The organism is Streptomyces sp. NPDC046197 (genome assembly GCF_040646295.1).
Lineage (GTDB): Bacteria > Actinomycetota > Actinomycetes > Streptomycetales > Streptomycetaceae > Streptomyces.
Genome location: NZ_JBEYZY010000002.1, coordinates 361550 through 408765 on the forward strand (window position 1 = coordinate 361550; position 47216 = coordinate 408765).

The 47216-nt window shown below is 72.7% G+C and carries 42 protein-coding genes, 2 pseudogenes and 1 riboswitch; of the genes and pseudogenes, 29 read left to right on the forward strand and 15 right to left on the reverse strand.

Features of this window, described 5'->3' with window-relative positions:
• Positions 1 to 1219: hypothetical protein (locus AB0A61_RS04365; RefSeq protein WP_361285810.1), on the reverse strand; the 1219-nt coding region annotated here is incomplete at its 3' end.
• 570 nt (positions 1220 to 1789) lie between these two features.
• Here AB0A61_RS04365 and sucC point away from each other — a divergent pair.
• A complete protein-coding gene (gene sucC, locus AB0A61_RS04370; protein ID WP_361285812.1) occupies positions 1790 to 2971 on the forward strand; it encodes an ADP-forming succinate--CoA ligase subunit beta in 1182 nt (393 codons plus the stop codon).
• A 21-nt stretch (positions 2972 to 2992) separates the two neighbouring features.
• On the forward strand, positions 2993 to 3877 hold the full coding sequence (gene sucD / locus AB0A61_RS04375; protein ID WP_361285815.1) for a succinate--CoA ligase subunit alpha: 885 nt from the start codon (positions 2993 to 2995) through the stop codon (positions 3875 to 3877).
• Positions 3878 to 3949: 72 nt separating this feature from the next.
• On the opposite strand, the gene AB0A61_RS04380 is transcribed toward sucD, so the two are convergent.
• Positions 3950 to 4921, reverse strand: a complete 972-nt coding sequence (locus tag AB0A61_RS04380) for a sigma factor-like helix-turn-helix DNA-binding protein (protein WP_361285818.1) — start codon at positions 4919 to 4921, stop codon at positions 3950 to 3952.
• Positions 4922 to 5017: 96 nt separating this feature from the next.
• On the opposite strand from AB0A61_RS04380, the gene AB0A61_RS04385 reads away from it, so the two are divergent.
• Positions 5018 to 7030: a DUF6350 family protein gene (locus tag AB0A61_RS04385; RefSeq protein WP_361285821.1), complete on the forward strand. Its 2013-nt coding sequence runs from the start codon at positions 5018 to 5020 to the stop codon at positions 7028 to 7030.
• A gap of 73 nt (positions 7031 to 7103) precedes the next feature.
• Here the strand turns inward: AB0A61_RS04385 and AB0A61_RS04390 are convergent, their stop codons facing one another.
• Positions 7104 to 7916 carry a hypothetical protein gene (locus tag AB0A61_RS04390; protein ID WP_361285824.1) on the reverse strand — a complete coding sequence of 271 codons (813 nt, stop codon included), beginning with the start codon at positions 7914 to 7916 and terminating at the stop codon, positions 7104 to 7106.
• 317 nt (positions 7917 to 8233) lie between these two features.
• Between AB0A61_RS04390 and purN the strand changes: the two genes are divergently transcribed.
• Together purN and purH are read left to right on the forward strand one after the other, a co-directional pair.
• The gene (purN, locus tag AB0A61_RS04395) at positions 8234 to 8863 is read left to right on the forward strand and encodes a phosphoribosylglycinamide formyltransferase (RefSeq protein WP_361285826.1); all 630 of its coding nucleotides are present in this window, start codon (positions 8234 to 8236) and stop codon (positions 8861 to 8863) included.
• The gene (gene purH / locus AB0A61_RS04400) at positions 8860 to 10425 is read left to right on the forward strand and encodes a bifunctional phosphoribosylaminoimidazolecarboxamide formyltransferase/IMP cyclohydrolase (protein ID WP_361285829.1); all 1566 of its coding nucleotides are present in this window, start codon (positions 8860 to 8862) and stop codon (positions 10423 to 10425) included. Before purN ends, purH begins: the two co-directional genes overlap by 4 nt.
• 64 nt (positions 10426 to 10489) lie before the next feature.
• Here the strand turns inward: purH and AB0A61_RS04405 are convergent, their stop codons facing one another.
• The 4 genes from AB0A61_RS04405 to AB0A61_RS04420 form a co-directional block, all read right to left on the reverse strand.
• On the reverse strand, positions 10490 to 10996 hold the full coding sequence (locus AB0A61_RS04405) for a hypothetical protein (RefSeq protein WP_361285832.1): 507 nt from the start codon (positions 10994 to 10996) through the stop codon (positions 10490 to 10492).
• A gap of 109 nt (positions 10997 to 11105) precedes the next feature.
• Entirely contained in the window at positions 11106 to 12788 is a 1683-nt protein-coding gene (locus AB0A61_RS04410) for a protein kinase (protein ID WP_361285834.1), read from the reverse strand.
• The gene (locus tag AB0A61_RS04415) at positions 12785 to 13531 is read right to left on the reverse strand and encodes an FHA domain-containing protein (RefSeq protein ID WP_361285836.1); all 747 of its coding nucleotides are present in this window, start codon (positions 13529 to 13531) and stop codon (positions 12785 to 12787) included. The genes AB0A61_RS04410 and AB0A61_RS04415 overlap by 4 nt, the downstream gene beginning before the upstream one ends.
• Before the next feature lie 115 nt (positions 13532 to 13646).
• A complete protein-coding gene (locus AB0A61_RS04420) occupies positions 13647 to 14213 on the reverse strand; it encodes a hypothetical protein (protein ID WP_361285839.1) in 567 nt (188 codons plus the stop codon).
• 284 nt (positions 14214 to 14497) lie between these two features.
• Between AB0A61_RS04420 and AB0A61_RS04425 the strand changes: the two genes are divergently transcribed.
• The 5 genes from AB0A61_RS04425 to AB0A61_RS04445 all read left to right on the forward strand — a co-directional run bounded on the left by AB0A61_RS04425 (position 14498) and on the right by AB0A61_RS04445 (position 19975).
• Positions 14498 to 15352: a bifunctional methylenetetrahydrofolate dehydrogenase/methenyltetrahydrofolate cyclohydrolase gene (locus tag AB0A61_RS04425; RefSeq protein WP_361285842.1), complete on the forward strand. Its 855-nt coding sequence runs from the start codon at positions 14498 to 14500 to the stop codon at positions 15350 to 15352.
• A gap of 49 nt (positions 15353 to 15401) precedes the next feature.
• Entirely contained in the window at positions 15402 to 15845 is a 444-nt protein-coding gene (locus AB0A61_RS04430; protein WP_361286242.1) for a DUF3017 domain-containing protein, read from the forward strand.
• Positions 15846 to 16214: 369 nt separating this feature from the next.
• Positions 16215 to 16676 carry a helix-turn-helix transcriptional regulator gene (locus AB0A61_RS04435; protein WP_361285845.1) on the forward strand — a complete coding sequence of 154 codons (462 nt, stop codon included), beginning with the start codon at positions 16215 to 16217 and terminating at the stop codon, positions 16674 to 16676.
• 288 nt (positions 16677 to 16964) lie between these two features.
• Positions 16965 to 18512 (forward strand): DUF2690 domain-containing protein, encoded by a 1548-nt coding sequence (locus AB0A61_RS04440; RefSeq protein ID WP_361285848.1) that lies wholly within the window; start codon positions 16965 to 16967, stop codon positions 18510 to 18512.
• A gap of 473 nt (positions 18513 to 18985) precedes the next feature.
• Positions 18986 to 19975 (forward strand): malate dehydrogenase, encoded by a 990-nt coding sequence (locus tag AB0A61_RS04445; protein ID WP_361285851.1) that lies wholly within the window; start codon positions 18986 to 18988, stop codon positions 19973 to 19975.
• 203 nt (positions 19976 to 20178) lie between these two features.
• Here AB0A61_RS04445 and AB0A61_RS04450 read toward each other — a convergent pair whose 3' ends face one another.
• Complete coding sequence (locus tag AB0A61_RS04450; RefSeq protein ID WP_361285854.1) at positions 20179 to 20445, reverse strand: hypothetical protein; 267 nt, start codon at positions 20443 to 20445, stop codon at positions 20179 to 20181.
• A 61-nt stretch (positions 20446 to 20506) separates the two neighbouring features.
• Between AB0A61_RS04450 and AB0A61_RS04455 the strand changes: the two genes are divergently transcribed.
• Positions 20507 to 21205 carry a hypothetical protein gene (locus AB0A61_RS04455; RefSeq protein WP_361285857.1) on the forward strand — a complete coding sequence of 233 codons (699 nt, stop codon included), beginning with the start codon at positions 20507 to 20509 and terminating at the stop codon, positions 21203 to 21205.
• A 414-nt stretch (positions 21206 to 21619) separates the two neighbouring features.
• Here AB0A61_RS04455 and AB0A61_RS04460 read toward each other — a convergent pair.
• Positions 21620 to 22009, reverse strand: a pseudogene (locus AB0A61_RS04460) (MFS transporter); the annotation flags it as partial.
• Between AB0A61_RS04460 and AB0A61_RS04465 the strand changes: the two are divergent.
• The 9 genes from AB0A61_RS04465 to AB0A61_RS04505 all read left to right on the forward strand — a co-directional run bounded on the left by AB0A61_RS04465 (position 21909) and on the right by AB0A61_RS04505 (position 32940).
• Entirely contained in the window at positions 21909 to 22115 is a 207-nt protein-coding gene (locus AB0A61_RS04465; protein WP_361285860.1) for a hypothetical protein, read from the forward strand. The pseudogene AB0A61_RS04460 and the gene AB0A61_RS04465 overlap by 101 nt on opposite strands.
• Positions 22116 to 22313: 198 nt before the next feature.
• Positions 22314 to 24092, forward strand: coding sequence for a hypothetical protein (locus AB0A61_RS04470; protein WP_361285862.1), 1779 nt, complete (start codon positions 22314 to 22316; stop codon positions 24090 to 24092).
• Entirely contained in the window at positions 24079 to 24429 is a 351-nt protein-coding gene (locus tag AB0A61_RS04475; protein ID WP_361285865.1) for a hypothetical protein, read from the forward strand. Before AB0A61_RS04470 ends, AB0A61_RS04475 begins: the two co-directional genes overlap by 14 nt.
• 14 nt (positions 24430 to 24443) lie before the next feature.
• A complete protein-coding gene (locus tag AB0A61_RS04480; protein WP_361285868.1) occupies positions 24444 to 25538 on the forward strand; it encodes a hypothetical protein in 1095 nt (364 codons plus the stop codon).
• A 178-nt stretch (positions 25539 to 25716) separates the two neighbouring features.
• Entirely contained in the window at positions 25717 to 27243 is a 1527-nt protein-coding gene (locus tag AB0A61_RS04485) for an aldehyde dehydrogenase family protein (protein ID WP_361285870.1), read from the forward strand.
• A 172-nt stretch (positions 27244 to 27415) separates the two neighbouring features.
• Positions 27416 to 28945 carry a GMC oxidoreductase gene (locus AB0A61_RS04490; protein WP_361285873.1) on the forward strand — a complete coding sequence of 510 codons (1530 nt, stop codon included), beginning with the start codon at positions 27416 to 27418 and terminating at the stop codon, positions 28943 to 28945.
• Positions 28945 to 30033: a glycine betaine/L-proline ABC transporter ATP-binding protein gene (locus tag AB0A61_RS04495; RefSeq protein ID WP_361285876.1), complete on the forward strand. Its 1089-nt coding sequence runs from the start codon at positions 28945 to 28947 to the stop codon at positions 30031 to 30033. Before AB0A61_RS04490 ends, AB0A61_RS04495 begins: the two co-directional genes overlap by 1 nt.
• Positions 30033 to 31976, forward strand: a complete 1944-nt coding sequence (locus tag AB0A61_RS04500; RefSeq protein ID WP_361285879.1) for an ABC transporter permease subunit — start codon at positions 30033 to 30035, stop codon at positions 31974 to 31976. The genes AB0A61_RS04495 and AB0A61_RS04500 overlap by 1 nt, the downstream gene beginning before the upstream one ends.
• A gap of 7 nt (positions 31977 to 31983) precedes the next feature.
• Positions 31984 to 32940, forward strand: coding sequence for an ABC transporter substrate-binding protein (locus tag AB0A61_RS04505; protein WP_361286245.1), 957 nt, complete (start codon positions 31984 to 31986; stop codon positions 32938 to 32940).
• A 231-nt stretch (positions 32941 to 33171) separates the two neighbouring features.
• Here the strand turns inward: AB0A61_RS04505 and AB0A61_RS04510 are convergent, their stop codons facing one another.
• Positions 33172 to 33927, reverse strand: a complete 756-nt coding sequence (locus AB0A61_RS04510; RefSeq protein ID WP_361285882.1) for an isocitrate lyase/phosphoenolpyruvate mutase family protein — start codon at positions 33925 to 33927, stop codon at positions 33172 to 33174.
• Between the two features lie 37 nt (positions 33928 to 33964).
• Positions 33965 to 34471, reverse strand: coding sequence for a carboxymuconolactone decarboxylase family protein (locus tag AB0A61_RS04515; protein ID WP_361285885.1), 507 nt, complete (start codon positions 34469 to 34471; stop codon positions 33965 to 33967).
• A 46-nt stretch (positions 34472 to 34517) separates the two neighbouring features.
• Here AB0A61_RS04515 and AB0A61_RS04520 point away from each other — a divergent pair, with 46 nt between their 5' ends.
• Positions 34518 to 35942 (forward strand): PLP-dependent aminotransferase family protein, encoded by a 1425-nt coding sequence (locus AB0A61_RS04520; RefSeq protein WP_361285888.1) that lies wholly within the window; start codon positions 34518 to 34520, stop codon positions 35940 to 35942.
• 10 nt (positions 35943 to 35952) lie between these two features.
• Here the strand turns inward: AB0A61_RS04520 and AB0A61_RS04525 are convergent, their stop codons facing one another.
• A complete protein-coding gene (locus AB0A61_RS04525) occupies positions 35953 to 36774 on the reverse strand; it encodes a hypothetical protein (protein WP_361286248.1) in 822 nt (273 codons plus the stop codon).
• 158 nt (positions 36775 to 36932) lie between these two features.
• On the opposite strand from AB0A61_RS04525, the gene AB0A61_RS04530 reads away from it, so the two are divergent.
• Entirely contained in the window at positions 36933 to 37289 is a 357-nt protein-coding gene (locus AB0A61_RS04530; RefSeq protein WP_361286251.1) for a hypothetical protein, read from the forward strand.
• A gap of 95 nt (positions 37290 to 37384) precedes the next feature.
• Positions 37385 to 38566 (forward strand): glutathionylspermidine synthase family protein, encoded by a 1182-nt coding sequence (locus AB0A61_RS04535; RefSeq protein WP_361285891.1) that lies wholly within the window; start codon positions 37385 to 37387, stop codon positions 38564 to 38566.
• Positions 38567 to 38611: 45 nt separating this feature from the next.
• Here AB0A61_RS04535 and rocD read toward each other — a convergent pair whose 3' ends face one another.
• Complete coding sequence (rocD, locus tag AB0A61_RS04540) at positions 38612 to 39817, reverse strand: ornithine--oxo-acid transaminase (protein ID WP_361285894.1); 1206 nt, start codon at positions 39815 to 39817, stop codon at positions 38612 to 38614.
• Positions 39818 to 39909: 92 nt separating this feature from the next.
• Positions 39910 to 40004, forward strand: a riboswitch (ZMP/ZTP riboswitch).
• A 32-nt stretch (positions 40005 to 40036) separates the two neighbouring features.
• On the opposite strand from rocD, the gene AB0A61_RS04545 reads away from it, so the two are divergent.
• The 3 genes from AB0A61_RS04545 (at position 40037) to AB0A61_RS04555 (ending at position 43376) form a co-directional block, all read left to right on the forward strand.
• A complete protein-coding gene (locus tag AB0A61_RS04545) occupies positions 40037 to 41485 on the forward strand; it encodes a glycine hydroxymethyltransferase (RefSeq protein WP_361285897.1) in 1449 nt (482 codons plus the stop codon).
• A gap of 124 nt (positions 41486 to 41609) precedes the next feature.
• The gene (gene trpS / locus AB0A61_RS04550) at positions 41610 to 42623 is read left to right on the forward strand and encodes a tryptophan--tRNA ligase (protein WP_361285900.1); all 1014 of its coding nucleotides are present in this window, start codon (positions 41610 to 41612) and stop codon (positions 42621 to 42623) included.
• A 171-nt stretch (positions 42624 to 42794) separates the two neighbouring features.
• Positions 42795 to 43376, forward strand: a complete 582-nt coding sequence (locus AB0A61_RS04555; RefSeq protein ID WP_361285902.1) for a 2'-5' RNA ligase family protein — start codon at positions 42795 to 42797, stop codon at positions 43374 to 43376.
• Positions 43377 to 43425: 49 nt separating this feature from the next.
• Here the strand turns inward: AB0A61_RS04555 and AB0A61_RS04560 are convergent, their stop codons facing one another.
• Positions 43426 to 44181, reverse strand: coding sequence for a decaprenylphospho-beta-D-erythro-pentofuranosid-2-ulose 2-reductase (locus AB0A61_RS04560; protein ID WP_361285905.1), 756 nt, complete (start codon positions 44179 to 44181; stop codon positions 43426 to 43428).
• 85 nt (positions 44182 to 44266) lie between these two features.
• Here AB0A61_RS04560 and AB0A61_RS04565 point away from each other — a divergent pair, with 85 nt between their 5' ends.
• On the forward strand, positions 44267 to 45193 hold the full coding sequence (locus AB0A61_RS04565; protein WP_361285908.1) for a YihY/virulence factor BrkB family protein: 927 nt from the start codon (positions 44267 to 44269) through the stop codon (positions 45191 to 45193).
• Here AB0A61_RS04565 and AB0A61_RS04570 read toward each other — a convergent pair.
• A complete protein-coding gene (locus tag AB0A61_RS04570) occupies positions 45141 to 46445 on the reverse strand; it encodes a D-alanyl-D-alanine carboxypeptidase (protein WP_361285911.1) in 1305 nt (434 codons plus the stop codon). The two genes, AB0A61_RS04565 and AB0A61_RS04570, sit on opposite strands and share 53 nt — an antisense overlap.
• Before the next feature lie 91 nt (positions 46446 to 46536).
• Here AB0A61_RS04570 and AB0A61_RS04575 point away from each other — a divergent pair, with 91 nt between their 5' ends.
• A complete protein-coding gene (locus tag AB0A61_RS04575; protein ID WP_361285914.1) occupies positions 46537 to 46776 on the forward strand; it encodes a hypothetical protein in 240 nt (79 codons plus the stop codon).
• A 42-nt stretch (positions 46777 to 46818) separates the two neighbouring features.
• Positions 46819 to 47216, forward strand: a pseudogene (locus AB0A61_RS04580) (metallophosphoesterase); the annotation flags it as partial.

Consider the following 47216-nt stretch of genomic DNA (forward strand, 5'->3'; position numbering starts at 1 on the left):
GGTTGTCGGGACGGTCGCGGGTGCGGAAGGCGTCGCGGGAGCCGCCGTTTCCTCTGTGCCCGGTCACGTCACCGGTGCGGTGGGTGGGGTGCGGCAGCGGGTTGTCGGGACGGTCGCGGGTGCGGAAGGCGTCGCGGGAGCCGCCGTTTCCTCTGTGCCCGGTCACGTCACCGGTGCGGTGGGTGGGGTGCGGCAGCAGGTCGTCGGGACGGTCGCCGCCGTACCCGGGACCGTCACGCCGGTCGTCGAACAAACCGCGGTGGCCGTCGTCCCGCCCGTGGCGGGCGCCGCGGTGGACGGTGTCGTGCCGGTCGCCGGGCAGGCGCTGGCGGGCGTGGTGCCGCTGGCCGGGCATGCCGTGCAGGGGGTCGTTCCCACCGCCACGGATGCCGTGTACGGCGTGACTCCGGTGGCCACCGGCGCCGTTCGGGGCGCGGTGCCGGTCGCCACGAACGCGGTCGGAGGCGTCGCGCCGGTCGTCGGGTACGCCGTCGACGCCGCGGCCGCTCAGGCGTACGGAGTCGTCGCCGACGTCCAGCCGGTCGCGGGCGGTGCTGTCCAGGGCGTGCAGGGCGTCGCCCATGGCGCCGGCGACGGGGTGCAGCCGGTCGCGGCGGGTGCGGTCTCGGACGGGTGGTCGGTCGCCGCGGGCGCGGTCGCCGACGGCCGGCCGGTCGCCGGGGGTGTGCTTGCCGACCTGCCCCCGTACGCCACCGGCCTGGTGGGCCAGGCGGCTCACGGCACCACGCACGCCGTACTGCCGCCGGTCGCCGGTACCGCGGTGCACGGTGCCGTACCCGTCGCCGGGCAGGCCGTCGTGGACGCGGGCGTGCTGGCGCACGGCGTCGCGGGTGACGTCGAGCCCTTTGCGGGCGGGGTCGCCGGGGCCGTACCGCCGCTGGCGCAGGGTGTGGCCGGGCAGGCGGCGCCGTTCGCCGAGAGCGTCGCGAGCCAGGTGCCGCCGTTCGCGTACGGGGTCGCCGGTGGGGTGCGGCCCGTCGTCGACACCGTCACCGAGACCGTGCAGCCCGTCGTGCAGGGGATCGGCGGCAGCGCCGCCGGGCTGGCCTACGGGGTGGCGGGCGAGGCGTCGCCCTTCGCCGGCGGTGTGGCCGGCGAGGTGGACCCGTTCGCGCAGGGCGCCGTCGGCCAGGTGGCCCCGTTCGCCGGGGAGCTGACCGGGACGGTCCGGGGCACCGCGAGCGGACTGGCCGGTCACGCGGTCAGGTGCCGAGGGCGTCGCGCAGTCGATCACCCCGGGCTACGTCCGGGGCACGCAGGACGTGCACCCGTACCGCGTCTGACACCGTACGAGCGCACGGCCGTACCACGCCCCCCGGCGGAGGGCAGGTACGGCGGTGACCGACTCCGCGAGGCAGTAGGTCCCGGACGGCCGCATTCCAGCGGCCCGTTCGGCCGGAACCGCGCGGACGGGCCGTTCGGTCCCCATTGGGGTGGGGACCGCCCGGCCCGCGCCCCGGGCGCGGCGCACGTATGTGCCCCTCCGGGGCTGTTCAAGGGGCCTCACCGGGTCAACCCCAGCCCGGTGAGGCCTTGTGCCCCCCTCGCGCCCCGGCCGCGTAGGCTGAATCATGTGACAGGTATCACCGCTCAGGTGTGACCTGCGATTTAGGGCGGCCCCGGTAGCGGCGATAACCTGCGAGACGGACATGCCGCGCGCTCGGACACCGTGTGCGCCTCCCCTGTGACAGAGCGGACGTCACGTTGCCCTTCGCGGCACGCCCACGCATCCAACGAACCGCGAGATCACTGATAGGGACGGAAGCGCGTGGACCTGTTCGAGTACCAGGCGAGGGACCTCTTCGCCAAGCACGGTGTACCGGTGCTGGCCGGTGAAGTCATCGACACGCCTGAGGCGGCGCGCGAGATCACCGAGCGGCTGGGCGGCAAGTCGGTCGTCAAGGCTCAGGTGAAGGTCGGTGGTCGCGGCAAGGCCGGCGGCGTCAAGCTCGCCGCCAGCCCGGACGAGGCCGTCGCCCGCGCGACGGACATCCTCGGCATGGACATCAAGGGCCACACGGTCCACAAGGTCATGATCGCCGAGACGGCCCCGGAGATCGTCGAGGAGTACTACGTCTCCTTCCTCCTCGACCGCGCCAACCGCACCTTCCTCTCCATCGCCTCCGTCGAGGGCGGCATGGAGATCGAGGAGGTCGCGGCCACCCGCCCCGACGCCGTCGCCAAGATCGCGATCGACCCCATCGACGGCGTGGACGAGGCCAAGGCCCAGGAGATCGTGGCCGCGGCCAAGTTCCCGGCCGAGGTCGCCGACAAGGTGGCCCAGGTCCTGATCACGCTGTGGGACACCTTCATCAAGTCGGACGCCCTCCTGGTCGAGGTCAACCCGCTGGCCAAGGTCGCCTCCGGTGACGTCCTCGCCCTGGACGGCAAGGTCTCCCTGGACGACAACGCCGAGTTCCGCCACCCCGAGTTCGAGGAGCTCCACGACAAGGCGGCGGCCAACCCGCTCGAGGCCGCGGCCAAGGAGAAGAACCTCAACTACGTCAAGCTCGACGGCGAGGTCGGCATCATCGGCAACGGCGCCGGCCTGGTCATGTCGACCCTGGACGTCGTCGCCTACGCGGGCGAGGCCCACAAGGGCGTCAAGCCGGCCAACTTCCTCGACATCGGTGGCGGTGCCTCCGCCGAGGTCATGGCGAACGGCCTGGAGATCATCCTCGGCGACCCGGACGTCAAGTCCGTCTTCGTCAACGTCTTCGGCGGCATCACCGCCTGCGACGCCGTCGCCAACGGCATCGTGCAGGCCCTGGAGCTCCTGGAGAGCAAGGGCGAAGAGGTCACCAAGCCGCTGGTCGTGCGTCTTGACGGCAACAACGCCGAGCTGGGTCGCAAGATCCTGGACGACCGAAAGCACCCGCTCGTCCAGCGGGTGGACACCATGGACGGCGCGGCCGACAAGGCCGCCGAGCTGGCTGCTGCCGCGAAGTAAGGGACGAGGTCACACACAACCATGGCTATCTTCCTCACCAAGGAATCCAAGGTCATCGTCCAGGGCATGACCGGCTCCGAGGGTCAGAAGCACACCCGCCGCATGCTCGCTTCCGGCACCAACATCGTCGGTGGTGTGAACCCGCGCAAGGCGGGCCAGACCGTCGACTTCGACGGCACCGAGGTACCCGTCTTCGGCTCCGTCAAGGAGGCCATCGAGAAGACCGGCGCCGACGTCTCGGTCATCTTCGTCCCGGAGAAGTTCACCAAGGACGCGGTCGTCGAGGCCATCGACGCCGAGATCCCGCTCGCGGTCGTCATCACCGAGGGCATCGCGGTGCACGACACGGCGGCCTTCTGGGCGTACGCCGGCAAGAAGGGCAACAAGACCCGCATCATCGGCCCGAACTGCCCCGGTCTGATCACCCCGGGTCAGTCGAACGCCGGCATCATCCCGGCCGACATCACCAAGCCGGGCTGCATCGGCCTGGTGTCGAAGTCCGGCACGCTGACGTACCAGATGATGTACGAGCTGCGGGACATCGGCTTCTCGACCTGCGTCGGCATCGGCGGTGACCCGATCATCGGCACCACCCACATCGACGCGCTCAAGGCCTTCCAGGACGACCCCGACACCGACCTGATCGTGATGATCGGTGAGATCGGCGGCGACGCCGAGGAGCGGGCCGCGGCCTTCATCAAGGAGAACGTGACCAAGCCGGTCGTCGGCTACGTCGCGGGCTTCACCGCGCCCGAGGGCAAGACCATGGGCCACGCCGGCGCCATCGTCTCCGGCTCCTCCGGCACGGCCCAGGCCAAGAAGGAGGCCCTGGAGGCGGCGGGCGTCAAGGTCGGCAAGACCCCGACCGAGACGGCGAAGCTCGCCCGCGAGATCCTCGCCGGCTGAGTCCGTCCGGTTCAGGTCGGTGGGCCCGTCCCGGGTGGGGCGGGCCCACCGCCGTTGTGTGGGGCCGCGGCGTCATCGGGGATCCGGCACCAGCCGTTCCGGCCCACTCGCCGTCTCCCCCCTCAGCTTGGCCCGCAGGGTGAGCTCGTGCTGGGACAGCGGGCCCATGGCCGCCTGTGGCGGAACTCCCTGTACCGCGTGTCCGGGAGACACCGGAGCCACGTAGTGAGTGGGCGCCGTCCGCAGTGTCAGCGTCGTCGCGCCGATGATGGTGACCGTGAAGGCGATCGCAGACCTGGTCCAGAAGCGGGTTCTGCGTTCCTCGACCGTCCGCACCACCGTGGGCCGCGCCGCGCTGAGCCGTTCCGCGGCGCCCAGCCGCACCAGCCGCCGGTGCAGTTCCGCCGGGTCCGCGAGCTCCGGCAGCTGCCCGGCCACGGTCTGCCGGGCGCGCATCAGCCGGTTCGCCGTCGCCGGTGTGCTCGCCTCCGTCTCCGCCGCCGTCTCCGGCAGGTCAAGGCCGACACCGTCGTAGAGCACCAGGGTGCGGCGGTAGGACGGGGGAAGCGTCATGAGGGCGTGCAGCAGTGCGCGGTCGGCGGGGTCGGGGGGCGGATCCGGGACGCGGTTGCGCGGGCGGAAGCGGTACCAGGGGGAGAGCGCGCAGTCGTACGCCGTCGCCCGCACCCAGCCCGCAGGGTCCCGGTCGCGGGCCACCTCCGGCCAGCGCTGCCAGGCGAGTTGGAAGGCCTGCTCCACGGCCTGGCGCGCCCGTTCGGGCCGGCCGGTGAGCAGATAGGCCTGCCGGACGAGGGCGGGAGCACAGAACGCGTAGAGGGCGTCGAAGGCCTGAGCGGGTGTCAGGGGGGCCGAACCCGATGCGGCAGCCGGTGCGCCGTCCGGTGCGTCGCCCGGTGCGCCGTCCGGTGCGTTGCCCGGTGCGTTGCCCGTGGCGGGTGCCGATGCGGCGGCCGATGGCACCTTCGCCGGACGGGCCGTCACCTCCCCGGTGCATCGGGGCTTCTGACGGTTCGTCTGCTTCACAGTGCATCCCTTCGTGTGAATAGGTACATAAACGTATATTGAGCGACACAGCGGAGGTTCGCCTGTTGCGCCGGGAAAGAGCGTGTCGTTGGGAGCATGGCGGTCGTGATGACGACCGATCGACGTCCACCGCTGTCGACCCTGCGCACCCGGGTGCGGGACCGGCCGCCCGGACTGGGCGCCGGTTTCGTCGGCGGTGCGGTCGCGGCGGGGCTCGGGCTCGGCTCGTTCGCCGTGCTCGTCATCGGACTGTGGATCACCTCGCCGTATCCCGACAGCGGGCCGGGCGGCGCGCTGCACGTCGCCGCCGCGATGTGGCTGCTGGCGCACGGGGCCGAACTGGTGCGCACCGACACGCTCACCGGCGTTCCCGCACCCGTGGGAGTGACGCCCCTGCTCCTGCTCGCGTTGCCGCTGCTGCTGGTGCACCGGGCGGCGCGGGACGCGACCGACGGCGGCCACGGCGGACCGCTCCTGCCCTCGCGCACCGCCTGGGCCGGCGTCGTGCTCGGCTACCTCGCCGTGGGCGGCGCGGCCGCCGCCTATGCCGAGGCAGGCGCCCTGCGGCCGTCCTGGGAAGGGGCGGCGGTGTGCGTGCCGCTGGTCGCCACGGTGGCGGCGGGCAGCGGTGTGTGGACGGCGTACGGCTGTCCGCGCGCCCCGCTGGAGCGGCTGCTGCGCGTGCTGCCGGTGAGCGTACGGCGTCTGCTCCTGGGGACGGGACCCCGCGCGCGCCTCGGCGCCGCCGCACGGGCGGCGGGCGCGGGGGTGGTGGTGTTCGTCGGGGGCGGGGCACTGCTCCTGGGGGGGTCGCTGGTGGGGCACGCCGAGGCGGCCCAGGGTGCCTTTCTGCGGCTGACGGAGGGGTGGTCGGGGCGGTTCGCCGTACTGGTGCTGTGCCTGACGCTGCTGCCGAACGCGGTGGTGTGGGCGGTGGCGTACGCGGTCGGCCCCGGCTTCCTGCTCGGCGCCGGCCACGTCGTGGGCCCGCTGGCCTCCGCACCGGCCCCCCTTCTGCCGCCGTTTCCCCTGCTCGCGGCGGTGCCGGACGCGGGTCTCGGCGCACCGCTGAACTGGGCGTCCGCGGCGGTGCCGGTGGCGGCCGGGCTGACGGTGGGGTGGTTCGTCGGCGGCGCGGCGGTGCGGGACGGGCAGGGCACGGGCGCCGCGGTACGACGGGCGCCGGGTGCGGGCGCCGCCGGGGCCGCGGGGCAGGCTGCGGCCATGGGGCCGAGGAGGCGGGGTGCCGGGTCGGCCGGGCCTCACGGTGCGCGGTCCGGCGGCCGGGGGCGCGCCCGGGCCTGGTCGTGGCGCCGGACGGCGGGCGGTGCCGCGCTGGCGTGCGGGCTGTGTGCGGCCGGGCTCTGTGTCCTCGCGGCGCTGTCGGGCGGACCCTTGGGGAACGCGGCCCTGGCCCGGTTCGGCCCGGTCGGATGGCAGGTCGGCTCGGCCGCGCTGGCGTGGACCGCGACGGTGGCGGTGCCGACGGCGGTGTGTCGGCGGGCCTGGCGCTGCCGGGGAGGCCGGGGGCTGGAGCCGCCGATCGTGATCTCCGGGGAGGGCGGGACGCGGACCACGGAGCCGGGGACCGGAAAGGCGGGGAAGGGCCGGGCGGCGGCTCCGCCGCTCGCCCGATCGCCGGAGGGCGAAGGGGTAGGGCGGCGGATCGGGAAGCCACGGGACGGCGGGACGCCGGCGAGCGGGCAGTCGGACGCCGACGAGGGCGGGCGTCGGCCCCGGAAGTCGTTGGTGCGGGGCTGGTTCACCCGGACCAGGACACCGGCCCCGCCGCCGTCGCAGCCGGACGCCGTGTACGTGCCCTACGACCCCGATCCCACCCTGGAGCCGTACGACCTGCTGCCTGTCGACTCCTCACCCGCCTGCGAACCGTCGCTCTGGCGCGCGCAGGCGGAGCCCGGACAGCAGGCGGAAGCCGAGCAGCCGGAGGAGCCCGAGGAGCCGGTGGAACCCGAGGAGCCGGTGGAACCCGAGGAGCCGAAGGAACCCGAGCAGTCGAACGACGCCACGGAACCGAGCGGCCTCACAGAGACCGAATCCCCCACGGAAACGGAGAAGCCGCCCGGCGAGAGGAGCGAGCCCACCCCCTGAACCGTCCGCACCTTCGCTGAACCGTCCGCACCTGCGCGGACCCCTCCGCCTCCCCGCCGCGCGCGGCCCCGGTTCAGCCGTTGATTCCCAGCACCCCCCGCAGCTCCTTCGGGAGGTGCTGGTCGCAGGACTGCTTCGCCTCGTTGGTCAGGGCGTCGTTCGTGCAGGAGTAGTAGTCGCTGTAGACCAGTTGGGCGGTGAAGGTCACCGCGACCAGGGCGAGGGCCAGACAGGCGGTGACGAGGCCGCTGACCGCGGCCGTCGTCTGGGGGCGGCTCTCGGGGCCCGGGGTGTTGTGGTTCGGGGTGCGCGACTTGGCGCGCAGCGAGCTGACGCCCCAGTACAGGGCCAGTACGCCCAGCAACAGGGCCACGTACGGCCAGCTGAAGAGGGCGAAGAAGAAGGCCCACATGCCGCACAGCAGGGCGTACCGCGCGCGGCGCTGGGCGGGGTCCGTCGGATCCCAGCGCAGACCCGGACCAGAACTGCCACCGGGGCCACCGGGGCCGCCCGGGCCACCGGGTCCTGACGGGCCGCCACCGGGCCGCTGGGGGCGATCCCCGAAGCCGCCGGAGGAGCGGCCGGGCTGACGGTCGCTCCACTGGCTGCCCCAGGGGGAGTGGTCGCCGTTCTCACCGGACGTGCCGTCGGCGCCCTCGCCGCCCGATGGGCGCCGGGGGCGCCAGGGGCGGTCCGGGGTGCCCTCCGGCGGCGGGGCGAAGGGGTTGTCGTCGGGGGCCGCGCCGCCCTTCCCGTCGCCGTTCTTCCCGCCCGAGGGCGCGTCGGGCGGTGAGGTGGGGCGCTCCCGCAGCAGCACGGCGCCGCGCTCCCCTCCCTGCGCCGACTGCGGGGGGAGCGTGAGAAGTCGCAGGCTGCGGTCCGGCATCAAGTGAGCGTCTTCCCCTTGGTGAGTCACGACTGGTCTGGCACGACCGACAACGACCGATCGATCCGGAGCGTCCTCGGCGGCCGGGAAGCCCCCGGGACCGGGTCCGTCATCTTGTTGAACGCGCGGCGCACGAAGCGCGTTCCCGTACCAGCTTCCCCAGACGCTACCTTCCGGCCACGCCCCCGTCCCATGGGGGCCGTCCGGTGTGCCGGTATCGTTGCTGACGGTCGGCCGCTTCGTAGGCTTCCCCGTATCCGGGAGCGCGAAGCATTCGTACGACCATACAAACAGCTTCCCCGAGAAAGGGCCCCACCGTGGCCGCCAAGCCCGTGGTCAAGCGCCTCGTCGTGCTGGTCTCCGGATCCGGCACCAATCTGCAGGCGCTCCTCGACGCGATCGCGGAGCTCGGCCCCGAGTCCTACGGCGCCGAGATCGTCGCCGTGGGCGCCGACCGCGAGGGCATCGAGGGGCTCGCGCGCGCCGAGCGCACCGGGGTGCCGACCTTCGTGCGCAAGGTCAAGGACTACGGGACGCGGGAGGAGTGGGACGCGGCACTCGCCGAGGCCGTCGCCGCCCACCAGCCCGACCTCGTCGTGTCCGCCGGGTTCATGCGGATCGTGGGGAAGGAGTTCCTCGCGCGGTTCGGCGGGCGGTTCGTCAACACCCATCCCGCCCTGTTGCCCAGTTTTCCGGGGGCCCACGGCGTGCGCGACGCGCTGGCGTACGGCGCCAAGGTCACCGGCTGCACCGTCCACTTCGTCGACGACGGCGTCGACACCGGACCGATCATCGCTCAGGGCGTGGTGGAGGTCCGGGACGAGGACGACGAGAGTGCGCTGCACGAGCGCATCAAGGAAGTCGAGCGAAGGCTGCTCGTCGAGGTCGTGGGGCGGATCGCCCGCAACGGCTATCGCATCGAGGGACGAAAGGTAGTTATCCAGTGACCGCCGAGAGCAACAAGCGGCCCATCCGGCGCGCGCTCGTCAGCGTCTACGACAAGACCGGTCTCGAGGAGCTCGCGCGCGGGCTGCACGAAGCCGGCGTCGAACTCGTCTCCACCGGCTCCACCGCCGCGAAGATCGCCGCGGCCGGCGTGCCCGTCACCAAGGTCGAGGAGCTCACCGGCTTCCCCGAGTGCCTGGACGGCCGGGTCAAGACCCTGCACCCGAAGGTGCACGCGGGCATCCTCGCCGACCTGCGCCTGGAGGACCACCAGCGGCAGCTGGCCGAGCTGGGCGTCGAGCCGTTCGACCTGGTCGTGGTCAACCTCTACCCGTTCCGTGAGACCGTCGCCTCCGGCGCCTCGCCCGACGAGTGCGTGGAGCAGATCGACATCGGCGGCCCCTCGATGGTCCGGGCCGCCGCCAAGAACCACCCGTCGGTCGCCGTCGTCACCAGCCCGGCCCGGTACGCCGACGTCCTCGCCGCCGTCACCTCCGGCGGCTTCGACCTGGCCACCCGCAAGCGGCTCGCCGCCGAGGCCTTCCAGCACACGGCCGCCTACGACGTCGCCGTGGCCTCCTGGTTCGCCTCCTCCTACGCCCCGGTGGACGACTCCGAGTTCCCCGACTTCCTCGGCGCCACCTGGGAGCGCGCGCACACCCTGCGCTACGGCGAGAACCCGCACCAGCCCGCCGCCCTCTACGCCGACGGCAGCGGGAGCGGCCTGGCGCAGGCCGAGCAGCTGCACGGCAAGGAGATGTCCTACAACAACTACACGGACACGGACGCCGCCCTCCGCGCCGCGTACGACCACGCCGAGCCGTGCGTGGCGATCATCAAGCACGCCAACCCGTGCGGCATCGCCGTCGGCGCCGACGTGGCCGAGGCGCACCGCAAGGCGCACGCCTGCGACCCGCTGTCCGCGTTCGGCGGTGTGATCGCCGTGAACCGGCCGGTCAGCAAGGAGATGGCCGAGCAGGTCGCCGAGATCTTCACCGAGGTCATCGTCGCGCCCGGGTACGAGGAGGGGGCCCTGGAGGCCCTCACCAAGAAGAAGAACATCCGCGTGCTGCGCTGCGCGGGCGGCCCGTCGAACCCCGTCGAGCTCAAGGCCATCGACGGGGGCGCGCTGCTGCAGGTCACCGACCGGCTGCAGGCCGACGGCGACGACCCGGCCAACTGGACCCTGGCCACCGGCGAGGCGCTGTCCGCGGAGGAGCTCGCGCAGCTGGCCTTCGCCTGGAAGGCCTGCCGGGCGGTGAAGTCCAACGCGATCCTGCTCGCCAAGGACGGCGCGTCGGTCGGTGTCGGCATGGGCCAGGTGAACCGCGTCGACTCCTGCAAGCTCGCGGTCGAGCGGGCCGGTGAGGAGCGGGCGCGCGGTTCCTACGCCGCCTCCGACGCGTTCTTCCCGTTCCCCGACGGCCCCGAGATCCTCATCGGCGCCGGCGTCCGGGCGATCGTCCAGCCGGGCGGTTCGGTCCGTGACGAACTGGTCGTGGAGGCCGCGCAGAAGGCGGGCGTCACGATGTACTTCACCGGCACCCGCCACTTCTTCCACTGAGCGCACGACGTGAGCGGTCTCCGGCCCTCCCCCGAGTGGGGCCGGAGACCGCGGTCGTGTCACGTCAGCACGGACGCACGGAGTAGATCGGGTCCCAGGTGGCGCGGCCGGCCTCGTACGCGGTGGAGGTCCAGCGCACGCTGCCGTCCTTGTTGTAGAAGCGGGCGACGGTGCCGGGCGTCTGGTTGTTGACGAAGTCTCCGTCGCCGTACCAGTTGGAGACGGACCACTGCTGGCACTTGTAGAAGATGAAGACGGTGCCGCGCACGTTCACGCACAGGTAGCCGTAGCTGCAGTTGAGGGCCGCGGCCCGGGCCTGCCTGGCCTGGTCCGCCGGATACACCGTGACGTCGAGGCCGTCGTAGTGGACCTTGGTGGCCGAGACCTGCCGGCCGCCGGGCTGGGCGGCGAGCACGGCGTCGACGCGCTGCTGGACGCCGGTTGCCGCGGCGGCGGTGGACCGGGTGTGGGAGGCGGCGCCGTCCGTCCCGGCCGCGGCGGCCGAGACGGTGGAACCGGCGAGCAGTGCGGTGGCCGCGACGAGCAGCGCGGCGGACTTCTTGACGTTCACTTTCGTTCCCCCATGTGTTGCCGTGAGCACGGTTGTGTCGTTCCGCCGGAGCGGAGTGGTCATACCGTGGCAAAGACGGCGGGGTGCCGGTACCTCGGAAGTCTGAGGGTCACTTCTTCCCCGGCGGGGTGTACTCCTTGAGGTAGTGGGCGACGCGTGCGCAGTAGTCGCGGGTCTTCGGGGGAGGCCCGCCCGCGTCGTTCACCTTCCGGTACGAGGTCCGGTACGCGGCGGCGAGCAGCACCCGCCTGTCGCCGGGCAGGCCGGGCTCGAGCAGTGGTCGGATGTAGCACAGGTAGCGGGCCATGGCGGGGATCGAGACCGCGGGCGGGAAGGGGGGTTTGGGCGTCTGGGTCGCGGGCTGACCGTCGGCGCGCACCCACCAGCGCAGCACACGCGGCGTCCACCGCGCGATGCCGTACTCGTCGTTGGCCGGGTCGGACAGGTCGGGGTCGAAGTCGCTCTCCGCCTTCAGCATCGCGGCGATCAGCGCGGGGGTGACCTCGGCCTGCACGCAGTCGTGCGCGGAGTCCACGATCAGGCGCCGGTAGACGGCCGGGACGCCTTTGTCGGTACGGAGTTCGGCGGCACCGTAGGTGGTGAGGGCGACCGTGGGGGCCCGGGCCGGGGTGTCCTTCGCGTCGGCGCCCTGACCGGCCCAGGTGCTGACGCCGTAGCCCAGGGCGGCCATGGCGGCGGTGGCGGCCGCCGTGCCGAGCACGATCCAGGTCCGGCGCCGGCGGATCGGCCGCCGGCGCAGGAACCGCGGACCGGCCCGCGCACTTCCGGCGCCGGCCGTGGACTGCACCCGGCGCAGCAGGGCGGCGGTGGTGATGCGGTCGGCGTGGGTACGGGCCAGACACGCGCGGACGATCTCCCGCCAGTCGTCCGGAAGGGAGGGCGAGAGACGCAGCTCCTCCGCGCCGCGGGCGTAGGCGGCGGCCGCGTCCCGGCGGGCCGTCGCGGTGCCGCCCGGCAGCGGGAAGGAGCCGGTGAGGACCAGATGGGCGAGGACCCCGAAGGCCCAGACGTCGGCGGACGGGCGGATACGGCGGCCGCGTTCGCCGATCTCGGACCACAGCAGCTCGGGCGGCGTGTAGTCGGGTGTGGAGAAGGCCGGGGTGTAGGCGTGGGTGCCCTCCAGTTCGGCCGCCATGTTGAAGTCGGCGAGCCTCACCGAACCGTCCTCCATCAGCAGCACGTTGGCCGGCTTCAGGTCTCCGTGCACCCAGCCCGCCCGGTGCAGCTGGGCCAGGCCCTCGCAGATCTGGACCAGCAGCACCGGGCCGTCGGCCGGCCGGGCCCGGTCCGCGAGCAGCGCGGCCAGCGAGCCCTCCGCCTTCTCCAGGACGAGGACGGTGGCGCCGTCGAGCTCGGGCCGGGCCGGGTCGTCGACGGTCAGGGTCTCGTACATCCGGATGAGCCGCGGGCGTCTGAGCCGGCGGTGCAGGTCGACCTCGCGCTCGGCGAGCTCGCGCAGATGGGTCAGCTGCCGCGGCGTACCGGTGCCGGTGGGCAGGAACTTCAGGGCTGCCGTGCTCGGCAGCGCCTCGGTGTCCTGCCCTGCCTTCGGGGCGACGAAGCCGGGGCCGGGAGACCCTTCGCCGGTGCCGCCGGTGCCGCCGGTGCCGCCGGTGCCGCCGGTGCCGCCGGTGCCGCCGGTGCCGCCGGTGCTGCCGGTGCGTCGCCCTTCGTACACGCTGCCGAATGCGCCCGTCGCGATGGGCCGCCGTACCTCCCAGACGCCGACCCGGTAGCCGCGGGGCACCGGCACGGCGTAGGGCTCGGTCACCGCGGCACCCGGCTCGGCGGTGCCGACAGGACGACCAGGTCGTCCTCCCGTACCAGATCGAAGCGCAGCGCCAGGGAGACCAGCGACTCCTTCTTGCCGTTCAGACGGTGTCCCGTCTCGGCCGTCTCCGGTCCGGGCTTCAGGCGCAGCTTCACCGCCAGGTAGTCGATGTTCCACTGCACCGAGGTGCGGGACGCGGCGGGCCAGGTCGCGCGCAGCCGGTCCACCACCTGGTCGACGGTGGGCAGCGGGGCGTGCGGAGCGCCGCGCAGCCGGGGCTCGCACAGCGCGGCGAGCACCGCGAAGTAGCGCTTGGTGCGGTCCACGGAGAAGGCGGGCGCGGTGGTGGCGCCGTCGGTTCCGGCGCCGTCGCGCAGGTAGTCGTGGCGCGGCGCCCACACGTCGATCGCCAGCAGGTCCCCGGCCGCGGGAAGCACGATCCGGGAGAACTCGAAGGGGACCGGCGCGTCCAGCCGGCCCGGCACCACCTTGATGTGCTCGCCCGCGCCCTCCGGGTTCTCCACCACGTAGGTCTGGTGCGCGCAGAGGTTGCTCAGTATCCAGAAGGCGCCCTGCGCGGTGATCTCGCCCGCCCGCCGGGACACCCCGTCATGGGCGATCACCAGGTCGTTGTCGGCCGCGGAGCGTCCGAAGGCGAGCCGCTCGCCGGGAGCGAGCCGGATCCGGGTGTCGTTGCGCTCGTCCTCCGTGGTCGGCGGAGGTACCACGATGATGCTGTACAAGGTGCGTCTCCCCGTGCCTGACGGCTACGGAAACCAGACTAGGGGGACGCGGCAGGGCCGTGTCCCCCCTTGTGCGGGGTGAGACACGGCCCTGGGGGTGAATGGCGCGAAGTGGTCAGTACCGGGGGCGGTTGAACCACGCGGAGCCCTTGGAACCGCCGACGAAGCAGGCGATCAGGATGGCGAGCACCGTGTGCACCAGGCCGACGACGATGAAGGGGTACAGACCCAGGATCGCGGTTATGACGCCGAAGACCAGGGTGGTGATGCGGACGCCGTTGCCACCGCTGTTGAACTTCACCGCGAGCACGGCCGCGAACACGGCCCAGGCCACCGCGAACACCACGATCGCCCACAGCATGCCGGCGGAGTAGTCGGCCAGCCGCTGGAAGGCCGCGTCGTTCTTGAGGGTGTCGTCCTTCTTCGCCGCGCTCACGCTGACGGCGCTGATGGCGAACAGGACCACACCGATGACCTGCAGGCCGACGATCACCCACAGCATCACGCGGGCCGCGCTCACGCTGCCGGGCATCGTCTCCGGAACACCCGCGCCGTAGGCCGCCTGCACCGGCGGCGCCTGCGGGTAGCCGTATCCGGGCGCCTGGCCCTGCTGCGGGTAGCCGTAGGCCTGCTGCTGCCCCTGCGGAGCGCCGTAGGGATTGTTCGGGTCGCCGAAGCTCATGGCGGTCTTTCCTCCGTTGGTGAGTGCGGGGACGACGCGCGGCACCGTACGGAGGAGAGTTCTACAGATGCGGTCCGTCCCCCCGATGAGCTGCCCGCGGCACTGTGCTGTTCATCGTTCTTGACCGGATAGCGGCTTGTCCAGCCGGATTCGGCAGGTGTTGTGCAAGTGCAACATCACTGATCATGACGGTCCGTGCCGCCGGATCACTGATCACGGCCACGCCGAGGCGAAGGGGAGGACCGGATTGGAACCCGGACCCGGTCATCCGAGAGGATGGGGGCATGACCGCCCAGATTCTCGATGGCAAGGCCACCGCAGCCGCGATCAAGTCCGATCTGACCGCCCGCGTGGCGGCGCTGAAGGAGAAGGGCGTCACGCCCGGCCTCGGCACGATCCTGGTCGGGGACGACCCCGGCAGCCGGAAGTACGTCGCGGGCAAGCACCGCGACTGCGCCGAGGTGGGCATCGCGTCCATCCAGCGGGAACTGCCGGCCACCGCGACGCAGGAGGAGATCGAGGCGGTCGTCCGGGAGCTGAACGAGGACCCGTCCTGCACCGGTTACATCGTCCAACTGCCCCTGCCCAAGGGCATCGACGAGAACCGCATCCTGGAGCTGATGGACCCGGACAAGGACGCCGACGGCCTGCACCCGATGAACCTCGGCCGTCTCGTCCTGAACGAGCCGGCCCCGCTGCCCTGCACCCCCAACGGCGTGCTGACGCTGCTGCGCCGCCACGGCGTGGAGATCAAGGGCGCCGAGGTCGTGGTCGTCGGCCGCGGCGTGACCATCGGCCGTCCGATGCCGCTGCTGCTCACCCGGCGCAGTGAGAACGCCACGGTGACCCAGTGCCACACCGGCACCCGTGACCTGTCCGCCCACCTGCGCCGCGCCGACATCATCGTCGCCGCGGCCGGCTCGCCGCACCTGATCCGTGCCGAGGACGTCAAGCCGGGCGCGGCCGTCCTCGACGTCGGTGTCTCCCGCAACGCCGAGGGGAAGATCGTGGGCGACGTCCACCCGGACGTCGCCGAGGTGGCCGGCTGGCTCTCCCCCAACCCCGGTGGGGTCGGCCCGATGACCCGGGCCGAGTTGCTGGTCAACGTGGTAGAGGCGGCGGAGCGCAGTGTCGCCTGAGGCGGAGGACGGCCCGCGGGCGGCCGGGGCCGAGGAGCCGGAGACCGAGGTGGGCGGCCCGGCCGGCGTGCCGGACGCCGAGGACGGGACGCGGCGGGGAACGCGCCGCTTCCCGCTGCTCACCAAGGACACGGCGCGCCCCGAGGGCGGCGGCCGGGCCGCACCCGGCGGCGCGCCGGCGCCCGCGCGCCAGTGGCCGATGCTGGCCGTGCTGTCCGTGGTCGGACTGGGGCTGCTGCTGATCGCGCTGGACGCCTTCCGGGTCGGGCTGCTGCTGGTCGGCGTCGCCCTGCTCGGCGGCGCGGCGATGCGCTGGCTGCTGCCGCGCGTCGGCATGCTGGCGGTCCGCTCCCGCTTCACGGACATCGTCACCTACGGCGTCCTGGGCTGTGCCATCGTCCTGCTGGCGCTGATGGCCCAGCCGAAGCCCTGGCTGGAAATACCGTTCCTGGACGACGCCCTGCACTACACGATCCGCGGCTCGGACCGTTAGCCGCTGGCCGCTGGCCGCTGGCCGCTGGCCGCTGGCTGGTGACTGCTGGCCGCCGACCGCCGTGCCGGGCGTCGCGCGCCCGGCGGGCATCGTGGGGCACCCTCCGGGAACCGTCAGGCACCCTCCGGGAGGGTGACGGCGGCCCGTCCTCTCCCCCGAGTCAGGACCGGCCGCCGCCGAAATCCACCCTCCAGCACCATGAACGGGCTGTTCAACGGCTGTCCGTGCGCTGTGGCACGGAAGTGACCGTTCCGGTACGGTGTCCGCGCTCTGCCACAACGACGCCGGTGCGTGGCGCGGGAACCGATCCGCCCGCGGTGTCGTCACTCTCCGCGAGCAGGCAACGGAGGGACGCCGTGGAGGTGAGCGATGGGCGCCTGGCAGCCGCTGCCGGAGGATCTGCCGCCGGAGGTGCGGCACTTGGTGGAGCAGTTACGGGCCCTCAAGGACCGGACCGGCCTCAGCCTGGTCGCGCTGGGTGCACGTACCGCGTACAGCAAGTCCTCCTGGCAGCGCTACCTCAACGCCGTTCAGCCCCCGCCCCGGCAGGCCGTCGCCGCCCTGTGCCGGGTCGCGGGCCTGACCGGGGCCGACGCCGAACGCCACACCGTGCGCTGGGAGATGGCCGTACAGGCCTGGCCGCGCCCGGCCACGGCCTCAGTGCGGCCGTCCGGGGTCGAGGTGTACGAGGACGACCCCACGGTCCCCTGGTGGGACCGGCCCGAGGCGGAACGGCGGCCGGGGCCGACCGGACGCCTGCTGTTGTACGCCGTCCTGCTCCTCGTCGTGCTGCTCCTGGTCGCCGTCGTCGGCACCGTCGCTCTGGGGTGAACCGGGGGAATGCCGTGACGCGGGAGGCGGGGGAGGGCATGCGTATGCGTCCGGCATATCGATATGTTGACAAGATCCGGGGTGCCTGAGGGAGTCGTCCGGCAACCCGGCTAGCGTGGACCGGTGGGCGCGCAACGGCGCGCGCCCCGGCCCGAATGCTCCCGTGCGCCCCCACCCCGGGAACTGGGATCCTGACCGGGCGCATCCCCGTGGGTAGCCAGAACCGGGACTCGGCAGCGGGCACCACGCGGGGGAAGACAGTACGTACCGGGGGAAGAGGGGGACTCGATGCCTCGTTGGAAGGCCTTGCCCGATGAACTCGATCCGCAGGTCAGGGAGTTCGCCGGCCAGCTGCGGCGGCTCGTGGACCGCAGCGGTCTGAGCATCGCCGCGCTCGCCGACCGCACCGGCTACAGCAAGACGTCCTGGGAGCGTTACCTCAACGGCCGGCTCCTGGCGCCCAAGGGCGCGATCGTCGCGCTCGCCGAGGTCACCGAGACCAATCCGGTCCACCTGACCACGATGTGGGAGCTCGCCGAACGGGCCTGGAGCCGCGCGGAGATGCGGCACGACAGGACCATGGAGGCCATTCGGATAGCCCAGGCGCGCGCCGCGCTCGGGGACTTCGGGGCGGCCGCGCCCGCAGTCGACGCCCAGGGCGGCAGCACCACGGCGGCGCCCGGCGGCGCGGGCCGGGCGGGCGTGGCCCCGACGGTGCCGTCGCAGCCGACGGCGTCCGACGCCGACGCGCGCGAGGGAGCCTCGAAGACCCCGTCGCCGGCCTCGGGCACTCGCGAGGGAGCCTCGAAGACCCCGTCGCCGGCCTCGGGCACCCGCAAGGGAGCCTCGAAGACCCCGTTGCCCGCCTCGGAGCCCACTTCAGCCGCCTCGGACACCGCTTCACCCGCCTCGGGCACCGCTTCCTCCGACTCCGGCGATGCCTCGTCCGCCGCCTCATCCGCGTCCCGTACGGCCTCGTCCGCCTCGGGTACGGCGTCACCCGACTCCGATGCCGCCCCGTCCGACGGCACGGCGTCGTCCGCCTCCGGCGGCGGCTCGCCCGCCCCCGGTTCGGAGAGCTCGGCGGGCCGCAACTCGTGGGGGCTGGCCGGGTACCGGGGCCCTTCACCGGTGGGCGGCCGGGCTTCCGGGGCTTCGACGGGACCGTCCGACGGCTCCGCCCGGACACCGGCTGCCGGACCGAGCCCGTACGGCGAAGTTCCGGAAGTTCCGGAAATTCCGAAAGTTCCCGAAGTTCCGCAAGTTCGGGAAGTCCCGGAAGCTCGGCAAGTCCCGGAAGTTCCGCAGGCCCCACGTCCGGCTCGCGCCAATGGTGACGGCGCGCGCTACCGGCCCGTCGTGATGTTCCTCGCGGGCATGGTCAGCATGCTGGTGGTGATCGGAGTGGTGTTCTTCTTCACCGACCGCAACGGAGGCGGCAAGGCCGAGGGCGCGGCCAGGTCGCCGTCCCCGTCCGCCAGCGCCGGCCCCGACCTGCCGCCCGGCGTCAAGTGCAGCGGTGCCGGCTGCACCGGCAAGGACGCCGAGAGCATGGGGTGCAGCGGCCAACTGGTGAGCACGGCCCAGAGCGTCACCGTCGGCACCACCGTCGTCGAGGTCCGTTACAGCAAGACCTGCGGCGCCGCCTGGGGCCGGATCACCCAGGCGGGCCAGGGCGACGCGGTCCAGGTCGCGGCCGGCGCGCACAAGGAGACCGGCACGATCACCGCGGCGGGCGACACCATCGCGTACACCCCGATGGTCGCCGTACGGGACGGGGCGCAGGCCAAGGCGTGCGTGACCCTGGCGTCCGGGCGGAAGGGCTGCACCAGGTAGGCACGAGGCGGCCAAGAGGCAGGCACGAAGCAGGCACGAAGCAGGCAGGAAGCAGGGCGGACCCGCCGGGCCGCGCCCACGCCGAAGGCCGTGACACCGAGGCTTCCGGAACTCGCGCAAACAAATGCCGGACGGCAGGCATGGCCTCCGCCGAACGGGGCAGGCGGAGCGTACCCCCACGGGAGTCCGGTCCTCCGGGAACCCCACACGGCGGCCGTCTCCGTCCCCCTCTCCCGGACGGGCGGCCGCCTTTCTCGCGGCACTTGGACACTCTGTGGGGTGGGCCACACGGGCCCGGACGTCCGGGGTCCCGGATGCGCGATAGCCTGACCGCTGGATCTCTCTTGACGCCAAGAGATCGATCATCTCTACCCGTGATCGATCATCGCGGCGGCGCCGGTCACGAGCCGACGAGGGGATCCAGCACCCCGGGGCAGGGACGCCCCACCGCCAGCTGTCATACGGAGAACGCCATGACCCGCACTCCCGTGAACGTCACCGTCACCGGCGCGGCCGGCCAGATCGGTTACGCCCTGCTCTTCCGCATCGCCTCCGGCCAGCTGCTCGGCGCGGACGTGCCGGTCAAGCTGCGTCTGCTGGAGATCACCCCGGCGCTGAAGGCGGCGGAGGGCACGGCGATGGAGCTGGACGACTGCGCGTTCCCGCTCCTGCAGGGCATCGACATCACGGACGACCCGAACGTCGCCTTCGACGGCGCCAACGTCGCCCTCCTCGTGGGCGCCCGCCCGCGCACCAAGGGCATGGAGCGCGGCGACCTGCTCTCCGCCAACGGCGGCATCTTCAAGCCGCAGGGCAAGGCGATCAACGACCACGCCGCGGACGACATCAAGGTCCTCGTCGTGGGCAACCCGGCCAACACCAACGCCCTGATCGCCCAGGCCGCCGCGCCGGACGTCCCGGCCGAGCGCTTCACCGCGATGACCCGCCTGGACCACAACCGCGCGCTGACCCAGCTCGCGAAGAAGACGGGCTCCACGGTCGCCGACATCAAGCGCCTGACCATCTGGGGCAACCACTCCGCCACCCAGTACCCCGACATCTTCCACGCCACGGTCGCCGGCAAGAACGCCGCCGAGGTCGTGAACGACGAGAAGTGGCTGGCCGAGGACTTCATCCCGACCGTCGCCAAGCGCGGTGCCGCGATCATCGAGGCCCGTGGCGCCTCGTCGGCCGCCTCCGCCGCCAACGCCGCCATCGACCACGTCCACACCTGGGTCAACGGCACCGCCGAGGGCGACTGGACCTCCATGGGCATCCCGTCGGACGGCTCCTACGGCGTTCCGGAGGGCCTGATCTCCTCCTTCCCGGTCACCACCAAGGACGGCAAGTACGAGATCGTCCAGGGCCTGGACATCAACGAGTTCTCCCGCGCCCGCATCGACGCCTCCGTCAAGGAGCTCGAGGAGGAGCGCGAGGCGGTCCGCGGTCTCGGCCTCATCTGAGCCGCGCGTCGGTGAGCCGGTCCCCGGCCCACGGCCCGCCAACCCGGGCCGCGCGCGGGGCTCTTCACGGCTCTGTCACGACCTCGCACGGGCCCCGTTCCGGTTCCTTCCGGAACGGGGCCCGTGGCCGTTTTCGCCGCTACCGTCGGAAGCGGTACCCGACGGGGTGACTTCGGGGGGTTCGCGATGAGCGGTTGGGACGGTCACAGCTCCGGCTTCGGGCCCGAGCACGAGCCGAGCGAGGAGAGAGGCCGGGCGCCCTGGGCGGCGCGGGAACCGGTGTCGCCACCGCCGTGGGCGTGCGCCGAGACCCGGACGAGCGGCACACTGCCGCCGGGCCTGCCCGCCCCGGGCACCCCGCCCGGTGGAGCGGCGCCGCCCGGATGGGCCACGGACGGGACGCGGACGAGCGCGACGCCCGAGTGGGTGTCGCCGCCCTCGCCGCCCTCACCGACCTGGACGTCCGTCACGACGACCCCCACGCCCGCCCGCCGTGTCGGCCGGCTCCTGACCGCGGGCGCCGTCGCGGCCGTGCTCGGGGCGGGCATCGGCGCCGGTACCTGGTTCCTCGTCCTGCGTGACGGCTCCACCGGTGCGGCGGCCGGCCCGTCCATCGGCGTCACCGTCACCTCGTCGTCCACCACGTTCCCCCAGGACGAGGCCCCGGACGGAAGGACCCCGGCGGCCCCGCCCGCGCGGTCCGCCGACTCGGCCACGTCCGGCGCGGGCGCTGTGGGCCGCGACACCCCGCCCGCGGCCCCGGCCTCCTCGCCCGCCGCCGGCTACCGCCGCGCCCAGGACCCCGTCGGCTACACCGTCGACGTACCCGAGGGCTGGAGCCGTCGGCAGAAGCAGGGCGAGAAGGCGCCGGTCGTCTACTACGACTCCCCGGCCGACGGCCGTCAGCTGCAGATCTTCGCGGTCTCCGAGGACACCCCGGCCGCCTCCCTGAGCCTCGCCGAGAACGACCCCGGCTACGGCTTCGCCCGGCAGCCCGGCTACCGGCCCCTGCACCGCACCCGGGGCACCACCTGGGCCGAGCTCTCCTATCGTTACGACGACCAGGACAAGGGCCCCCGCCAGGTCGTCGACCACCGCTTCCGGGCGGCCGACGGCACCCTCTACGCGATCCGCGCCGGCGGCCCCGAGGCCCTCGCGCCGGACCTGGTCCGCGCCCCGCTCACCGCCGCGCTCGCCTCCTTCTGCCCGGCGGGCGCGACCTGCGCCTAGGTGTGCTGTCCAGAGGGTGTCGTTTGGATCACCGTGGGTCCGCGACGCCTGGCACGGCACCTCGCGGCGTTGTCGCGTCACCCGAGTACGCCCGGTACGCGGGTCATGCTCCGCCTTGCGATGCACCGCATCATGCGCCGCGGCCTGATCCGCGCTGATCCCAACGACACCCCCTAGCCGCCGAGGCACCGCGCCCCGCCGGCACACCGCCCCCGCCCGTCCCCACCCCCGGACGTCCGCACCGCCCGGTGCGGGAGCGGCGCGGCGGGGCCAGGAGCGGCCGGAACGCGACAGCACGCGTTCCTCCCCGGACGTGACGACAGCGCGTTCCTCCCCGGACGTGACGACAGCGCGTTCCTCCCCGGACGTGACGACAGCGCGTTCCTCCCCGGACGTGACGGCGCGGGACCCGCGGCCGCCGTGGCCCGCGACCGTCACCGCGGTCGCCGCCAGGACCAGCAGGACGACCGTGCGCAGGGCCGGGCCCATGCCGTGCGCGAGGTCGGGGTGGCCGGCGAGGACCGTGCCGGTGACCGCGACACCGAGGGCCGCGCCGACCTCGCGGGCCGAGGTGCCCAGACCGGAGCCGAGACCCGCCTGGTGGGCGGGCAGGGACGTGACCACGCCGAGGGTGAGCGCGGGCATGCACAGCCCGGTGCCGGACGAGATGACCAGCCGCCGGCAGGCGTACGTCCAGTAGGGCGTGCCGGCGCCGACGGTGGACGCGCCGAGCAGGCCGAGGCCGATCACGGCCAGGCCGCCGCCGATCACCGCACGGGGGTGCGCGGACCAGCGGGCCACCAATCCGCGCCACGACGCCGATCCCGCGCACGCCTGGCTGCGCGACTGCCTGCGGGACCTGATGGCCCAGTGGTCGGCCGATGCCCGGCGACACCCCCTGGTGCCGTGAACGGTCCTCATGCAGTCTTCGACCCGAGGGCTGGAAGCCGTGCGGGCCGCTGGGGCGAGCGCCCCGGAGGTGTGTCGCGGTTTGTCCGGTCCGCTTCTTGACATTCCGCTTTCCCGGCCGATCGCCGCCCCCTATGCTGATAGACCGTCAACTCAACCGTTGACGGCAGTCTTTTCACGCATCGGGGGAGTGGGTGGCGTGAGCACCGCGTACCTGCCGCAGCAGCCGCAGCCGACACAGGCGGGGGCCCACCCGGCGCCCCCGCCCGTCCCGCCGCACGCCAGCGAGGCCACCCGGCTGCTGTGCGCCGGCACGTATCTGGATTCCGGTTACCGCGACCGGGTGATCGAGGAACTGCACCTCAACGAACAGCGGTTCGTGGCGCCCTCGCTCGGACTCGACGCGGCGCGGGTCCTCGCGCACGCGCTGCGGGCCCGCCGCCAGGAGCTGCAGTGGGCCGGGGCGATCGTGGTCCTGTGGGTGGTCGGTACCGCCCTGACCGGTGGCCTGCTGGGCCTTTTCCTGGCGCCCAGCCTGTATCTGGCGGTCGCCGGCTGGATCCGGGGGCGGGAGGAGCGCCCGTCGATGTACCGCCGGGTGCCCGCCTTCCTCGTGCGCTGGTGGGGCCGCGGGCTGTTCGCGTTCCTGCTGGTCGTCACGGTGATCGCCGCGTTCGGCGGTTTCGGCGACGACTCCTCGCCGTACCCCACCTCCTACGGCTCGTCCGACTCCTACGGCGGCCTGTACGGGAGCTCCTCCGGCGGGCCGAGTCCCACCGACGTACTGGTCCCCAGCGCCGGCGGTGTCAGCGATCTGATCAAACCCTGGCAGGCCTGGGCCACGCTCGTGCTGTTCGCGCTCATCGCGCTGTGCCTGGCCGCGCAGCGCGGCCGGTTCGCCAGGGCCATGGCGGCCGAGCTGTCCCCGCAGTGCTTCCCCGACGCCGCCGGTGACCCCGCCGAGCGGGGCGAGGGGGAACGGTTCCAGCGGCTGAAGGACCGGATCCGGGTGGAGCAGCACGCTCCGCTGGCCATGTACCACGAGATGCGCCCGTTCTGCGGGGCGGGTGTGGCCTACCAGACCTGGGTGCTCGCGATCGAGCTCAAGCCGGACGGCCTGAAGAAGGAGCAGCAGCCGCTCAGCAACCGCGCGGTCCTGGAGAAGATCCGGCCCCTGCTGGAACGGCTGCGGCTGACCGCCGAGTACGCCGGGCCGGGCGTGCGCGACCGGCTGCGCTGGCTGGAGATCGACGAGTGCGTGTTCCTGCCGGCCGAGGGCCTGCTGCGGCGCGAGGACGCGCCCCACCACCCGCAGTCCGTCGAGGAGCACCGGGCGCGCGCGGTGGAGGAGGGCGGCGAGAAGCGCCGGCACTTCCTGCGCATCCGCGTCGGCGGCTGGGAGGAGGAGCTCGTCGTCACCGTCTTCGTACGCATCCACACCCAGGGCCGTATGCTCATGCTGGAGGTCGCCCCGCACGTGCTGCTGCCGGTGCGCGAGGACTTCAAGGACGCCGATCGCACCGCCCACCGGTTCCGGCACAACAACGTGGTCGGCAAGGCGGCCTGGGCCGTCGCCCGGGTGCCCGGCTCCGCCGTCGGCTCCCTGGTCGTCCTGGGCAAGGCCCTGTGGTACGCGTGGCGGCTGCTGACCGGCGGCTACGCGAACGCGCTGCCCGACGGCCCCGCCGTGTCGGTGCGCGAGCTCGGGTCGGCGCCGGCCGGCTCGCTGTTTCAGGAGATGGACGTCTCCCGCTACCTGAAGAGCATCCAGGACCGGGTCGCGCACGGTGTGCGGGCTGCGCTGGCCGAATCCGGTTACCAGACCGGCGAGTTCGTCCAGCAGATCAACAACATCAGCAACGGCGGTGTGCACATCGGCCGGGTCCAGGACAGCACCTTCGCCGTCGGCGACCACGCCTCCGCTACCACGGGCGGCCCCGGGCCGCAGAAGGGATCCGGCAGCGATGACCAGCGATGAGCCGGGCGTCACCATCGGGGACGTCTCGCACAGCACCTTCGCCATCGGCAGCCACGCGCATGCCGAGAGCCACCACCACGCGGCTGCGCACGACGCGGCCGCCGAGGAACTGCTCCAGGCGGTGCGCGAGCTGCGCGCCGACCTCGCGCGGGTGCGGACGAACGACGGGACCAGAGTGCTCGACGAGGCCCTGGCCGACACCGAGAACGAGATCACCCGCACCGGCACGGCCGGTGAGAGCAGGCGGCAGCGGCTGCGCGAGCTGCTCACCGACGCCCAGTCGGTGCTCGGGCTGTTCACGTCGGCCGGAACCGTGGCCGGCCTGCTGGGGATGTAGAGGGGGAGGACACCGTGGGCAACGGGGGCACCGGGGGCGGGCGGTACTGGAACGAGGATGCCCAGCGCTGGGAGGACGGAACGGCGGACAGCGCGCCCGTGACCCCGCCACCGCCCGCGCGGCCGGACCGCGCACCGCTGACGCCGCCCGCCGGCGTCCAGGACCCGGACGCGCCGACCAGCACGGCCCTGTCGATCCCGCCCCGGCCGCCGTCCGCCCTGGGCGGCGGCCCCGCGGTGCTCCCGCCGGGCGAGCCGGGCGCGGTCCCGGCGGCGGTGCCCGCGGCTTCGCCGGGAGACCTCGTTCCTCCGCCCGTGCCGTCGCCGTACCTGCCGTCCGCGTACGGGCCCGCGGCCGACGGGGCCTGGCCGCCGGCCGCGCCGGTCTCCGTGCCCGCCGCGCCCGGTGGGCACAGCCGGCGCACGGTGTGGACGGTGATCGGGGCGTCCGCCGCGGTCGGCGTCGCGGTGAGCCTGGTGGTGACCCTGGGCCTCGGCGGCGGCCAGAAGGACCACCGGGGCGCCGCCCCCGCGAGCAGTACGCCCGCGACCGCCGGTCCGTCCCCGACGACGTACGCCACCGAGGAGTCCGCCACCGGCGCCTCGTCCCCGTCACCGTCCGCGGACGCGCCCCCGGCCGGCTACACGAGCCACGTGGACCAGCAGGGCTTCCGCATCGCCGTGCCCGACGGCTGGACGCGCTCCTCGGTGGCCTCCCAGTACGGCATGGACGTGGTCAACTTCCGCAGCGCGGGAGGGGACCGGCGGCTGCAGGTGTACGAGGTGGCGGAGTCCTCCCCGGACGAGTCGTTCAACCTGTACCTCTCGCCGTCGGTGCCGAAGCCCCCCGGGTTCCGCAAGCTCTCGCTGCAGAACCTGGACACCGGCGACTTCACCGGCTCCCGGATGGAGTATCTGGCAGACTCCCTCAAGGGCGAGCCCGGCATCGGCACCTGGCACGTCGTGGACGAGCGCTTCCAGGCCGCCGACGGCAAGCTCTACGCGATCGCCTCCTACGGCCCCGAAGCCGACGGCCGGGCCGACGAACGCGAGGTCCTGGACACGGCGGTCAAGTGGTTCTGCCCGCCCTACACCTCCTGCGGAAGCTGAATCCCCACCCATCTTCCGCCCCTTTTGTCCCCCCGTGTCCCCAACTTCCGTGACCCACGCCACTTTCGGCTGCGGATTGCGCATGCAATTCGCCGAAAGGGGCAGGCGCTCACGGTCCCTGTGAGTGACATCTACGTAACACAGGGCCACTGAGCGGGAACGGAAGGCACTACCGATCATGGCGGACCATACGAATCCTCAGGCGCGCGGCACCATTCACGCGGGAGGGGAGTGGCTGGAAGCGGTTTCCGGAGCCACGCGCGAGATCCTCGACCCCGCGGACGCGACGCCCTTCGCCGTGGTCGCAGAGGGCGACGAGAAGGACACGGACCGGGCGGTGGACGCGGCCCGGCGTGCCTTCGACGGCGGCGAGGGCGCCTGGCCGCGCACCCCGGTCGCCGAGCGCGCCGCCCTGCTGCGCCGGGTCGCCGGCCTGCTGGTGCGCGACCGCGAACGGCTCGGCCTGCTGGAGAGCCGGGACGCGGGCAAGACCGCGGAGGAGGGGCGGGTCGACATCGACTGCGTCGCCGACGCCTTCCGCTACTTCGCCGACCTGGTCGCCGCCGAGGCTCCCGGCCGGGTCGTGGACGCGGGCTCGCCCGACATCCACAGCGTCGTCGTGCACGAGCCCGTGGGTGTCTGCGCACTGATCACCCCCTGGAACTACCCCCTGCTCCAGGCCAGTTGGAAGATCGCCCCGGCGCTCGCCGCCGGCAACACCTTCGTGATCAAGCCGAGCGAGATCACCCCGCTGACCACGATCGCCCTGATCGAGCTGCTCGTCGAGGCGGGCCTGCCCGCCGGTGTCGCCAACCTCGTCACCGGCCCCGGTCACACGGTCGGCGCCCGGCTCGCCGAGCACCCCGACGTCGACCTGGTCTCCTTCACCGGCGGCCTGGTCAGCGGCACCAAGGTGGCCCAGGCCGCCGCCCCGACCGTCAAGAAGGTCGCCCTCGAACTCGGCGGCAAGAACCCCAATGTCGTCTTCGCCGACGCGTGCGCGACCGACGAGGCCTTCGACACCGCCGTGGACCAGGCCCTCAACGCGGCCTTCATCCACAGCGGCCAGGTCTGCTCGGCGGGCGCGCGCCTCATCGTCGAGGAGTCCGTCCGGGACCGCTTCGTCGCCGAACTCGCCCGCCGGGCCGAGAAGATCCGCCTGGGCCGCGGCACCGAGGCCGGAGTCGAGTGCGGCCCGCTCGTCTCCGAGCAGCAGCGTGCCAAGGTCGAGGCGTACGTCGCCTCCGCGCTCGCCGAGGGCGCGGTGCTGCGCGCCGGCGGCAAGCGGCCCGAGCCGTCGCCGGAGCGGCCCGCCACCGGCTACTTCTACGAACCGACCGTCCTGGACAGCTGCAACCGCCATATGAAGGTGGTCCGCGAGGAGGTCTTCGGCCCGGTGCTCACCGTCGAGACCTTCCGCACCGAGGCGGAGGCGGTGGCCCTCGCCAACGACACCGAGTACGGCCTCGCGGGCGCCGTCTGGACCACCGACGCGGGCCGCGCCCGCCGCGTGGCCGGCCGGCTGCGCCACGGCACCGTCTGGATCAACGACTTCCACCCCTATCTCCCGCAGGCGGAGTGGGGCGGCTTCGGCAAGAGCGGTGTGGGACGCGAACTCGGCCCCGCCGGGCTCGCCGAGTACCGCGAGACCAAGCACGTCTACCAGAACCTCGCGCCGAGGCCGGTGCGCTGGTTCGCGGGCTGAGTCGACCCCGGGCCGCACCCCCGAAACCCGTACCGCCGAGCCCGTACCGCCGAACCCGTCCCCAGGACCGCACCGCCCCGAGCCCGCACCCCCGGGCAGACGCGGAGCCCCGCCCCCCGGCGCCCCCCGAAGACACCCGAAACGTCCAGCCCCCCACCGGAGTACCACCCCCATGCCCCATAACGCCCACGAGTACGACTACGTCGTCATCGGTGGCGGAACGGCCGGTTCCGTCATCGCCTCCCGCCTCACCGAGAACCCGGACGTCACCGTCGCCGTCATCGAGGGCGGCCCCAGCGACGTCGACCGCGAGGACGTGCTGACCCTGCGCCGCTGGATGGGCCTGCTCGGCGGCGAGCTGGACTACGACTACCCGACCACCGAGCAGCCGCGCGGCAACTCGCACATCCGGCACAGCCGCGCCCGCGTCCTCGGCGGCTGCTCCTCGCACAACACGCTGATCTCCTTCAAGCCGCTGCCGTCCGACTGGGACGAGTGGGAGACGGCCGGCGCCAAGGGCTGGGGCGCGGTCCCGATGGAGGCCTACTTCGCCCGCCTGCTGAACAACATCGTCCCGGTCGACGAGCGGGACCGGAACGCGATTGCCCGCGACTTCGTCGACTCCGCCCAGGCCGCCCTCGGCGTGCCCCGCGTCGAGGGCTTCAACAAGAAGCCGTTCACCGAGGGCGTCGGCTTCTTCGACCTCGCCTACCACCCCGAGAACAACAAGCGCTCGTCGGCGTCGGTGGCCTATCTGCACCCCGTGATGGACGAGCGCCCGAACCTGACCATCCTGCTGGAGACCTGGGCGTACCGGCTCCAGCTGAACGGCACCCGCGCCGAGGGCGTCCACGCGCGCACCAAGGACGGCGAGGAGACCCTGGTACGGGCCCGCCGCGAGGTGCTGCTGTGCGCCGGCGCCGTGGACTCGCCCCGCCTGCTGCTGCACTCGGGCATCGGACCGAAGGCCGACCTGGAGTCGCTCGGCATACCCGTCGCGCACGACCTGCCGGGCGTCGGCGAGAACCTGCTCGACCACCCCGAGTCGGTGATCGTCTGGGAGACCCACGGCCCGATCCCGGAGAACTCCGCGATGGACTCGGACGCCGGCCTGTTCGTGCGCCGCGACCCCGAACACGCGGGCCCGGACCTGATGTTCCACTTCTACCAGATCCCGTTCACGGACAACCCCGAGCGCCTGGGCTACGAACGGCCGCCGTACGGCGTCTCGATGACCCCGAACATCCCCAAGCCGAAGAGCCGCGGCCGGCTGTACCTCACCAGCCCCGACCCGTCGGTCAAACCCGCCCTCGACTTCCGCTACTTCACCGACGAGGACGACTACGACGGCCGCACCCTCGTCGACGGCATCCGCATCGCCCGCGAGATCGCCCGGACCGAGCCGCTGGCCGGCTGGCTGAAGCGGGAGGTGTGCCCCGGCCCGGACGTCACCGGGGACGAGGAACTCAGCGAGTACGCCCGCAAGATCGCGCACACCGTGTACCACCCGGCCGGCACCTGCAGGATGGGCGCCGCCGACGACGAACTGGCCGTCGTCGACCCGGACCTGCGCATCCGGGGCCTGGACGGCATTCGTATCGCCGACGCGTCCGTCTTCCCGACCATGCCCGCCGTGAACCCGATGATCGGGGTGCTCATGGTCGGGGAGAAGGCCGCAGACCTGATCGGAGGTGAGGCCTGATGGCTCTCACGGTTCCCACTCGTAAGCCGCCCACCGGCGACTCGGCCGACGCCCCCGTCTTCTCGGTCGACAGCCTGTGGAAGGTCTTCGGCCCGAAGGCCGACCGCGTTCCGGCCGACCCCGAGCTCACCGGGCTCACGCCCGCCGACCTGCGCGAGCGCACCGGCTGCACGGCCGCCGTCCGCGATGTCGGCTTCGACGTGCGCAAGGGCGAGGTCTTCGTCGTCATGGGTCTGTCCGGCTCGGGCAAGTCCACGCTGGTGCGCTGTCTGACCCGGCTGATCGAGCCGACCGCGGGCACCATCGCCATCGACGGCGAGGACGTCCGCGCCATGGACAGGTCCCGGCTGCGCGAACTGCGCCGGCACCGCGCCGCGATGGTGTTCCAGCACTTCGGCCTGCTGCCGCACCGCACCGTCCTCGACAACGTGGCCTACGGCCTGGAGATCCAGGGCATGGCCAGGAGCGACCGCCGCGAGAAGGCCGCCGAGGTGGTCGCGAAGGTCGGCCTGGAGGGCATGGAGCAGCGCCGCCCCGGCCAGCTCTCCGGCGGCCAGCGGCAGCGCGTCGGCCTGGCCCGTGCCCTCGCCGTCGACCCGGAGGTCCTGCTCTTCGACGAGCCGTTCAGCGCGCTGGACCCGCTCATCCGGCGGGACATGCAGGACGAGGTGATCCGGCTGCACCGGGAGGAGGGCCGCACGATGGTCTTCATCACCCACGACCTGAGCGAGGCCCTCAAGCTCGGCGACCGCATCGCCCTGATGCGGGACGGCCGGATCGTCCAGCTCGGCACCCCCGAGGAGATCGTCGGCTCCCCGGCCGACGACTACGTCCGCGAGTTCGTCCGCGACGTACCGCGCGAGCAGGTCATCACCGTCCGTACGGCCATGCGGCCCCCGTCCGCGAAGAAGCCGGTCGACGGCCCGGCGGTCGACCCCGACGCCACCGTGGCGGAGGCGATCGAGGCGGTGGCGCGCACCGGTTCCCCGGCCCGGGTGATGGAGGACGGACGCTGCCTGGGGGTGGTCGACCACGAGTGCCTGCTCGGGGTCGTGGCCGGGACGGAGACGGCCAGGGAGGCGGTCTGATGGCGACGATCACCGCTTCCGCCCCGCGCGTCGCGCTGCCCGGAGTGCTCGGGCGGCCCGCCCTGCGCAAGCTCCTGGTGCTCGCGCTCGCCGCGGCCGTCCTGGTGCCGATCGCGAACGCCCAGTGGGCGAGCGGCAGTTGGCCCCAGGCGCTCACCGTGGACCTGTCCAAGCCGCTGGGCAGCGCCAGCAACTGGATCATCGACAACCGCGACAGCCACCCGCTGTTCCTGTACTTCTTCGGCTACATCAGCAACGCGGTCGTCATCTCCGTACGCGCCGTCTACCTCACCCTGCTCGCCGCCGGCTGGGCGGGTGTGACGGCCGCCGCCGCCCTGGTGGCCTGGCGGGTGGCCGGGGTCCGGCTCGCCCTGGGCACCGGCGCCGCCTTCCTCGCCTGCGGCCTGCTCGGCATGTGGGTGCCGACCATGCAGACCCTCGCCCTGATGGTGGCCGCGGTGCTCGCCTCCGTCGTGGTGGGCGCGCTGCTCGGCCTCGCGGCCGGGCTGTCCGACCGGATGGACCGCGCCCTGCGCCCGGTGCTGGACACCATGCAGGTGCTCCCGGCCTTCGCGTACCTGCTGCCCGTGGTGCTGGTCTTCGGCATCGGCGTGCCCGCCGCCGTCCTCGCCACCGTCGTCTACGCCGCACCGCCCATGGCCCGCCTGACCTCCCTCGGTCTGCGGGGCGCCGACCCGGAGGTGCTGGAGGCGGTCGACTCCCTGGGCGCCACCGCGCGCCAGCGGCTGTTGACCGCCCGTATCCCGCTCGCCCGCAAGGACCTCCTGCTCGGCCTCAACCAGACGATCATGATGGCGCTGTCCATGGTGGTCATCGCCTCCGTGATCGGCGCGGGAGGCCTCGGTGACCGCGTCTACCAGGCCCTGGCCTCGGTCGACGTGGGCGCGGCGCTGGCGGCCGGGATCCCGATCGTGCTGCTGGCCGTCGTGCTGGACCGGGTGACCGCGGCGGCAGGCGAAGGCCTGGGTGGCGAGCGGCGCGGCGTGAGCGGCTGGGCCTACGCGGCCGCGGCCACCGTCGCCGTCGCCCTGGCCGCGCGGCTCGCGGACCGCCTCGACTGGCCCTCGGGCTGGACGGTCGGCATCGCCGAGCCGGTCAATCGCGCGGTCGACTGGATGACCGCCCACCTGTACTCCGGCGTCCCGTACATCGGCGGCACCGCCGACTGGGCGGGCCACTTCACCACCTGGGTCCTCGACCCGGTGCGGTCGGGTCTGCAGTGGCTGCCCTGGTGGGCGGTGCTGCTGATGGTCGCCGCCCTGGCCTGGCTGATCGGCACCTGGCGCACCGCGCTGACCGCCGTCCTGGCCATGGCCACGATCGGCGTGCTCGGCGTGTGGAAGCCGTCCCTGGACACCCTGTCCCAGGTGCTCGCCGCGGTCGCCGTCACCCTGGTCCTCGGCTTCGCCACCGGCATCGCGGCCGCCCGCAGCGACCGCTTCGAGAAGGCGCTGCGCCCCGTCCTGGACGTCTTCCAGACGATGCCGCAGTTCGTGTACCTGATCCCGGTCGTCGCGCTCTTCGGCGTCGGCCGCGCCCCCGCCGTCGTCGCGGCCATCGTGTACGCCCTTCCCGCGGTCGTCCGCATCACCGCGCAGGGCCTGCGCCAGGTCGACCCGGCGGCCATGGAGTCGGCGCGCTCGCTCGGCGCGACCAGCGGCCAGCAGCTCCGCCAGGTCCAGCTGCCGCTGGCCCGCCCGGCGCTGCTGCTGGCGGTCAACCAGGGCGTGGTCCTCGTCCTCGCCGTCGTCATCATCGGCGGCCTGGTCGGTGGCGGCGCGCTCGGCTACAACGTCGTCTTCGGTCTCGCCCAGGGCGACCTGGCGACCGGCCTGGTCGCCGGGCTCGCGATCGTCTGCCTGGGCCTGATGCTGGACCGGGTGACCCAGCCCACCGAGCGACGCGCGCGGAAGGGAGCGTGAGATGACCATGAACCGCAGGACGGCGCTGATCGCCGCCACGGCGGCCGGCCTCTCGCTGCTCACCGGCTGCGGCGCCGCCGACATGACCAAGCAGGCCTCGCCCTTCGCCAACGCACAGGGCTCCAAGACCGTGACCCTGTCCGTGCAGTCCTGGGTCGGCGCCCAGTCCAACGTGGCCGTCGCCCAGTACCTCCTGGAACACAAGCTCGGCTACCGCGTCGACACGGTGCAGGTCGACGAGGTGCCGGCCTGGGACGCGCTGAGTCAGGGCCGGGTCGACGCGATCCTGGAGGACTGGGGCCACCCCGACCAGGAGAAGCGGTACGTCGAGGACAAGAAGACGATCGCGCGCGGCGGCGACCTCGGGGTGACCGGGCACATCGGCTGGTTCGTCCCGACGTACCTGGCCCAGCAGCACCCCGACATCACCGACTGGCGCAACCTCAACAAGTACGCCTCGCTCTTCCGCACCGCGGAGAGCGGCGGCAAGGGCCAGCTGATGGACGGCTCCCCGTCCTACGTCACCAACGACAAGGCGCTGGTGACGAACCTGAAGCTGGACTACCAGGTCGTCTTCGCCGGCTCCGAGGCGGCGCAGATCACGCAGATGCGGCAGTTCGCCAAGGCGCACAAACCCTTCCTGACGTACTGGTACTCGCCGCAGTGGCTGTTCAAGAAGGTCCCCATGACGGAGGTGAAGCTGCCGCCGTACAAGGACGGCTGCGACGCGGACGCGGCCAAGGTCGCCTGTGCCTACCCGCACACCCCGCTGCAGAAGTACCTCAACGCCGGCTTCGCCCGGCACGGCGGCAAGGCGGCGGCCTTCCTGAAGAAGTTCAAGTGGACGACCGAGGACCAGAACGAGGTCTCCCTGTCGATCGCCGACCAGAAGCTCACCCCGGCCGAGGCGGCGAAGAAGTGGGTGGACAGCCACGAGTCCACCTGGAGGACGTGGCTGTCCTGACGCCCTGACCTGATCCGCCGGACAAGGGCTGGAAACCAGTGCCCCGGCAGGCAGCGTTCGCCACGTCGCGGCGCCCGGCGCTCCCCCAAGCTCTTCGAGCAGGGGGGACCCCCACTCGCCGCACCGGCCGAAAGCCCAAGTACGTCCAGTACGAGGACTTCCGGCCGGCACGCCGAGAGCACGCTCCCCCGAGCTCTCGGCTTCGCCCGAGCAGGGGGGACCCCCATGACGTCACTCCTTGACGGGCGAACGTTGCCTTCCGGGGCACTGGCCCAGCTCCGCCGCGAGCCTGTGCAGGGCCTGGACCGTGCGCCGCTGCAGTCCCGGTCCGAACGTGACGCGGGTGGCCCCGAGTTCGCCGAGTTCGGCGGGCGAGGGGCCCTCGCCGTCCAGGCGCGCGAAGACGTTCACCGGCCCCTGGATCCCGGACCGCAGCAGCGGCAGTACGTTCGCCGGGGCGCCGATGGGATACACGCAGTCGGCGCCCGCGGCGACGTACAACGCGGCTCGCTCGATGGCCCGTTCGGGATCGGCGACACCTCTGATGAAGGTGTCGATGCGGGCGTTGAGGAACAGCCGGCCGGCCGCGGCCCGGCGGACCTCGGCCAGCCAGTCGGCGTGCCGGTGCGGGTCCTTGAGAACACCCCCGTTGGAGTCCTCGAGGTTGCACCCCACCACGCCGGCCTCCAGCAGCCGTTCCACCAGCTCCCCGGGCGCCAGCCCGTACCCGCCCTCGACGTCCGCCGACACCGGCACGCCCACCGCCCGGACGATCCGTGCCACGGCCGCGAACATCTCGCCGGCCGGCGTCGCCCCGTCCTCGTACCCGAGACAGGCGGCGACCCCCGCACTGGGCGTGGCCAGCGCCGGGAACCCGGCCTCGACGAACACACGGGCGCTCGCCGCGTCCCAGGGGCCGGGCAGGACCAAGGGGTCCCCGGGCGTACGGCTGCGGTGCAGCGCACGGAACTCCTCGACCTTGCTCACGCCGGGAACCTCCGGTCCGTACGCGTCACCGCGGTCCTCACCTGTACTGGCCCGGCTGGTAGTGGCCCGGCACCGCGCGGGTCGTCACCCCGAACCGGTTCCACGCGTTGATCACCACGATCGCGGCGATGAGCTGAGCCAGCTCGGCCTCGTCGAAGTGCTTGGCCGCCTTCTCGTACACCTCGTCCGGCACGAAGCCGTCCGTCAGGACTGTGACCGTCTCGGTCAGTTCGAGAGCCGCGAGCTCCTTCTCGGTGTAGAAGTGCCGCGACTCCCCCCACGCGCTCAGCTGCACGATCCGCTCGACGCTCTCACCCGCCGCGAGCGCGTCCTTGGTGTGCATGTCGAGGCAGAACGCGCAGCGGTTGAGCTGCGAGGCGCGGATCTTCACCAGCTCCCGCAGCCGCGCGTCCAGCCCCTGCCCGGCGGCCGCCTCCAGCCGCACCATCGCCTTGTAGACCTCGGGGGCGTGCTGCGCCCAGGCGAGCCTGGGGGCCTGCTCGGGTGCGAATTCGCTTGTCATGGTGTCGTCGTTCCTGGTCATGATTCGACCCTAGGGGCGAGGCAGCCCAGGAGTATGGTCCATTTCCATGGCGAGAACATGGGCCACTTTCGGCGTCGACCTGCACCTGGAACCGACCGGTCCGGGGGTGCGCCGCGGACTGACCGACGCCCTGCGCGAAGCGGTCCGCACCGGCCGCCTGACTCCCGGCACCCGGCTGCCCTCCTCCCGCTCCCTCGCCGCCGACCTGGGCATCGCCCGCAACACGGTCGCCGACGCCTACGCCGACCTGGTCGCCGAGGGCTGGCTCACCGCCCGTCAGGGCTCGGGCACCCGGGTGGCCCCGGGGGCGCCTCCCACGCCCTGCGGGCGGCGGGGGAGGGCGGTGCCCGGGGCTCCGGGCCGGTCGGCGCAGCCCCGGCGCGAGCCCGGCCGCCCCGCGTACGACCTGACGCCGGGCACCCCGGACCTCGCCTCCTTCCCGCGTACGGAGTGGCTCAGGGCGGCCCGTCGCGCCCTCGCGTCGGCACCCAACGAGGCCCTCGGCTACGGAGACCCGTGCGGCCGCGTCGAACTGCGCACCGCGCTCGCCGGCTACGTCTCCCGGGCGCGCGGCGTGCGCGCGGACGCCGACCGCATCGTGGTGTGCTCCGGTTTCGCCCAGGGACTGAAGCTGCTGGGCGAGGTCCTCGCCCGGCGCGGACTGGACTCGCTGGCTGTGGAGGCCTACGGCCTGGACGTGCACCGGACGATCGCGGAGCAGGCCGGCCTGGGCACGGTCCCGCTGCCGTTCGACGACTTCGGCACCCGACCCGACGTGCCCGCCGGGGTGTCTGCGGTGCTGCTGAACCCCGCGCACCAGTTCCCCATGGGCGGGGTGCTGCGCCCGCGCCGCCGCGCCGCCGTGGTCGAGTGGGCCCGCCGCACCGGGGGGCTGGTCCTGGAGGACGACTACGACGGCGAGTTCCGCTACGACCGCCAGCCCGTGGGTGCGCTGCAGGACCTCGATCCGGAGCATGTGATCCACCTGGGCACCGTCAGCAAGTCCCTCGCCCCCGGGCTGCGCCTGGGCTGGATGGTGCTGCCCGGCTCCCTGCTCCCGGACGTGGTCGCCGCCCGGCGCGCCGGCGGCTGGTCCGGCGGCGTCCTGGACCAGCTGACCCTCGCGGAGTTCATCACTTCGGGCGCCTACGACCGGCACATCCGCGCCGCCCGCCTGCGGTACCGGCGCCGCCGCGACGCCCTCGTCCGGGCTCTGGCGGAGCGAGCGCCCCGGATCCGGGTCACCGGCATCGCCGCCGGACTGCACGCCGTCCTTGAGCTGCCGCCGGGCACCGAGTCGTCGGTGGTACGGGCGGCAGCCTGGCAGGGACTCGCCGTCCACGGCCTCTCCCGCTTCCGCCACCCGCGGGCCACCACCGAACCGCTGGACGCCCTCGTCGTCGGCTACGGCACCCCACCGGACCACGCCTGGGCGGGTGCGCTGGACGCGCTGTGCCGGGTGCTGCCGTGAGGCGCCGCCGTCACGCCTCCTCGACCGGGGCCTCCCCGAAGCGGGCCAGTGCCAGTGCCCCGGCCACCGCCACCGCGAAGCCCACCACCGCGAGCCAGGTCAGGCCCTCCCGCGTGCGGTCGCCGAGCCACACCACGCCCACGGCCGCGGGCCCGATGGTCTCCCCGATCACCATGCCCGCGGTGGCCGTGGTCACCGCGCCGCGCTGCAGGGCCATGGTCAGCAGCACGAAGGCGCCGACACTGCCGAGGACCAGGGCGTACGTCGCCGGGTTGGTGAGCAGGACCGACGGGGTGAGCGAGTCGATCAGGCGCACCGCGACCTCGACCACGCCGAACCCGAATCCGGCCCCCAGCCCGAGCAGCAGTCCCTGCCCGCGGCCCGCGAGCCGGCTGCTCAGCGCGCCCAGCACCAGGACCGCGACCGAGGTGACGAGCATCGCCCACTTCAGCACCGGCGACCCCTCCCGGCTGCCCTCCGCCCCCGAGGCCAGCCCCAGCATCGCCATCCCGGCGCAGACCACGCCGACCGCGCTCCACTCCACCCCGCTCAGGCGTGCCCGAAGCAACCGGGCGGCGGCCACCGCCGTCACCGCGAGGCTCGACGCGAGGGCCGCGCCGACCACGTAGATCGGAAGCGACCGCAGCGCAATGATCTGCAGCAGGAACCCGAGGCCGTCCAGCGCCAGCCCCGCCAGGTACCGCCACTGACGCACCGCGCGCAGGAACAGCGCCGCGTCCGAGCCGCCGCCCGTGCCGGCGGCTCGCGCGGCGACCGCCTGGAGCACCGTCGCCGTACCGAAACAAACCGCCGCACCAAGCGCACACACCATTCCAAACAGCACGAAGCGACTGTAGGGGAGCGCTAGATCCGCGGCCCGACCGGGTACCGGTTCTCACCTGTCTCTAGTCTTTCTGCCGGCAACCGGCGAAGGACCGGTCGACCGAGGGCACGTCCAACGGGGAGAACGGGAGACGGGACATGCGGGACATGGGGGACGCACACCGGCGGCTTCGCTCGGGCACGGTCGTACTCGGCGGCATGGGGCTGCTCGCAGCCGCACTCACCGCCTGCTCCTCCGAACCGGACCAGCGCTGCGTCGACCGCGACAGCTACACCGCGGCCAGGGGTTACCGGATCGTCTCCGACAAGAACTGCAGGTCCGCCAAGACCGCCGTCGACGGCACCTGGTACTACGGCGGCAGGAAGAACGGCGGCTGGATCAGTGGCGGTTCCTTCACCACGCCCCGCAAGGGCTCGGGCGGCTCCGGCGGTTCGAGCGGTGGCCACGGCAGCGGCGTCCACCGCGGTGGCTTCGGCGGTGGCAAGGGCAGCTCCGGCGGCTGACGAGGGCCCAAGGCGGCACAGGCGGCACAGGCAGGACGGGCACAGGCGGCACAGGCAGGACGGCACAGGCGGCAGAGACGGCAGAGACGGCAGACATGGAACGGCGAACGATCGAACCCCGGCCGGGCTGGCAGCAGACCGTGGAGGCACAGGGGCTCATCTACCCCCTCACCCGCCACCCCGACGGCTCCCTCCTTCCCTACTGGGACGAGAGCGCCCACTACGTCTTCGGCCTCCCCGAGGTGGAGGCGCTGGAGGAGGCCGTCGGGGAACTCCACCGCATGTGCCTCGCGGCGGCGGACCACATCGTCACCGCCGACCGCTTCGCCGACCTCGGCATCACCGACCCGCGCCTGGCCGAGGCGGTTTCCGAGGCATGGCACCGGCGGGCCGACCTCCCTTCCCTCTACGGCCGTTTCGACCTGCGCTACGACGGCACCGGCCCGGCGAAACTGCTCGAGTACAACGCCGACACCCCCACCTCCCTCGTCGAGGCCGCCTCGCCCCAGTGGTTCTGGATGGAGGAGCGCTTCCCCGGCGCCGACCAGTGGAACTCCCTCCACGAACGCCTCGTCGCCGCCTGGAAGAAGCAGGCCCCGCTGCTGCCGCCCGGCCCGCTCCACTTCGCGCACTCCAGCGCCGACGAACTCGGCGAGGACCTCATGACGGTGGCCTACCTGAAGGAGACCGCCGAGCAGGCAGGGCTCGACACCGACTGGATCTCGATGGAGGAGATCGGCTGGGACACGTTGTCCGGGCGGTTCGTGGACAACGACCTCCGGTTCATCCGCAGCATCTTCAAGCTCTACCCGTGGGAATGGCTCACCACCGACCGCTTCGCCGGCCACGTCCTCGACACCCTCGACAACGGCGGCGGGACCGGCAGCACCCTGTGGATCGAACCCGCCTGGAAGATGCTCCTCAGCAACAAGGCGCTCCTGGCCATCCTGTGGGAGCTGTATCCCGGGCACCCGAACCTGCTGCCCGCCCACCTGGACGGCCCGCGCGGGCTGGCGGCGACGACCGGGTACGTCGCCAAACCGCTGCTGGGCAGGGAGGGAGCCGGCGTGACCGTCCACGGGCCCGGCACCGACCCCGTGGTCCGCGACGAGCCCTGCTGCTACCAGGCCCTGGCCCCCCTGCCCGCCTTCGACGGCAACCACGTCGTCCTCGGCGCCTGGGTCGTCGACGGCGAGGCCGCGGGCCTGGGCATCCGTGAGTCCGCGGGCCTGGTCACGGACGAGTACGCCCGCTTCCTGCCGCACGTGATCCTCTGAAGGCGAACCCCCGGCTCGGAGCGGGCCCGATCCGCCGCACAGGCCCTACCCGCCCAGCACCCCGCGCAGCTGGTCCAGGCCCCAGTCCAGGTCCTCCTTGCTGATCACCAGGGGCGGGGCGATCCGGATCGTCGAGCCGTGGGTGTCCTTCACCAGGACGCCCCGGTCCATCAGCTTCTCGGAGATCTCCCGGGCCGTGCCGAGCGCCGGGTCGACGTCGACGCCCGCCCACAGGCCGCGCCCGCGAACCGCCGTCACCCGCCCGGTGCCGGCCAGCAGCCCCAGCTCCCGGTGCAGGTGCTCACCGAGCTCCGCGGCCCGCGCCTGGAACTCGCCCGACCGCAGCATCGCCATCACCTCCAGCGCCACCGCGCACGCCAGCGGGCTCCCGCCGAACGTCGACCCGTGCTCGCCCGGCCGGAACACCCCGAGCACGTCGCGCGACGACACCACCGCGGACACCGGCACGATCCCGCCCCCGAGCGCCTTCCCCAGCACGTACACATCCGGTACGACACCCTCGTGCTCGCAGGCGAAGGTCCGGCCCGTGCGGCCCAGCCCCGACTGGATCTCGTCGGCCACGAACAGCACGTTCCGCTCCCGCGTCAGCTCCCGCACCGCCGCCAGATAGCCGGCCGGTGGAACCAGGACCCCCGCCTCCCCCTGGATCGGCTCGAGCAGCACGGCGACCGTGTTCTCCGTGACCGCCGACCGCATCGCCGTCATGTCCCCGTAGGGCACGATCTCGAACCCCGGCGTGTACGGCCCGAAGTCCGACCGCGCCTCCGGGTCGGTGGAGAAGCTGATGATCGTCGTCGTCCGCCCGTGGAAGTTGTTGCCCGCCACCACGATCTTCGCCATTTCGCCGGGCACGCCCTTGACCCGGTAGCCCCACTTCCGGGCCGTCTTCACGGCCGTCTCGACCGCCTCCGCACCCGTGTTCATCGGCAGCACCGTCTGCATCCCGCACAGCTCGGCCAGCTGCCCGCAGAACGCGCCGAACAGGTCGTGGTGGAACGCCCGCGAGGTCAGCGTCACCCGCTCCATCTGCGCCTTGGCCGCCTCGACCAGCCGCCGGTTGCCGTGCCCGAAGTTCAGCGCCGAGTAGCCGGCCAGCAGATCGAGATACCGGCGGCCCTCCACGTCGGTCATCCAGGCCCCGTCAGCGGTGGCGATCACCACCGGCAGCGGGTGGTAGGTGTGCGCGCTGTGGGCGTCGGCGGCGGCGATGAGGTCTTCCGTAGTGGTCACGGCAGCTCCCGGGGATGAGGGTCACCCCCTTCCTATCCTCGCTCGCATGCCGGACGCGGCAGACTCCCCGTCCGGCACGCCCGGTAGGCTGATCAACGGGCCGTGACTGGCGCGCTTGGGATGGGACCGACCATCGGGGAGCGGCCCGGAGACAAGCGATTGTGAGCCGTGCGCCTGGGCCAACCGTGAACGCTGTACACACGCCGTCCGGAGGTCCCCATGCCAGAGCAGCCCCTCTCCACCGAGTCCACCGCCTTCCGCGCCGCCCTCGACGTGATCCGCGCCGTGGAGCCGCGGGTCGCCGACGCCATCGGCCAGGAGGTCACCGACCAGCGCGAGATGCTCAAGCTGATCGCCTCCGAGAACTACGCCTCCCCGGCCACCCTCCTGGCGATGGGGAACTGGTTCAGCGACAAGTACGCCGAGGGCACCGTCGGCCGCCGCTTCTACGCCGGCTGCCGCAACGTCGACACCGTGGAGTCGCTCGCCGCCGAGCACGCCAAGGAGCTCTTCGGCGCCGCCCACGCCTATGTCCAGCCGCACTCCGGCATCGACGCCAACCTCGTCGCCTTCTGGGCCGTCCTCGCCCAGCGGGTCGAGGCCCCGGCCCTGGAGAAGGCCGGTGTCCGCCAGGTCAACGACCTCTCCGAGGCCGACTGGGCCGAGCTGCGCCGAGCCTTCGGCAACCAGCGCATGCTCGGCATGTCCCTGGACGCCGGTGGCCATCTCACCCACGGCTTCCGCCCGAACATCTCCGGCAAGATGTTCGACCAGCGCTCCTACGGCACCGACCCGGCCACCGGTCTGATCGACTACGCGGCCCTGCGCGCCTCCGCCCGCGAGTTCAAGCCGCTGATCATCGTCGCCGGGTACTCCGCCTACCCCCGTCTGGTGAACTTCCGGATCATGCGCGAGATCGCCGACGAGGTCGGCGCCACGCTCATGGTCGACATGGCCCACTTCGCGGGCCTGGTCGCGGGCAAGGTCCTCACCGGCGACTTCGACCCGGTCCCGCACGCCCAGATCGTCACCACCACCACCCACAAGTCGCTGCGCGGCCCGCGCGGCGGCATGGTCCTGTGCGACGACTCCCTCAGGGACCAGGTCGACCGCGGCTGCCCGATGGTCCTCGGCGGTCCGCTCCCGCACGTCATGGCGGCCAAGGCCGTCGCCCTCGCCGAGGCCCGGCAGCCCTCCTTCCAGGACTACGCCCAGCGCATCGTCGACAACTCCAGGGCCCTCGCGGAAGGCCTGATGCGCCGGGGCGCCACCCTGGTCACCGGCGGCACGGACAACCATCTGAACCTGATCGACGTGGCCTCGTCCTACGGCCTCACCGGCCGCCAGGCGGAAGCGGCGCTGCTGGACTCCGGCATCGTCACCAACCGCAACGCGATCCCGGCCGACCCCAACGGCGCCTGGTACACCTCCGGCATCCGCATCGGCACCCCGGCGCTGACCACGCGCGGCCTCGGCACCGCCGAGATGGACGAGGTGGCGGGCCTGATCGACCGGGTCCTGACCACCACACAGCCGGGCACGACCAAGTCGGGTGCCCCGTCCAAGGCCGCCCACGTCCTGGACGAGAAGACCGCGGAGGAGATCGCCCAGCGGGCGACGGACCTGGTGGCGGGCTTCCCGCTGTACCCGGAGATCGACCTGGGCTGAGCCGGCCCGCAGGGGCGCGGGGCCGCATGGGTGTGCGGCCCCGCGGCGCGGGTGCGATCGGCCCACCACGGTCCGCAGTTCCCCACGCACCGACCCCCCCGCGCTCTCTGAGACAATGAAAGACATGGCGACTGACCGACCCCGCGTGCTCTCCGGAATCCAGCCCACGGCAGGCTCGTTCCACCTCGGCAACTACCTCGGCGCCGTCCGCCAGTGGGTGGCCCTGCAGGAGTCCCACGACGCGTTCTACATGGTCGTCGACCTCCACGCGATCACGGTCCCGCAGGACCCGGAGGAGCTCCGCGCCAACACCCGGCTGGCCGCCGCCCAGCTGCTGGCCGCCGGGCTCGACCCGGACCGCTGCACGCTCTTCGTTCAGAGCCATGTCCCCGAGCACGCCCAGCTGGCCTGGGTCATGAACTGCCTCACCGGCTTCGGCGAGGCGTCCCGCATGACCCAGTTCAAGGACAAGTCCGCCAAGCAGGGCGCCGACCGGGCGTCCGTCGGCCTGTTCACGTACCCGATCCTGCAGGTCGCCGACATCCTGCTCTACCAGGCCAACGAGGTGCCGGTGGGCGAGGACCAGCGCCAGCACATCGAGCTCACCCGCGATCTCGCCGAGCGTTTCAACGGCCGCTTCGGCGAGATCTTCACGGTCCCGCGGCCGTACATCCTCAAGGAGACCGCGAAGATCTACGACCTGCAGGACCCGTCGATCAAGATGAGCAAGTCGGCCTCCACGCCGAAGGGCCTCGTCAACCTCCTCGACGATCCGAAGGCCACCGCCAAGAAGGTCCGGAGCGCGGTCACCGACACCGACACCGTCATCCGGTTCGACCCCGAGACCAAGCCCGGCGTCAGCAACCTCCTCACGATCTACTCGACGCTCACGGGCGCGGGTATCACCGAACTGGAGGAGAAGTACACCGGCAAGGGCTACGGTGCGCTCAAGACCGACCTCGCCGAGGTCATGGTCGAGTTCGTGACGCCGTTCCGGGAGCGGACCCAGCAGTACCTGGACGACCCGGAGACGCTGGACTCGATCCTGGCCAAGGGCGCGGAGAAGGCGCGCACGGTCGCCGCGGAGACCCTCTCCCAGGCGTACGACAAGGTCGGTTTCCTGCCCGCGAAGCACTGACGGGCACCGAGGCGCACCACCGCACGCACGTACCTGGGACAGAGCGCTGCACATCACTATGGCTGCGCCTGCCCACAAGGCGGCGGTGGTCGTACAGTCGATAGCCGGACGGCTGTGACGAAACGGCCGAGAACCGCTGAGAACCAAACAGACACGACGACAGGAGACGACGTGGGGACCGTAACGATCGGCGTGTCGATCGCGGTCCCGGAGCCCCACGGCAGCCTGCTCCAGGAGCGGCGCGCGGGCTTCGGCGACGCCGCGGCTCACGGCATCCCCACGCACGTCACCCTGCTGCCGCCGACCGAGGTCGACGCCGCCGACCTGGCGGCCGTCGAGGCGCACCTGACCGAGGTCGCCACGGCCGGGCGCCCCTTCGTGATGAGGCTGTCCGGCACCGGTACCTTCCGGCCGCTGTCGCCGGTGGTGTACGTGCGGGTCGTCGAGGGCGCCGAGGCGTGCGCGTGGCTGCAGAAGCAGGTCCGCCACGCGTCCGGACCCGTGGCGCGTGAACTCCAGTTCCCCTACCACCCGCATGTGACGGTGGCGCACGGCATCGACGACGCGGCGATGGACCGCGCCTTCGCGGAACTCGCCGACTTCGAGGCCGAGTGGCCGTGCACCGGCTTCGCCCTCTACGAGCAGGGCACCGACGGGGTGTGGCGCAAGCTGCGGGAGTTCACCTTCGGCGGCCGTACGGTGGTCCCCCCGCAGCCGGCCCACGCGGACCGCGACTCGCTGCCCACCGGCTGACACCCGCCACGGCGCGGCCGCGGCCACCGGGCGGGTGGCGGCGCCCCGGCTACAGCGGCAGCCGCCGGAACACCGCGCGCGGCAGGTGCCGCAGCGCCGACATCACGATGCGCAGCGCGCCCGGCACCCACACCGTCTCCGAGCGCCGCCGCAGCCCGAGTTCGACGGCCGTTGCGACCTCTTCCGGTGTCGTCGCCAGCGGCGCCTCCTCGCGACCGGCCGTCATCCGCGACCGGACGAACCCGGGGCGTACGACCATGACGTGCACGCCGGTGCCGTGCAGCGCGTCGCCCAGGCCCTGGGCGAAGACGTCCAGACCGGCCTTGCTGGAGCCGTAGAGGAAGTCCGTGCGCCGGGCGCGCTCGCCGGCGACCGAGGAGAGCACCACCAGCGATCCGTACCGCTGGTTCTGCAGTTCCCGCGCGCTGACCAGGCCGGCGGAGACCGCCCCGGTGTAGTTGGTCTGCGCCACCCGCACCGCGTTCAGCGGCTCCCGCTCGTCGTACGCCTGGTCGCCCAGGACGCCGAAGGCCAGCAGCACCATGTCGACGGCGCCCTCGGCGAAGACCTTGCCGAGCGCCGTCTCGTGGGACTCGGGGTCGAGGGCGTCGAAGGCGACGGTGCGCACGTCCGCCCCCAGGGTGCGCAGGTGGGCGGCGGCCTCCTCGAGGCCGGGTGAGGGGCGGCCCGCCAGCCACACCGTGCGCGTGCGGCGCGCGATCAGACGGCGCGCGGTGGCGAGCGCGATCTCGGACGTACCGCCGAGGACGAGCAGGGACCGGGGGAGAGCGGAAGCATCCTTCACGAAAGAGGACTTTATCGCTCATATATGGGCGTTTCTGCTGAGAAACGCGGTGTTCGGGCCGACGGTGAGCGGGCACAGTCGGATCATGGACTGGCTGAGGAACCTCCCCGTCATCGGTCCGCTGGTGGCCCGGCTGATGGCCACGCATGCGTGGCGGTCGTACGAGCGCCTGGACCGGGTGAAGTGGACGCGGCTGGCCGCCGCGATGACGTTCATCAGCTTCGTCGCGCTCTTCCCGCTGCTGACGCTGGCCACCGCGATCGCCGCCGCCACTCTGAGCGCCGAGCAGCAGCACCAGCTCCAGAACAAGATCGCTCAGCAGTTCCCCGGCCTCTCCGGCCAACTCGACATCAACGCACTGGTCGAGAACGCCGGCACCGTCTCTCTCGTCGCGGGCGCCGCCCTGCTGCTCACCGGCATCGGCTGGGTCGGTCAGATGCGGGACTGCCTGCGCGCGGTGTGGGAGCTGCCCGACCGCGCGGAGAACCCGTTCCTGGGCAAGCTCAAGGACGCCGGTGTCCTCATCGGCTTAGGCGGCGCCGTGCTGCTCACGCTGGCGGTCTCCACCGTTGCCTCGGCCGCCGTCGGCTGGGTGTCCCGGCAGATCGGGCTGGGCGAACACGGCTGGGGCAGCGTCCTGTTGCGGGTCATCGCGTTCGCCGTCGCCGTACTCGCCGACTTCCTCGTGCTGCTGTACGTCCTCACGCTGCTGCCCCGGGTGGAGCCGCCGCGCCACCGTCTGCTCGTCGCCGCGCTGACCGGGGCCGTCGGCTTCGAGCTGCTGAAGCTGCTGCTCAGCGGTTACATCCAGGGCGTCGCGACGAAGAGCATGTACGGTGCCTTCGGCGTGCCGGTCGCACTGCTGCTGTGGATCAACTTCACCGCCAAGCTGGTCCTCTACTGCGCCGCCTGGACGGCGACGCAGAGCGGGGACGGCGAGCGGGGCGAGGGGGCCGGCCTCACGGACGGGTCCGACGACGCATCAGGTCCGGCAGCGGCCAGCGCCGGTTGACCAGGAACGCCCCGGCCGCGAGCAGCACCAGCACCCCGCCGGTGATCGCCAGCGCGACCCCCATACCGCCGGAGCCGTCCTTGGCGGCGGCGCTCGCCACCGGCTTCGCCGAGGAGCCCCCGCCCGCTCCGCCGCCCGCCTGGCCGCCCGAGGGGCTCGTGCCCGGCTGGGCGCTCCTGGGCGGCACCAGCTCACCCACCGGCTGCACCTTCCCGGCCGCCTGGAAGCCCCAGTCGAAGAGCCTGGCGGTCTCCTTGTAGACCTCGTTGTGCTCCTTCTTCTGCGGGTTCATCACCGTCACGAGCAGGACCTTGCCGCCCCGTTCGGCGACGCCGGTGAAGGTGGCGCCCGCGTTGGTGGTGTTGCCGTTCTTCACACCCGCGATGCCCGGGTACACCGGGACGTCGCTGTCGCCGGACAGCAGCCGGTCGGTGTTCTGGATCTCGAAGGACTCACGCACCGTTTTGCCCGTCTTGTCCTTCTTCGTCTCGCCGGGGAACGACGCCCGCACCGTCGAGCAGTACTCGCGGAAGTCCTTCTTCTGCAGTCCGGAACGGGCGAACAGTGTGAGGTCGTACGCCGACGACACCTGGCCGGGTGCGTCATAGCCGTCCGGGGACACCACGTGGGTGTCACGCGCCTGGAGTTCCTGTGCGTGCGCGTTCATGTCCTGCACGGTCTGCCCGACGCCGCCGTTCATCGCGGACAGCACATGCACGGCGTCGTTGCCCGAGCGCAGGAAGACGCCCAGCCACAGGTCGTGGACGGTGTAGATCTCGTTCTCCTTTATCCCGACCAGACTGGAGCCCGCGCCCATCCCGGCCAGGTCGGTCACGGCGACCTTGTGGGTCTCGGTCCGGGGGAACTTCGGCAGCACCGTGTCGGCGAACAGCATTTTCAGGGTGCTGGCCGGGGGAAGCTGCCAGTGCGCGTTGTGCGCGGCGAGCACCTGACCGGACTCGGCGTCGGCCACGATCCAGGAGCGTGCCGTGAGGTCCTTCGGCAGCACCGGGACGCCGCCGCTCGGATTGACCTGCGTACCGGCCTGCCCGAGGCGGGCGCCGCCCACGTTCGACATGTGCGCCGGGGGAGTGGCCGACGGGCTCGTCGTGGGGGCGGGCGCCGCCACGGCGGCAGGCGCGGCCAGCGAAAGGGAAAACGAAAGCGGCAACGAAAGCGGCAATGAAAGGGACAACAAGGTGGCGGAAGTGACCAGCAGGGATCGCCTGGCGGTCTTCTGAGGTGCAGGCACGGTCGAGAACGTACCTGCCGTGGGCGCCGGAGTCCCACCACCCGCCCCACCCCGGCCACCGAGCCGGACGTCCGGCAGCGATACTGAACCTATGAAGCTCAGCCGCCCGCTTTCCTGGTTCCTGCTCGCCTTCGGGGTGTGGAGCTGGGTCATCTGGGTCACTTTCGTCAAGAATCTCGTCAAGGACAGCAGCGGGCTCGCGTTCGACCACGGGCACCCGACGGCGTACTTCTGGGTGCACCTGGCGCTCGCCGTCGTCTCTTTCGTATTGGGGACGGTCATCGGCGTCATCGGGTTGCGCGGACTGCGCGCACTGCGCCGGACGTCATAGCGTTCCGGACACCGACCGGGACCGACGGAGGGACAGGGCGCCATGGTGGTCGTCTTCGTGCTCGTGGCGCTGCTCGCCGTGGCCGCCGTGGTGGCGGGCAACTGGTACGTGTGGCGCCGCCTGTTCCGCGACACCACCCGTGGCCCCGGTGTGGCGCGGCGCGCGGGCGCGGTGATGATCGTCGGCGGCTGGGCGCTGGCCGTCGGGGCCCTCGTCGCCGAGCGCGCCGGGGCACCCTTCTGGCTCCAGCGCGTCCTCGCCTGGCCGGGCTATCTCTGGCTGGCCCTGTCGCTCTACCTGCTGCTGGGCGTGGTGGCCGGTGAGGTCGTACGGCCGCTGCTGCTGCGGTTCGCCGAACGGCGTGCCCGGCGAGCCCGACCGGAACCCGTCGCCGCGACCGCACCGCGGACGGCCCCCGTGACGGCCGCGGCCATCACGGA

Bases quoted from the DNA above. Each gene is read 5' to 3' on its own strand.
- AB0A61_RS04500 (WP_361285879.1), top strand. From the start codon at position 30,033: ATGGCGACGATCACCGCTTCCGCCCCGCGCGTCGCGCTGCCCGGAGTG.
- AB0A61_RS04440 (WP_361285848.1), top strand. From the start codon at position 16,965: ATGCCTCGTTGGAAGGCCTTGCCCGATGAACTCGATCCGCAGGTCAGG.
- AB0A61_RS04505 (WP_361286245.1), top strand. From the start codon at position 31,984: ATGAACCGCAGGACGGCGCTGATCGCCGCCACGGCGGCCGGCCTCTCG.
- AB0A61_RS04475 (WP_361285865.1), top strand. From the start codon at position 24,079: ATGACCAGCGATGAGCCGGGCGTCACCATCGGGGACGTCTCGCACAGC.
- AB0A61_RS04390 (WP_361285824.1), bottom strand. From the start codon at position 7,916: ATGCCGGACCGCAGCCTGCGACTTCTCACGCTCCCCCCGCAGTCGGCG.
- AB0A61_RS04520 (WP_361285888.1), top strand. From the start codon at position 34,518: ATGGCGAGAACATGGGCCACTTTCGGCGTCGACCTGCACCTGGAACCG.
- AB0A61_RS04565 (WP_361285908.1), top strand. From the start codon at position 44,267: ATGGACTGGCTGAGGAACCTCCCCGTCATCGGTCCGCTGGTGGCCCGG.
- AB0A61_RS04420 (WP_361285839.1), bottom strand. From the start codon at position 14,213: ATGAGCTTCGGCGACCCGAACAATCCCTACGGCGCTCCGCAGGGGCAG.
- trpS (WP_361285900.1), top strand. From the start codon at position 41,610: ATGGCGACTGACCGACCCCGCGTGCTCTCCGGAATCCAGCCCACGGCA.
- AB0A61_RS04495 (WP_361285876.1), top strand. From the start codon at position 28,945: ATGGCTCTCACGGTTCCCACTCGTAAGCCGCCCACCGGCGACTCGGCC.
- AB0A61_RS04545 (WP_361285897.1), top strand. From the start codon at position 40,037: ATGCCAGAGCAGCCCCTCTCCACCGAGTCCACCGCCTTCCGCGCCGCC.
- AB0A61_RS04525 (WP_361286248.1), bottom strand. From the start codon at position 36,774: ATGGTGTGTGCGCTTGGTGCGGCGGTTTGTTTCGGTACGGCGACGGTG.
- AB0A61_RS04425 (WP_361285842.1), top strand. From the start codon at position 14,498: ATGACCGCCCAGATTCTCGATGGCAAGGCCACCGCAGCCGCGATCAAG.
- AB0A61_RS04535 (WP_361285891.1), top strand. From the start codon at position 37,385: ATGGAACGGCGAACGATCGAACCCCGGCCGGGCTGGCAGCAGACCGTG.
- AB0A61_RS04530 (WP_361286251.1), top strand. From the start codon at position 36,933: ATGGGGGACGCACACCGGCGGCTTCGCTCGGGCACGGTCGTACTCGGC.
- AB0A61_RS04485 (WP_361285870.1), top strand. From the start codon at position 25,717: ATGGCGGACCATACGAATCCTCAGGCGCGCGGCACCATTCACGCGGGA.
- AB0A61_RS04385 (WP_361285821.1), top strand. From the start codon at position 5,018: ATGGCGGTCGTGATGACGACCGATCGACGTCCACCGCTGTCGACCCTG.
- AB0A61_RS04515 (WP_361285885.1), bottom strand. From the start codon at position 34,471: ATGACCAGGAACGACGACACCATGACAAGCGAATTCGCACCCGAGCAG.
- AB0A61_RS04490 (WP_361285873.1), top strand. From the start codon at position 27,416: ATGCCCCATAACGCCCACGAGTACGACTACGTCGTCATCGGTGGCGGA.
- AB0A61_RS04575 (WP_361285914.1), top strand. From the start codon at position 46,537: ATGAAGCTCAGCCGCCCGCTTTCCTGGTTCCTGCTCGCCTTCGGGGTG.
- sucD (WP_361285815.1), top strand. From the start codon at position 2,993: ATGGCTATCTTCCTCACCAAGGAATCCAAGGTCATCGTCCAGGGCATG.
- AB0A61_RS04445 (WP_361285851.1), top strand. From the start codon at position 18,986: ATGACCCGCACTCCCGTGAACGTCACCGTCACCGGCGCGGCCGGCCAG.
- AB0A61_RS04435 (WP_361285845.1), top strand. From the start codon at position 16,215: ATGGGCGCCTGGCAGCCGCTGCCGGAGGATCTGCCGCCGGAGGTGCGG.